Here is a 56,642-nt window from a genome sequence, read left to right on the forward strand (position 1 = left end):
CGATGCGCGTCGCATGCTGCCAGAATTCCTCGATCATATGGCGTTCTTTGAGCGCCTTTTAGGGCCTTATCCGTTTCGGCAGGACAAGTACGGCATCGCCCATACGCCTTTTTTAGGTATGGAGCACCAAACGATCATTGCCTATGGCAGTGATTTTTCGACCCGACCCTACGGTTTTGACTGGTTGCATCATCATGAGTTGGCGCATGAGTGGTGGGGCAACATGGTCACGGCCTACGACTGGAAGGATTTCTGGCTGCATGAAGGCTTTGGAACCTATATGCAGGCGCTTTATGCTGAAGCGCGTTTTGGTGCAGAAGCCTATCGGGCAGAACTGCAACGCTACCGGCCTATGATCCGTAACCGGCAACCCATTGCACCGCGCACTTCTAAAACCACCACGGAAATGTATTTTTCCGACCCTGAGACTGGCCAGTCCGATAACGACATTTACTACAAAGGCGCTTGGGTGCTCCACACGTTGCGTTACCTGATTGGGGATAAAGCCTTTTTCCAAGCGTTGCGGCGTATGGCCTATCCTGACCCAGCATTAGAACTACAGTCGGGCTGTGCCTGTCGGTTTGTTACGACCGACGATTTTGTAGCGATTGCAGAGCAGGTCTCAGGTCAAAGGTTAGATTGGTTTTTTGAAGTCTATGTCCGCCGGGCCGAGCTGCCCCGCTTACATGTGACGCGAACCGTCGACAGTTTGCATGTGCACTGGCAAGCGCCAGAAGGGTTGCCTTTTGCGCTGCCGGTAGAAGTGCAAGTAGGTGAAACGCGCTACCGGTTGGTGATGAACGACGGAAAAGCCGCTCTGGCTTTGCCTGCGCAGGCCCCTGAGCCTGTGATCGATCCTGAGGGCTGGATTTTGCGCGCGCTGCCTTGAGGTAGGCTATCCGATGTGATCGAAGCCCGTGTAGGGCTGTAGCGCTTCGGGGATGCGGATAGAGCCGTCGGCCTGCTGGTAGTGTTCCAAAAGGGCGGCAACTACGCGGGGCAGCGCCAAGCCGCTACCGTTGAGCGTATGTACAAACTGGGGTTTGCCCCCAGCTGCTGGTCGAAAGCGAATCCGGGCACGCCGCGCCTGAAAGTCTTCAAAATTAGAGATCGACGACACTTCCAGCCATCGTTGCTGCGCAGGGCTCCACACCTCAAGGTCATACTTTTTGGCTTGTGTGAAGCCGGTTTCTGCTGTGCACATGAGTACACGGCGGTAAGGCAGTCCCAGCCGGCGCAGCGGTCGCTCAGCGTCTTCACGCAGTTGCTCCAGTGCTTCGTAGCTAAGCTCTGGGTGCACAAATTGCACGAGTTCTACCTTATCGAACTGATGCAAGCGGTTTAAGCCGCGCACCTCTTTGCCATAGGAGCCCGCTTCGCGGCGAAAACAAGGCGAATAGGCGCAGAATTTGATGGGAAGTTGGGCTTCTTCAAGGATTTCGTCTCGAAAGTAATTTGTCACGGGGACTTCAGCCGTAGGGATGGGGTAGAGCGCGTCGCGTTCAATAACGTACATGAGGTCTTCTTTATCGGGTAACTGGCCGGTTCCCCGTGCGCTTTCCGCGTTAACCAACAAAGGCGGCTGCATTTCCACATAGCCCCCTTCGGTTACCGCTAAGTCCAGAAAAAATTGAATCAGTGCGCGCTCCAGCCGCGCTCCTTTGCCGACGTAAAACGGAAAGCCGCTACCGGCAACCTTAGCCCCGCGCTCAAAGTCAATGAGGCCATGCCGTAGGGCCAGCTCCCAGTGGGGGAGGGGCGTAAAATCAAACTTTGGCGGCGTGCCTTCTTCGTAGAGGACAATGTTATCTTGCGGGCCATGGCCAACAGGAACCGAGGGATGGGGAATGTTGGGAATCTCGAGCAGCAACGCTTCAACGGCTTCAGCCAAGGCTTTGGTTTGCGCTTCGAGGTCTTTGATGGTTTCTTTGAGGCGCGCATTTTCTTCAAGCAAAGGTTGAGCTTCAGCCTGACGGCCTTCGCGCAGGTACTGACCGATGTGTTGGGAGAGGGTGTTGAGGCGGTGGCGTGCCGCTTGTAAGGCAGTGAGCTTTTCTCGGTGGGTCGCATCCAAAGCTAGTAGGCGGTCAACCAGGGATGGATCGCCGATGCCTTTGACCCGGATGGCTTCACGTACGCGGTCGGGTTCTTGACGAATGCGGTGCAGGTCCAGCATAGAGACGTTTACAGCAGCATTTACAACGTTGTGACCGGAAGACCCAGGCGCTGGCCCAGGTGGCGCAGGGCTTCAGGAAGGGTATGCGGCCGGTAGCCCAGCTCGGTTTCGGCCTTGAGAATGATAAAGCCCGTACGTAGCGGACGTGGGGCAGTTTGGTTCAACGTGGGGCTGTCAACCGGTTCAATGAGCGAGCGGTCTAAGTCAAACGTATCGGCGATAAGGCAAGCAAAATCGTAAACCGTCAGCAGCTCGCGACCGGAAAGGTGGTAGATGCCGTGTTTATTGTAGCGGACGATGCGTTCGATGCCGGCTGCCAAATCAACTACATAGGTAGGCGTGCGCCACTGGTCGTTCACGACCCGGATGCGCCGGCCTTGCGAGAGTTCTTGGATGACCCAAAGCGCAATGTTGGAGCGGCTGAGCTGCTCTCCTGTGCCATAAACCAAGACGGTACGGGCAATCGCCCAGCGATCGATACCCGCTTCGCGGACGACATTTTCGCTGGCCAACTTAGAGCGGCCGTAAAAATTGATCGGGTTAGGTCGGTCGGTTTCCCGATAAGGCCCAGCCGTCCCATCAAAAACAAAGTCAGTAGAGAGTTGAATAAGACGTGCGCCATAGAGCCGGCACTGGCGGGCAAGCGTTTCTACGGCTTCTACGTTGACGCACCAGCAGGCTTCTCGCTCCAGCTCGCAACGGTCTACTTGCGTCATCGCGGCGCAGTTGATCACCACCGTTGGGGTAAAATCCTGAAAGACGCGGCGCACGGCACGTTCGTCGGTAATGTCGAGCGGCACGTAACCGCACGAACCTCCCGTGAATCGGGGTGCCGGATCGCGTGCCGTAGCCAGCACATCGTATTCCGGATGCTGGCTAAGCTGGGCAACCAGCTCTTGACCTAGCAGGCCGTTAGCTCCGGTAATGAGAATGCGTTGATACAGCATGGCTGTGGGATGCCGCATAAGGTCAAAATACAACGCCTGCCCAAGTTGTTCAAACAGCCCTTGTTAAGGGCCGCCAAAGTAGTAACGTACGCCTACACCACCCCCGATATCCCCTTCGGTTTCTGGGATAACATGCAGGCGGGGCATCAGTTGCAAAAAGACTTCCAAGCGTTCCACAAAGAAGTTCAGCCCAAAGTTGCCACTAAAACCGAGCACCAAATCACTTTCCTGGCGTGGGTGTTCACGTACGCCCAGCAGAATGCCAGGGCCTAGGAAATAGTTCAGCGGCGAATCGGGAAGCGGGCGTTCATATAAACCATGCGCGGTAAAAAAGAAAAACCGGTCTAGGTCCCAGGCGAGCAGAAAGTCATAGGCGGTGAACGAACTGCGGCTGTAGACTTTTAGCGTAACGCCACTGGGGTCGCCTAGCATGCCGCCCAGGCCCGTTTGTCCTGGGGGTGTGTGCGACTGCGCGTGGGCAGATAAGGCAAAAAGCAGTGCCAGGAGGCTAATGCGTAACGGCATAAGCGTTTACGAGTTGGTGACAGAGGAAGGTTCGTCATTTCGGGAGGCCAGCTCAGCCAAGGAAGCTTGCAAACGTGCTGCCTTTTCAGGGTCGAGGCGGCCAGCCAGCAGCAAGCGCAGTTCGCGGCGACGGGCCGCTTGTTCGTAGCGCGTTTGCTCTTCGGGCGTTTCCGGCAGAACCGGAGGGGCCTCGACCGGCTGCCCTGTTTCGTCGACAGCTACAAAGGTATAGAATGCCCGGTTGCAATGGCGGCGCGTTTGGGTGCGCGGATCTTCGGCCCATACGTTAACCTCCACTTCCATCGAGGTTCGGAAAACCCGATTAACCTGGCTTTCAAGCACCACAATTTCGCCTTGGCGAATCGGAGACCGGAACTCGACAAAATCCACCGCAGCGGTGACACATACGCGGTTAGTGTGGCGCTGTGCTGAGATAGCAGCGCAAAGGTCCATCCAGTGCAGTAGCCGTCCGCCCAACAAGTTGCCCAAGCCGTTTAGATCGTTTGGGATCACGATCTCGGTCATGATGCACCGTGAGTGGCGAACTGGCCGTGCTTCCATCGCCTCTGTGGGTTGGTTTCGCTGTCGAACGCCCCAAAGTTCTATATGCCGCGTGAGCTTAAACAAGGGGGGTGTGGAAAAGGCATGGAAAAATCAAGTTTTCCGCTCCTGTTTGCGTGCTGCTGGAAACAGAATATTGTTCAGAATTAGCCGATAGCCAGGCGAGTTTTTGTGCAGGCTCAAGTCTGTGGGCGGATCACCCACAAAGTGCTGATAGTCCTCGGGGTCATGGCCTGCATAGAAGGTGAAAAATCCTCGACCGAAGGGGGCATAAATGTATTTTACCTCGTCACGTCCGGGGGCTTCAGCCAGAATAACGACTTCGGGCTTGATCAGGGCTTTGCGAAAGGCTGTTGTTTGGCCAATAAAGCCTTTAATGGTGGCCACATGGTTTTGGGTGAGCATCGTGGGGACGGGGTCCCATTTGGCGCTAAACTCATGGAGGGTAAAGTAGTCTAGCGCGGGGTCCCGCAGCGGAGGAGGGGGTGGCCCGACATCGATGTCGGAATGTTCGTATTCGTACGGATTAAAGATAGGCGTAAAATCTGTAAACGCTAGCGTTTGGCTGTAATCGAGTTTTTGGAGGGCATCGGGGTCAACGGGATCGCCGTCGTACTCGGCAGGCACAATGTCGGTATGGTGGGCTGCTAGAGCGAGATCGAACGTGTCGGTGCCTGAGCACATCGCAAAGAGAAATCCGCCACGGCGTACGTACTCCCGGATTGCTTGGGCCACAGCCAGCTTAAGCTGGCTAACTTTGCGGAAGCCGTGCCGGCGCGCCGTTTCTTCGTCTGTGCGTTGTTGCTCGATGTACCAAGGCATGTGCCGGTACTGGATAAACTTCCCATACTGGCCGGTAAAGTCTTCGTGATGCAGATGCAGCCAGTCGTATTGGCTGAGCTTGCCGCTTAGCACCTCTTCGTCATAAATCCGGTCAAAGGGGACTTCGGCATAGGTGAGCGCGAGCATGACGGCATCGTCCCAGGGCAGGGTATACGAAGGTGCATAGATAGCGATGCGTGGGGCTTTTTCGAGGCGAATAGCGGCTGTATTGCGGTCTTCGGCTTCGACTTCGGCCAGGATGCGTGCAGCTGTGCCTGCGTCTATGGGCTCAAAGGCAACGCCGCGGATGCGCAGTTCTTCCTCAAGTCCTGGAAAGCTGCGCAGCAGAAAAGCCCCACCACGATAGTTCAGCAGCCAGTCGACGTCTACGCCCTGCGTAAGGGCCCAGTAAGCAATGCCGTAGGCTTTAAGGTGATCGGTTTGGGCAGCATCCATTGGGATAAGGATCTGCTGTGCTGGGGCCGGTTGGCTCCATGCTACAAGCACACCGAAAAGCATCCACAACAGAGGTCGCATGACTTTAGGCTTCTTCTCCACGCAGTTGTCGCAAGCGCCTACGTGCTTCCGGAACGAGGGGAGAGCCTGGATGTTCGGCAAGCACACGCAAGTAAGTGCGCATGGCGGCTTCCCGCTGGCCTAAGGCTTCCTGCAGGCGAGCCGCTTCAAACAAGGCTTGATCCCCTAGAGGGCTTTGGGGATAGCGCAGAGGAAATTCTAGCAGTAGGTTCAGCGCTTCGTTCAACTGGCCTTGCTGACGAAAGAGGCGGGCTTCCAGAAGTGCGATCTCGTCAGTAAGCGGGTGTGGACCGAGGTCGCGTTTTATATGCTGAAGGGTGTCGAGGGCTGCTTTGAGCTGATACTGTGCAGCAAGTAGCGCTGCCTGTGCGTAGCGCCGCAGGGGAGTGTCGAGGGAATCTGGGCCACGGTTTTCCTGAATCAGTACCCGAAGGCTTAGCGCATCGTTAGCAATGTCTGAAGCTGCGTCTTCGACCAAGATGTCCAGCTGAGCTAAGGCCGCATCGAATGCCCCGTCATAAAAGTCAAGCAAAGCCAGTTGGTAGCGTGCTGCTTCAGCCAAAGGACCGCTGCGACGCGCTTCAAGCAGGCGCAGAAACGCTAAGCGGGCAGCGCCGAGATGGCCGTTCTGGAGGGCCAGTTGTCCTTGTTCGAAACGCGCCTGCCAGGCTACTTCATGGTCCGGATAGTGGTTAATTAAGGTATTGAGCAGTGAGTCGGCAGCAGCGATATCATGGCGCACGTGCAATGCCAGCCGAGCCAAATGATAGCACACTTCGGGCGTGCGGGGATGGGTAGGATACGTGTTGAGCAGGGCTTGGTAGTGCTGCCAAGCAGCCTGGCCTGCTGCGGTATCTCCTTGAAGTGCTTGGGCTTCAAGGAGTCGGGCCAGCTCAAAGCGTGCTTCCCAAGCTATAGGCGTGGCTCCTTGCTCCAGTACAGCCTGGAGTGCTTGGTGCGCCACCTCGGTGGCGCCAGCATCGCTGGCCTGCAGGGCAAACTGCAAAAGCAGCTGCCCTTGGGCCTGCTCCAATCGATCGAGCGCTCGATAGACATCCAGGGCCCGGGCATAATCCCCATGGCGCAGGTAAAGCCAAGCTAAAAGTTGCCGAAAGGCGGGGTTGAGCGGCTCCTGCCGTACGGCCCGTTCAAAAACAGCAATGCCAGCTTTGCGGACGGTGGGTGTGTCTAGTAAGGGCTCTAAACGGCTCTGTACAAAACCCAGCCGCCGCGGATCTTCTTGTAAGAAAGCCCGGTAAGCTTCGAAAGCTTCTGCGTAGCGGCCTGTGAGGCCGTAGAGATAAGCCAGCTCCAGTTGAAACAGTGCAGGGGCGTTGAGCGCACGCTGCGCACGCCTAAGGACTTCAATCGCTTCGTCAAAGCGCCGCAGGGCCACAAGCGTCTGATATACAATGCGATAGGTGCTGCTTTGGTGAGGAGCCGTTTGCAGTGCTGCTTCCCAGGCCTGTCGGGCAGCAGCTTCGTCGCCTTTAAGGTCCAGCAGGCGCCCTTTTTCGGCCAGCCATGCAGGGTTACGCGGATCGGTTTTGCGTTGCGCCTCAACCAGGGCTAGCGCGTCGTCGTAGCGCTTGAGATTTTCGTAAGCCTGCTTAAGGCGGTCGTAAAACACATAAACCTGAGGATGGGTCCGGTAGAGCGCTTCAAGCAAGGGCACGGCCTGCGCGTATTGTCCTGCCCGCAAGAGGCTTTCAGCTGTGCGATAGCGGGCCATAAGCACACTATCGGGGTCCTGCGCGTAGCCGGCAGGCACCACGCTGAGCAGCAGCGCAACTTTGATGAGCCATCGCAGCTTCATACAGGAAAGCATATATCTGCCCCTGAACAGAAGGTTTCCCAGGCGGAAGCAAAAGCCAACGTTGATCGTACAGAAGGCGTCTAAGTTCGTTTCCATGGCTAACCAAATGCTATGTCTGCAGCAAAATCCGAACATGCCGCGCCACGCGGCTTAGCCGTTTTGGGCGCTACAGGGTCTATAGGCACGCAGACGCTAGATATTGTGCGGCTTTTTCCAGATCGGTTGAAAGTGCAGGTCTTGACGGCCCGTCGCAACGCGGCGCTTTTGCTAGAGCAGGCCTTAACGTTTCGTCCCGCCTGCGTCGTCATCGACGATCCGAAAGGATATCAGATGTTGCGTGAGGTGCTAGCCCCTAAAGGGATTACGGTGCTTCAGGGTGAAGAAGCCCTGTGCAGCTGCGTGCAGCATCCTGAAGTCGAGGTGGTGGTAGCTGCGCTGGTCGGGTTTGCCGGCTTGCGGCCCGTGCTGGCCGCACTCGAAGCCGGTAAGCAAGTGGCTTTGGCAAATAAAGAAACCCTGGTGGCGGGTGGCGCGCTGGTGCGACAAGCCCTTCGCCAGTATGGAGGAAGGCTACTGCCTGTCGATAGTGAGCACTCAGCTATTTTTCAATGCCTTGTAGGTGAGTCGCCCCAGGATATAGAAATGCTTACGCTTACCGCTTCTGGAGGACCATTTCGCACGCGCCCGTTAGATACGTTCGACCGCATTACGCCTGAGGAAGCACTTTGCCATCCAAATTGGAGCATGGGGGCAAAAGTTACGATCGACTCGGCCACGATGATGAACAAGGGACTTGAGGTGATCGAGGCGCACTGGCTCTTTGAGCTTCCGGCCGAACGCATTCAGGTGCTGGTGCATCCGCAGTCGATTGTGCATTCCATGGTCACCTTTGTGGATGGGTCAACCAAAGCCCAGCTTGGCGTGCCCGACATGCGGCTGCCAATTCAATATGCGCTTAGCTACCCTGAACGATGGGCAGCCCCGCATGCCCGCATCGACTGGGCCGCTTTGGGCCGGCTGGATTTTGAGCCCCCAGACCCAATGCGTTTCCCTTGCCTACCTCTGGCCTACGAAGCCCTGCGCCGAGGAGGAACTGCTCCGGCCGTGCTCAATGCGGCCAATGAGCAGGCCGTTCAGCTTTTTCTGCAGGAACAGATTCGCTTTACAGACATAGCGCGCCTTGTAGAAATGGCTATGGAACACTTGGCAAAACCCGGCGAGACCCCTTCTTTCGAGCACCTGCAGGAAGCCGACCGGGAGGCACGCCAGTACGTGCTGGAACTCGCCGGTGCAGCGATCCATTGAAGGCCAATTGTTCTACCACGTAACAACCTGCCGCGACGCCTCAGCGCACACGTCCTATGGAACTCGTGCTGAACGTGCTAACCTATGTGTTCTGGGTGCTGTTGGCCATCATGATCCTCGTGTTTACGCATGAGATGGGCCATTTCCTGTTTGCTAAGCTTTTTCGCATGCGGGTGGAAAAGTTTTCGATTGGCTTTCCTCCCCGCCTGTTCAGCCGACGCTGGGGCGACACCGAGTACATCATTGGGGCAACGCCCCTAGGGGGGTATGTAAAGATCTCGGGAATGATCGATGAGAGTCTGGATACGGCCCATGTAGCACAGCCGCCGCAGCCCTGGGAGTTTCGGGCTAAACCGCTCTGGCAGCGCATGTTGGTGATTTCTGGGGGCGTGCTTTTTAACATGCTTCTGGCTGTTGGAATTCTTACTGGGCTCAAGTGGATCTACGGCGAGGCATACATCCCCGCAGAGAACATCCGATCGGTTTATGTGGCCGAGGGCTCCTTGGCTTATGAGATGGGACTACGCACGGGAGATCAGATCATTGCCGTCAATGGTCGGCCGCTTGTGCATTATGGGGATTTGCGCGACTTGGAGGCTTTGGTTGCTCATCCTTTTACAATCACGGTTGCGCGTGGCCGTGATACACTCACCTTTACGGGCCCACCTGATCTCATGACGCAGCTCAGCCGCAGAGGGGGCTTTTTGGGCATTTCTGTAGATCCTCCATTGGTGGGTGGGGTACTTGAAGGCTCGCCAGCAGAAAAAGCTGGGCTAAAGGCCGGAGATCGCATCGTGGCTGTGGATTCTGTGCAGGTAAACTTTTGGAATGAACTGGTCGCGCAGGTGCAAGTCCAAGGAGGGCAGCCATTGCGCCTGCGATGGCTGCGCACGGATACCCTTGCCGGCGTGCCTGAAACGACCGTAGAGGTGGCTCGGCAGCCCGAAGGCATAGTGTATGAGGCCACACTGACCCCCTACTTTGACCCGGAAACCGACCGTTACTACCTGGGCATTGCTGCCCCAACACCTGCTATGCTGATGCAGTACTTTGGCGCAAAGCAGAGGCGTTTTGGGGCTGGTGAAGCTTTGATAGCTGGCCTGCGGGATACCTGGACGCACACCCGCGTGATCCTTACCAGTTTAGGCCGTATGATCACAGGACGAGAGAGCTTCCGAGAGAACGTGGGGGGACCGATTATGATTGCCAAAGTGACCAAAGAAGCGGCCGAAGCGGGCGCCCGGGCGTTTTGGAATATTGTGGCTTTGCTTTCAATCACGTTGGCTATCGTGAACTTTCTACCTATTCCAGCGCTTGATGGTGGACATATGGTCTTCTTGCTCTACGAGGCTGTAGCGCGACGTGAACCCTCAGTGCGTGTGCGCTTGGCTTTGCAGCAGGTAGGTATGATGCTACTGGTAGCACTCATGGCCTTTTTGATCTTGAATGATCTCTTGCGCTTGTGAAGGGTTTAAAACAACAAAACCGGCCCTCATGAACAACGGCCATTCTTCTGTGCCATCCCTGACGCTCACCGGTACGGTGCAAACCGAAGAAGACCGAGCGTTGCAAGAAGCGCTACGGCAGCGGGGTCCGCTGCCTGTGCACATTGCCATCATTATGGACGGCAACGGCCGTTGGGCACAGCAGCAAGGTAAGCACCGCGTTGTTGGACACTATGAAGGCATCGAGTCGGTGCGAGATATTACCGAGGCTTGTGCGCAACTGGGCATCCCCTACCTGACGCTCTACACGTTCAGCACGGAAAACTGGCAGCGGCCTGCTTCGGAAGTCAATGCCCTTATGCAACTGCTTGTGCACACCATTCGCCGAGAAAAGCAACGGCTGCTGGAAAACGGCGTTCGGCTGCAGGTAGTAGGCGACTTGGACCAACTTCCGGCAGAATGTCGCCACGAGCTAGAGCAGGCCATCCAGGAAACGGCTCAGAACCAGCGACTGGTCCTCACACTGGCGCTGTCCTATAGCGGCCGCTGGGAAATTTTGCAGGCAGTACGTGCTTTGGCACGTCGCGTCCAAGCGGGAACGTTGCGTCCAGAGGACATCGATGAAGCGGTGTTTGCGGCAGCCCTGCCTAGTGCTTCTTTGCCGGATCCAGATTTGCTGATTCGCACCGGGGGAGAGTTTCGGGTGTCTAACTTTCTCCTCTGGCAAATTGCCTACACCGAGCTGTACATCACCGACACGTTTTGGCCGGCATTTCGCCGTCGTCAACTTTACGAGGCCATTTACAGCTATCAAAATCGAGAGCGACGCTTTGGGCGGATTCGGCCTACCGATACGAATCCACCCCGGTGAAACGTTAACCACCAGAAGCCAAACCCATGAACCTACCAGGGAGCATGCAACCCCAACGCATGTGGCCATATGGACTCAGTATGTTGCTGTGGTTGCTAGCTGCGGCCGCGCACGCCCAGACGTGGTCTGCGGCGCCGCGCCAGCTCACGCTACAAGGAATCCGCGTTGAGGGCCTAAGCAGAGAAACCACCAAAGACTTGGTGCTCCAGGCCAGCGGCCTGCGCATTGGTCAGGAGCTCACGCTTCCTGGAGATCCCGCGTTGGCTAGCGCCATCCGCGGCATTTACCAGCTTGGCCTGTTTTCACAAGTACAAATTGTCGAAGATCGCCGCGAGGGACAATCCGTCTACTTGACCATTCGCGTACAAGAAGAGCCGCGTCTGGCCGATTACACCTTTTCAGGCCTGAAAAAAGGAGATCAAAAAGAGCTCCGCAAAAAATTGCCCTTGTTTCGTGGCGCGCGCGTGCGCCCAGCCGACGTGGAACGCTCCGAGCAGATCATCCGAGATTACCTCAAGGAAAAAGGATACTTGTTGGCCAGCGTAGCGACACGTCGCGAAGTGAATCAGGAGGGAGAAGTAGTGCTGCACTTCGACGTCGACCGGGGCGAAAAAGTTAAGATCGGCAAGATCCTTTTTGAGGGTAACCAAGAGGTCTCCGATGGTAAACTGCGGGGTAGGATGAAGCATACCAAGCAAAAAAGCTGGTGGCGCTTCTGGCGCAAAGCGCGTTTTGATGCACAAAAGTTTGAGGAAGACCTGCAGCGCATCATTGATTACTACAACGAAAAAGGCTTTTACGATGCCCGTATTGTGCGCGATACGGTGTACCTGGCGGAAAATACTGAGGACCCGGAGCTGGTTGTCCAAGTGACTGTTCACGAAGGCCCGCGTTACTATATCCGCCGCATCGAATGGGAAGGCAATACAGTCTATCCGGACCACGTGCTCACAGAGGCCTTAGGGCTCAGGCCTGGCGACCCCTTCAACCGGAAAAAACTGGAAGAAAATCTCTATGGGAATAAGCGCAGCTCCGATGTCACCAGCTTGCATATGAACCGGGGGTACATGCTCTTTCGGGTTGAGCCGCGCTTTCAAGTTGTGGGCGACGATTCACTCGACTTGTACTTCGACATCTACGAAGGAGACATTTTTGAGTTTGGAACGATCTCGATTGCCGGAAATACCAAAACCAAAGAGCACGTCATTCGTCGAGAGCTTTACACCATCCCTGGAGAAACCTTCAGCCGTGACGCGATCCAGGAGTCTATTCGGCGCCTAGCCCAGCTCAACTACTTTAATCAGGAAGCCTTAGCCGCAGGGCCTGAAGTGCAAATCAATCCAGAAAAGAAAACTGTCGACTTGACCTACAAGGTCGAAGAAGTGGGTAGCGATCAGCTTGAGCTTTCGGGCACGTGGGGGCAGCTTGGATTGATCCTGATGCTGCGCTTTACAATGAACAATTTCTCAGCACAGAACATCTTCAATGGCAAAGCTTGGCGGCCGCTACCCTCAGGCGACGGCCAGCAGCTTTCGCTGAGCATTCAAACCAACGGCACTTATTATCAAAGCTACGGGATTTCGTTTACGGAGCCTTGGTTTCGGGGGCGGCCTACGCCGGTAGGTTTTGCTGTAGACTACACCCGGTTTAGTGACTATCCTTACTACAGCAATATTGGTGACCTGACTACGTTTACTAGCCGCGTCTTTTATGAGCGGCGTCTTAAGTGGCCTGACGACTACTTTAGCGGTTCGCTGGGGTTAGGCTTTCAGTATTTCAAAAACGACAACTTCACCTTTACGCTGCCACTGGGTGTAAGCCGAGAGGTCACGCTGCGAGCGGGCTTAACCCGCAACGCGCTCGACAACCCACTTTTCCCAACCTCAGGCTCGCTTGTTCGCCTGTCGCTTGACGTGGCGCTGCCGATTGCCAACTACGTGCAATACCACAAGTGGGGGCTGAAAACAAGCTGGAATATTCCCCTGGCAAGAAAGGTGTCTCTAGCCTTCGGTACAGACTTTGGCTACATTGGCTCTATCACTGGAGCGCCGGTGGCCTTCCAGCGCTTTATCGTTGGCGGATCACCCTTTGACACCCAGGGCGCCTTTGGTTACTACGGCAAAGACATCGTCTACATGCGCGGCTATCCGCTGGGCGTACTTGGGCCGCGCCTGAACGACGAACCGGTGGGTGGACGCATCCTGAACAAGTACACTTCAGAGTTGCGTTGGCTAGCGGTGCAAACGCCGCAACTTCAGGCAGCACCTTATCTGTTTATGGATGCAGCCAACACGTGGGACCGATGGGCTACGTATAATCCGGCCCAGCTTTTCCGATCTGCCGGCTTTGGCGTGCGGCTGTTTCTGCCTATTTTGGGGATGATTGAGCTGACCTATGGTTACAACTTTGACGAATTCCAGCCCATCTCCTCACAAAATCATGATGGCTCTCGGCGCTGGTACTTCCAATTTTCGCTGGGCCAAGGCTTTAACCAGTAAATCTTTCCTGCTTATGAGGAGGCATGTAGGCCTGCTTACACTGCTGGGCATGCTCTGCTGGTCGAGCGCGCTTCAGGCGCAGCACCGCATCGGCTATGTCGATACCGAGTACATCTTAAGCCGGCTACCGGAGTATCAGTCTGTGCAACAGCAACTAGACCAAATGGTGCGGGATTGGCAAAACGAGCTCGACCGACGCCGCCAGAACATCGATCAAATGTTCGAAGAATATCAGGCTCGGGAGCTACTCTACACGCAAGAAGAACGGCAGCGACGGCGTGAGGAGATCGTGCGGGCGGAAGAAGAGCTCGAGCGTTTGCGCCAGCAGTACTTTGGTCCAGAGGGCGAGCTGTTTCGCCAGCAAGAAGCCCTCTTGCGCCCTATTCAAGAGCGCGTACTTGAAGCTATCGAAGCGGTAGCGCGCGATCGTGGATATGACTACGTGCTGGACAAAGCTGCGGCGCCAATGCTGCTGTATGCCCCACCGGAACATGACTTAAGCGATCGGGTTCTTGCCCAACTTAACGTCAATGTAGAATCTCGCAACTGATGTTTTCACCCTTAGCTACGACCCTGCAATGAAGGTTCGCACTCTACTCCTGCTCGGCTTGTTGTTGGGTTGGGGAGGGCTTAGTCAAGCTGCTGCGCAAACGCTGCGCATTGGCTATACCGACCCAGACGTCATCATCTTCAACATGCGTGAATACCAGCAGATTCAGCAGCAACTCCAGCAAGAAGCGCAACGGAGCCAGCAAGCGCTGCAAGAGATGTTTAAGGAATACCAAGAGAAGTTGGAGCGCTACCAGCGGCAGCAGGCCTTGCTTTCGGAGCAGCGCCGCCAAGAACGGGAGCAAGAGCTGCTCCAGCTGCAAAACGAAATTGAGCAAGCCTCTGCTCGAAGCCAGCAGCAGCTAGCGCAACGGGAGCAGGAACTGCTGCGGCCATTGCTGGAGCGGGTGCAGCAGGTGATCGACCAGGTGGCCCAAGAGCAGCGCCTGGACGTGGTGCTACGGGCACAGGCCTTGCTTTATGTCAACGAAAGCCGGGTAGTCGATATTACGCGCGAAGTGGCTCGCCGTTTGGGCATACAGGTACCAGAGGAAGGAGCTACGGCCGGTCAGCCTCGAAATAACTAATTTCAGCGTGTGGCTTAAGTAAAGCGGGCGTCGGAGCTAGACGCCCGCTTTTTCGTTGGAATACGACGCGTAGCCTACAACTGCCACGAGTCATGTCGACCCCTGCTTCACCTTCGCTCACGGTCAATGCCCGGCGTGTGACCACGCAAACGTTGCAAGAAATGAAGGCCGCCCGCATTCCCATCGCGGCGCTAACAGCCTACGACTACACCCTGGCGCGCATCCTGGATGCTGCAGGCATCGACGTAATCCTGGTTGGCGATTCGGCTTCGAACGTCATGGCCGGCCATGAAACGACGTTGCCCATTACGCTAGACCAGATGATCTACCACGCCCAGTGTGTCGTGCGGGCTGTGCGCCGGGCTTTGGTGGTGGTCGATCTGCCTTTTGGCTCTTATCAAGGCAACCCTAATGAAGCGCTGGCCTCGGCCATCCGGGTGATGAAAGAAGCCGGAGCGCACGCGGTCAAGCTTGAAGGCGGCAAGCCGGTAGTCGAAGCAGTCGAGCGTATCGTTACTGCCGGCATCCCAGTTATGGGCCACCTGGGTCTAACACCTCAGAGTATCTATCGCTTTGGCACCTACAAGGTGCGGGCTCAGGAGCCGGAAGAAGCTGAGCAGCTGCGGCGTGACGCTCGCCTTTTGGAAGAGGCTGGGTGTTTTGCCCTGGTGCTGGAAAAGATTCCTTCTGGGCTGGCACGTGAGGTGACCCAGGCATTGCGCATTCCTACCATCGGCATCGGTGCAGGTGTAGATTGCGATGGGCAAGTGCTGGTGCTGCACGACATGCTGGGCCTAACCGTTGATTTTCATCCCCGATTTGTACGCCGCTATGCCCGTTTAGCTGAGGTGATTACTGAAGCCGTGCAGCATTACGTGCTCGACGTACGCCAGCGCACGTTCCCTTCCCCAGAAGAAAGCTATTAGGCACCAGTCATGATGAACCCGAAGCGAACCTCTGCGAATCACCGGCCGCTCATCCTGGTGTGCAATGACGACGGTATCGATGCACCGGGGCTGGCGGCATTGGCGGAAGCGATGGATGCGCTGGGCATTGTGTACGTGGTCGCTCCGATAGAGGAACAGAGTGCCGTAGGCCATGCAATTACGGTGCGCGATCCAGTGCGGGTACGGCGATGGCCTTTCCGGCTCCCTTCGGGTGAGGTTGAAGCCTACGCCGTTAGCGGTACTCCAGCCGATTGCGTCAAACTGGCCGTTCACCAACTGCTGCCGCACAGGCCCGACCTGGTCGTCAGTGGCATTAATCGCGGTCCCAATACAGCCGTTAATGTGATTTACTCAGGAACCGTCAGTGCAGCGACCGAAGCAGCCATCTTGGGCATCGACGCGATCGCTTTTTCGCTCTGCAACTGGGAGCCCAAGGACTACCGCGCAGCAGCCTACTACGCACGCAAGATCGCTCTAGCCGTGCTGCAACGCGGCTTGCCCCCGGGCATTTTGCTGAACGTCAACATCCCCGACTTGCCCCTAGAGGCTATTCAAGGTATTGCCATTACCCGGCAGGCCCGCTCGCGTTGGGAGGAGAGTTTTACAGAACGCTTTGACCCTCATAACCAACCTTACTATTGGTTAACGGGGCGTTTTGTGAACTTGGACGAGGGTGACGATACCGATCTGGAGGCCATCGAGCAAGGCTACGTGTCCATCACGCCCCTACACCACGACCTAACGGCTCATGCCTACCGGTCCATGCTGCGTGCTTGGGACTGGGAAGGTATAACCCTAGCGCAGGCGCATCCAACAGACCGGCCATGATTGTTCATCAGGAAACCCTCCAGTGCAGCACAACAGGACATGGAGATGTGCAGGACCTAACCCAAGCTGTGGCAGCGGTGGTGGCGCGCTCTGGCGTTGCTCGGGGTTTGGTGCATGTGCACGTGGTAGGCAGTACAGCAGCTGTAGGCACCATTGAACTTGAGCCTGGCTTGCAGCGCGATTTGCCCGAACTCATGGATCGTTTGGTGCCCCCGCACGAGACCTATTACCACGAGCTGACCTGGCACGACGGAAATGCGCATGCCCACCTGCAAGCTACCTTACTGGGTGCCTCGGCAACGGTACCGGTGCGTGACGGGCAGCCCGTGCTAGGCACCTGGCAGCAACTCGTACTGGTGGAATGCGACGTGCGGCCGCGCCAGCGCGAGCTGGTGGTTACCGTTCAAGGTGTTCCTAGCCAGTCCTGAAAAGCTGCAAGGCGCTTTTGCACTAGGTCGGGCCGTCCGCGCCCAGGGTAGCCGTCTACTTGGTAAGCTGCCAGCACGCGCTGTGGTTCAGGCTGGGGGAGCCTGTCGAGTTCGGCCGCAGCCTGACGGTAGGCCTCGCGAAACGGCACGCCCTCGGCCACGCGACGCAGTGCTTCGGCAGTAGCCAGCAGCGCTGGGGTGCAGGCAGCTTGCATGCAGTCACGCCGAAAGCGTAGGGAAGGCAGCAGGTTGTCCATGGCGGTCAGCATATCCTGCGCATGCAGCACGCAGCGCACAACGGCTTCCTTGGTAAGCTGCAAGTCGCGGTGGTACCCTGAAGGCAAGTTGGCTGGAAGCGTCAGCAGTACGTTTAGCTCGGCCAGCAGCCGGTGATAACCCGCACGCACCAGTTCCAGCACGTCTGGGTTTTGCTTCTGCGGCATAATGCTACTGCCAGTACACAAGTCGGCTGGCAGGGCTACAAAGCCAAATTCCTGACTGTTGAAGAGCACCAAGTCCGAAGCCATACGGTTGAGCGTAGCCCCTACCTGCACCAGGGCATGCGCCGCATGCAGCTCTAACTTGCCGCGCGAGAGCTGCACAGCCGTCACATGAAGTTGCAGCGCGCGAAATCCTAGCTGCTGGGCTACGGCTTCCCGAGGAAGTGCTAGAAAAGGCACCCCATAGCCTGCCGCACTGCCTAAGGGCGACACATCCACCTGATCGAAAGCATGGCGCAAGGCTGCTAGATCGCTCAAAAGCAGCTCTGCATAGCCTAGTGCCCACAGGCCGGCTGTCGAAGGCATGGCCTGCTGCAGATGCGTGTAGCCAGGCATCAACGCGTCGTTATACTGAGCACCTAGCGCACACAGGTGCTCGACAATACGAGCTACTTGCCGGCCGGCCTCACGCAAACCGTCTTTTAAGAATAACCGCAATGCTGCAAGTACTTGGTCGTTACGCGAGCGACCCGCGTGGATTTTTTTGCCGATGTCTCCCAGCTGCTGCGTTAGGTACTGCTCGATGACCGTATGTGCGTCTTCATCTTCGGGGCGCACTGCGATGCGACCGGCAGCTACCTCAGCCTTTAGGGCATCCAATGCTTGGGTGATTGCCTGAAACTCAGCATCAGTAAGCACGCCGATCTGGGTCAGCCCAGCTGCATGCGCTCGTGTGCCTTCAATGTCGTAAGGTAAAAGCAGTGTGTCCCAGCGGTGGTCTTCGCCTACGGTAAACCGCTGCACCCAGCTAGCAATGGTATATCCTTTTGCCCAGAGCATACCTGGAAGCGTGTAGATTATGGCTGCAAAATACAGAGTCGATCGCGCTGCGCAACGGGTCTGCGGGCAATTGGGCTAAAGTTTACACAAAGGCGGCCGATCTTTAGCCCTGTTGACTCCCCCAATCAATCACGCGACCGCTTGCCATGTACGACCGTCTCAAGAACGCCTCCATCCAAACCAAGATAGTTCTGGCACTGCTTGTTCCTCAGGTTCTGGCTATTGTCCTGGCGGTATTCATCTGGTGGGGATTTCGTGGGATGAGCGAAGCCCAGCAGTGGGCGCTGCATTCACAGCAGGTTATGCAGCAAGCACAAGGCTTGTTGCTCGAACGAGCCGTGATGCAGCAAAACGCGCTGTCGTATTTATTGACGGGTGACGCTTCCTATCATACGGCATATCAGGAGGAGAAGGCGCGCTTTGAAAAGCGGATTGCAGATCTAAAGCAATTGGTAAGCGACAATCCGGAACAGGTCGAGCGCTTGGCGCAAGTAACTGCAGCGATGCAAGAGTGGATTTCCGCAACCGAAGTGCTGCTTGCTCAAAGACCCGAGGTTGATATGGGCCAGCTCCGCATGAGCGAACTGGCTGCTAGCGTAGTTGCCCATAAGGCCACGCATGCAGCGCTTTGGGAAAAGATAGAGCGGGAACTGCAGGACTTTCTAGATGCGGAGCAGCAGCTTAACGAAGCACGCTTGACCTGGATGAAGCGGCAGCAACGGTTCTTGATTTGGGAGATTGTGGGTGCTTTATTGGTAATAGCTCTGGGAATTGGTCTGGCCTTCCGCGTACTGCGAGGCTCGGTTGTTCGGCCCATTCAGGAACTAGAGGCTGCTGCCCAGAAGATTGCCGAAGGCCAGTTGGATGTAGCAATTACGGCAACCACCCAGGATGAAGTGGGGTCGCTGGCACGGGCCTTTAACCAGATGGTAGCCAGCGTGCGGCAAGCGCTTGATGCGTTGCAAGCCGAAAAGGAGAGCGTAGAGCAAAAGGTGCGTGAAGCGGTTGCAGCTTCTGAGGCCCAGCAGCAGTACTTGGCACGCAGCGTGGAACGCATGCTAGCCCAGATGGAGCGGTTTGCTGCTGGCGACCTGACAGTGCATCTGGAAGCGGAGCGTGACGATGAAATCCGGCGTCTTTACGAGGGCTTTAACCGGGCTGTAGCCAATATCCGGCAGATGATTGTGCGGGTCACCGAGGCAGTGGCCTCGACCGCCAGCTCGGCAGCACAAATCAGCGCCTCGAGTGAAGAGCTGGCTGCAACAGCCCAGCAGCAGTCTGGCCAAGCTAACGAAGTGGCTGCAGCGATCGAAGAGATGGTGCGTACGATCATCGAGAACGCCCGAAACGCTACGGAAACCGCTGAGGTAGCCCAGGAGAATGGCGCCCAGGCACAACAAGGCGAACAAGTCGTACGCGAAACGGTCGAAAAAATCCGTCAGATTGCGCAAGTTGTTGGGGAGTCGGCGCGGACTGTCGAGCGCTTGGGGGCTTCCAGTGAGCGCATTGGCGAGATCGTTCAGGTCATCAATGAAATTGCTGAACAGACCAACTTGCTAGCGCTGAATGCAGCAATTGAAGCAGCGCGGGCAGGTGAGCATGGTCGAGGCTTTGCCGTAGTGGCCGATGAGGTGCGCAAGCTGGCAGAGCGGACAGCTCAGGCGACCAAAGAGATTGCCAAAATGATCGAGGGCATTCGCAGTGAGACGCGCGAGGCGGTAAAGGCTATTCAGCGCGGGAGTCAAGAAGTCGAGGAAGGTATTCGCCTGGCCGATCAGACAGGTACGGCGCTGACCCAAATTGTCCAGGGTGCGCAACGCGTGCTGGATCGCGTTTCGCAAATTGCTGCCGCCAGCGAGGAGCAATCGACCACCAGTGAACAAATTAGTCGGAGTGTTGAGCTGATCTCGCGCCTGTCTCACGAATCGGCCCGCGGGGTGGAGCAGATCGCTCGGGCCGCTGAAGGGCTTAGCCGGCTCACCGATGAACTTAATCAAATGATCCGGCAGTTTCAGGTTGGTCGTGATCTGCAAAGTCGGCTAGTGCCTGACGGTGCTGGCCGCTTAACCCAGGTCTAGAAGGTTTTTTTCTGAGGTTTCTTCTGATTGTACGGCAAGTCGGGGCAAGCCTTTCTTAGGCTTGCCCCTGCAGCTTTAAAAGGGCTTGTTTCCTAAAGTTGGTATGCATACCATATGGCCATGGAGTAGCTACAAGTAAGATGCGCTATGCGTATATTGACCGCTGGTTTATTGGGACTGTTTTGGGGTAGCCTTGGCCTTTCTGCGATGGCACAGGTAGACACAAGCTGGGCGATTCACGACCTAAATCGGCCGCGACCACCCGTAGTGACGCCAGCCCCCTTTGCACAGCACACGGCTCCGCCTTCTGATGCCATCGTGCTGTTTGATGGTACCGATTTGTCGGCCTGGGAACGCGTAGGGGGAGGAGAGGCTGCCTGGCGGGTTGTCGATGGCTACATGGAAGTCGTTCCTGGAAGTGGAAACATCCAAACGCGCCAGGGCTTTGGCGACGTGCAGCTTCACCTGGAGTGGTCTGTTCCAGAAGAGGTGACTGGTGAAGGGCAGGGCCGGGGGAACAGTGGCGTTTTTCTTATGGGGCGCTACGAGGTGCAGGTGCTTGACTCCTACCAGAACGATACCTATCCGGACGGTCAAGCAGGGGCTATTTATGGTCAGTATCCACCTTTGGTGAACGCCATGCGGCCTCCGGGCCAATGGCAGACCTATGATATTGTTTTTCGACGTCCGCGTTTTGATGCCGAAGGGAAACTGGTGCAACCGGCGCGCATAACCGTCTTGCACAACGGCATTCTTGTGCAGGACTGCGCCGTGCTTACTGGCCCGACAGCCCACCGCGCGCGACCGCCTTACGAGCCGCACCCGGATCGATTGCCGCTCATGCTTCAGGATCACGGCGACCGGGTACGCTTCCGCAACATCTGGGTTCGACCCCTCGAGTAAGTTTGCTCAGCAGCCGTTGGGCTTTAGCGCGTAGTAGTAGCGAATGATGTTGCGATAGACCTCGACAGCGCGCGTGAGCTCTTCTAGTTCGATGTGTTCACCGCCGGTATGTGAGCGTTCGCTAGGTCCCGGGCCAAGCTTGACCGTAGGAATGTCGTGTAGAAAGATCCAGTCGGAAGCGGTTGGAGAGCCAAAGGGACGGCCAGTGGGGTTGGCACGCAGGCAGGCTTGCACGATACGCGCTGATACTGGGGTAGAAACAGGAATAAAGCGGTCGCTGTGCACTTCGATCTCGGATTCCACAACGCTGGACAGAAGCTGCACGATCTCAGCATGCGTGTAGGCTGGTGTGGTGCGGATGTCAAGTGTAAACGAACAGCGCTCAGGCACCACGTTGTGGGCTGTGCCTCCCTGGATCGTGGTGACCGTCAGCGTGGGCATGCCCAGAAACGGATCAGCCTTCTCGAAGCGAAACTGACTCAGCCGTTGGATATCGCGTGTGGCCCGTAGAATGGCATTGTCGCCTAAGTGCGGCCGGGCTGCGTGCGCGGTGCGACCGCGAGCATGGAGTTTTAAAATCAGCAACCCTTTCTGCGCTACGCAAGGCTCAAGCCGTGTTGGTTCGCCAACAACGGCTGCCTGTAAGGGTGGAAGGTGCGGACGTAGCGCTTCAAGGCCGTTGTAGCCTCCTCCCGTTTCCTCACAGGCCGTCAACGCTACAATGACCTGTCCTTGAGGTGGACGCCAGCCTTCGCGAGCCAGCGAGAGCAAGGCCGTGGTCATGGCTGCAACGCTAGCTTTGGCATCCACTGTGCCTCGGCCGTAAAGTTTACCGTCGAGCTCGACAGGCTCAAAAGGATCAAATGGATGGTCGGCCGAAGGGGGCACAACATCCAGATGAGAATTCAACAATAACCGATCTTCGCCTTCCCCCAGCCAAAAATACACATTGTTGTCTAGACGCTGCACCGGTAAGCCGGCGCGACGCACGTAGTGTTCTATAAAGTCTGCAATGTCGGCTTCTTGATGGCTGAGGGAAGGAAAACGTACGAGCGCCTTGAGCAGCTCGACAACTTTGGCGTTTGAGGCTGGAGTAACCGAACCTGACATGGATCCGCACATTAAAGGGATGGCGTGCAGCAAATGAACCGATCGGTCGCTTTGTTTCCACCAAGGTGCGATGGAGCTGCAGGAAGTATGCATTCAGCTTGAAGTACCGCTAGGCTACCGGGAAGGTGGTCGTCTAGATACCTACTTGGCGCGTTTTCTTTCGCCAACCTCACGTACTAAAATTCAGCAAGGCATCCGCGAAGGCCGTGTTACGGTCAACGGAGTGATCGTGCAAAAACCGGCCTACACGGTACAGGCAGGTGATGTGATCACTTTACGGCTGCTTCGAAAGCCGCCTGTAGAGCTGCGACCTGAACCGATACCGTTAGAGGTTGTCTATGAAGATCCCTATCTCTTGGTCGTGAACAAGCAGGCTGGATTGGTGGTCCACCCAGCCCGGGGTAACCGTAGTGGTACGCTGGTCAATGCTTTGCTGCACCACATCGGTAGCGGTCCCGTCTGCTTTGAGGAAGAAGAGGAGTTGCCCGACGATGAGACGGTTGGGCTTTCCATGGTGAGTACTGGGCCCACCGAAACACGCCTGGAAGCGCCTAGGCCAGGGATTGTGCATCGCTTAGATAAAGACACCACAGGGTTGATGGTTGTGGCTAAGGACGATGAGACACATGCCGGACTCGCCCGGCAATTTGAGCAGCGAACGATCGCCCGTACGTATTTGGCCCTCGTTTGGGGGGTTCCGAACCCTGCCCAGGGGCGCATTGAGGCACCTATCGGTCGTGATCCACGTAACCGCCAACGCATGGCTGTTGTCCCCGAAGACAAAGGCAAGCGTGCTGTCACGCATTACGAAGTGCTCGAAGCCTTACCTGCAGCAGCCTTGGTGCAATTCCGGCTAGAGACTGGACGCACGCATCAAATTCGGGTGCATGCCCAGCATATCCGGCATCCTGTAGTGGGCGATCCGATCTATGGGGGACGGGCCATTCGCTATGGACCGGTGACCGCTGCTCGTAAAGCATTCTATGAACAACTTTTTTCCCGACTTTCTCGCCAAGCCTTGCATGCCCACACGCTGGGCTTTAGGCATCCTCGAACAGGCGAGTGGTTGCATTTTTCGGCACCATTGCCGGATGATATGGCCTGGGCACTGGAAAAGCTGCGATGCGATCCTTTGTAAAAGTGGGTGAACAAGCCGCCTGCTGGTTCGTTCTACGGCGTTCAGAGTCCTTAGCGTGAACCATTATGATCGCGTTTCGTAAGCCTTCGCAAGCCCGTGAAGGCGAAACTTTAGGCGCTAAATTTCGAACCGAATTTTCGATGCAAACCACGACCTATCAAATTCATCAACTGCTTTCACCGGAAACCATTCAGGTTGGGTTGCCCGGGCGTACCAAAGAAGAGGTGCTCAACCGGCTAATTGATCTGCTGCGCGGACATCCGGCGGTGCGCGATCTGGAGGCCCTACGACAAGCTGTTTGGGTCCGCGAGCAGATGATGTCTACTGGTGTAGGCAAAGGGCTTGGGCTGCCCCACGCCAAAACATCGGCCGTTACAGGCACCGTAGCCGCGTTTGCGATTACGGCAGAACCCGTGGATTTCGAGGCTATCGATCAGCAACCAGTACGGATACTTTTTTTACTGGTTGGACCTGAAACGGCCAAATCGCAACACATTAAGCTACTTAGTCGCATTTCCCGCCTCATGAACCGGGACAGTTTCCGGCTGCGTTTGCTGGAAGCACGAACCCCTGAAGAAGTGCTGCACTTGTTTGAAGAAGGCGAGTCGCAACTGGTAGATTCATGAGTCTCGATCCAACACTTCGCAATATCCGAGGCACGTTCGATATTCTGCCGCAGGCTGCCGCCAGCGAGGGGGCGCATGAAGTCCCTAGTTGCGCTTGGCAACACGTTGAACAGGTGATTCGGGAGGTGCTGGAACGGTTTAATTTTCGTGAGATTCGCACGCCCATTCTCGAGCCTACACCACTGATTGCTCGGGGCGTAGGCCAGCTTACCGACATTGTGGCCAAAGAAATGTTCGCCTTTCGTCGGGGAGAAACCGACTACGTACTGCGCCCCGAGTTGACGGCCCCGGTCATGCGTGCTTATCTCCAACACCGACTAGACCAGCAAGGTAGCGTACAAAAACTCTATTACTTGGGGCCGTGTTTTCGGGCCGAAAATCCGCAAAAAGGGCGCTACCGGCAGTTCCACCAGTTCGGTGTCGAGGTGATCGGCGCAGAGACACCTGAGGCCGACGCGGAAGTCATTGCAGCAATGATGGCTGTTTACGAAGCCTTTGGGCTGCGTAAGCTACGTCTTCGGCTTAACGCTCTCGGCGATGCCGACACGCGGCCCCGCTACAAGGCCGCGCTTCAAGCCTACCTAGAGCCTTACGCCGAGCAGCTTTCAGCCATCAGCCGCAAACGGCTGGAGACCAACCCTCTCCGCATTCTGGATACCAAAGATGCACGTGAGCGTCGATTGCTTGAAAATGCGCCACGCATCCTCGACTTTCTTAGCCCATCAGCCCGTGCGCACTATGAAGCCGTCAAGGCACATCTCCAGGAGCTGGGTATTGCCTTCGTAGAAGATCCGTTCCTTGTGCGGGGGCTAGATTATTACACGCATACTACGTTCGAACTGGAAAGCCCTGACCTTGGCGCCCAAAGCGCTCTGGCCGGTGGCGGGCGCTACGATTTGCTTGCCCAAGAGCTGGGTCACGAGGCAGCAGTACCAGCAATTGGCTTTGCTGCGGGTATTGAACGGCTTTTGATTGCGCTGCAGGCGCAGCATTATGCTTTCCCGGAAGACCCGGGGCTGGATGTTTTCCTCGTAGCGTTGGGACAAAACGCGGCACGTTGGTCATTGTGCCAAGCCCAGCAGCTACGGCGTGAAGGGTTGCGTGTAGACTTGGATTTAAAAGGCCGCTCCATGAAAGCGCAAATGCGTGAAGCCAACCGTCAGCAAGCCCGCTATGCGGTTATTGTTGGAGAAGAAGAGCTGCTACGCAAGCAGGCTCGCGTCCGTGATATGCGCACAGGGCAGCAGCACGACGTCGCTTTCGATGAACTGAGCGACTTTCTCAAAGGTACTGTGGTTCGCCTCACCTAACGCTACAACGCCATGTATCCGCGCTTGAGCGATCTTTTTGAGGATCTGTTTGGCTTTGCATTGCCTTTGCCGATCTATTCGTTCGGTGCTATGGTCGCTGTGGCCGTTTTAGTGGCCACCTGGCTTACCGCTCGGGAACTAGACCGACGCTACAAGGCAGGAATGCTCTCGAGCGTGTCGATACGAGAGCGCGACAGTCGAGGGCGTTATCAGACACGTAAGGCCAGTCCGGCAACCCTGATTGGGACAATGACGCTCGTTGCTGTTGGGGCTGGTTTCGTTGGGGCTAAAATTTTCCATATCCTGGAAAACCTCGATACGTTTGTGCTCGACCCCCTGGGCATGATCTTCTCCACAGGCGGATTTACCTTCTACGGTGGACTCATTTTTGGAGCGTTGGGCGTGATCCTTTATGCGCGTCAGAAAGGCATCCCCATACCCCAGCTGGCGGATGCCGCAGCGCCTGGGTTAATGCTGGCCTATGGCATTGGGCGCATTGGATGCCATTTGGCTGGCGACGGCGATTGGGGTATTGCCGCAAACGTAGCAGCTAAGCCCGATTGGCTGCCTATGTGGCTTTGGGCCGAAAGCTATCCCCGCGCGATTATCGGACCACCGCCTGCACCGGTTTACCCAACGCCGCTATACGAATTTGCCATGGCAACCCTGTTTTTTGGGGTGCTCTGGGCATTACGTCGGCATGCGTTTCTTCCAGGATGGCTTTTTTCGCTCTATCTCGTGCTCAATGGGCTAGAGCGGTTTCTCATCGAACAAATCCGCGTGAATAACCACTTTATGCTTTGGGGACTTCGGGTAACCCAGGCCGAGGTAATCGCCGTGCTACTGATGATCGGGGGTGCGGTGGGGTTGGTTTTAACGTCACGGCGCGTAGGGGTGCATCGTCAGGCTGCTGCACCGGAAGTTTCAGGTTCTTGAGGTCGTTCAGCCCTGGGCGCCAAGATGAATGCAAAGTCCACGTAAGGTGCCTGATAAAAACCCCAAGCTAACTGTAAACGGCCTGAGCTAGGGCTGGGTGGTTGCAGTGAGTCGAAGGTCCCTTAGCGGCCTTTGGTGCGCAGCCGAGATGCCCACAGATGGCCTCCAGCTGCAGCAAGTGTACGTGCGCTAAAAAACACCCTTGCTTCTGTGGTGCAGAGCATTGTATTTCTGGAACAACGGCATCACGTAGGGCAGCTCAACATCCAACATGACAACGTCGACGATTCTGGAGCGCTTGCAGACATTGCTACGCAACACGCCCCCCTTCGACCAGCTTGCGCCCGAGTTGTTGCAAGACGTGCTAGCGGATTTGACGCTGGAATATTTTGAGCCTGGCGAAGTGATTATCGAACAGGGCAGCACAGCGCACAAAGGGTTATATGTGGTCGAGTCAGGGATGGTCCGCCTGATGGACGTGCCGCGCCAGCGATTGATTGATAAATGCGGTGAAGGCGATACCTTTGGCGCGTTTGGCTTAATCAAAGGAGGGGCTGCCCCTTATGAAGCGCGTGCAGTGGCTCCAACAGTATGCATTCGGTTGAGGCCAGAGCGATTCCTTAAGCTATATGAGCAAAATGCAGCATTTGCCGCGTTTTTCGACAGAGAAATCAAGCACTACCTTACGCGGCAGGACGTAGAGCTGGACGTAACCGGAGCGCGCCAACTTTTTAGCCGGCGCTTACGGCAGCTTGCCTATCGGCGGCTTGTGAGCTGCGACCCTGAGGCTTCGGCACGCGATGTAGCACGGCAAATGATCCGGCGTGGAGTAAGTTCCGTGGTGGTGCTACGCAACGGTCGTTTGGCCGGCATTGTAACCGGAGCAGATCTTCGCCGCTTGGTGGCCCGGCGCGGCTCACCAGAAACGCCGATACGCCGCTTGATGAGTACTCCCGTACATACAATCAAAGCCGATGCCTCGCTTTTCGAAGCCATGATGCAGATGCTGCTCCATGGGGTACATCGGCTGGTCGTCGTCGATGAAAAAGAACATCCCCTGGGCGTGTTAACTGACCGAGATATTGCCCATTGGCGCGGTCAAGATCCGCTGGCTACGATTAACCGCATCGAAAGCATTAGCAACGAAGCGGAATTAACCAATATTCGCGAAGAGATTCATGATCAGCTACTGCGTCTCCAACGGCAGGGGGCAACGCCTGAGGCCTTAGGACGCTTACTTTCCGTCATGAGCGATCGTATTGCCCGGCGGGTTATTCGTTTGGTGGAGCGTGGGCTGCGAGCCCGTGAAGAAGCCTTGCGGACGGACTTGCCTTGGGCGTGGCTGCGGCTAGGAGGTACAGGGCGACAGGAAATGACCCTGACTACGGCACAGCAAAACGCGCTGGTTTACGCAAATCCAGGAGAAGCGGCTGAAAAAGCTGAAGCATGGTTTAGCCGCTTGGCCGAGCAAGTCAATAGCGCGCTGGAAAAGTGTGGTTTTCCAACAAGCGCTACGATAGCCCGTGAACCGCAGTGGCGGCAGCCGCTCGACCAGTGGCGGCAGACTATCCGTTACTGGATTCTTCAGGCAACGCCTGAAGCGCTGGCTCAGGCGTTGCCCTTTTTTGACATGCGGCCGCTTTGCGGTGAAGCTGAACTGATGCAGGTGCTCTGGCAAGAAATTGAGGATGCCTTGAACGTACAGGCCTTGGATCGAGAACGCAATGTGCTCCAAGTGCTTGCGGCCTTGGCGCTCGAGCAGCGCCCTCCCTTAGCGCCTCTAGGACGCTGGGCGACGGAACGAAGCGGCCCCTATAAAAAACGCATCGACCTTAACGGCCGTGGCATTCGGTTGGTGGTAGATGCTGCCCGAATACTGGCGCTTGATTTGCGCTACTTCCAATCAACCAATACCTTCGATCGTCTCAGGGCTGCAGCCGATGCGTTTCCTGAGTTGGAAACTGTGCTGCACGATGCCTTAGAGGCTTATCACTACTTGACTGACGTACAGCTGGAACATCAGTTGCGCCAGGTTGAGGCTGGCGAACTGCCCAATGATTACCTGGATCCTGAAGCCTTGTCACGAGTGCAGCAAAAGCTGTTGCGCGAGGCGTTGGAGACTGTAGGCGCTTTGCAACAGGCTTTGGCGCGTCGCTATGGCGTTGAGCTGGCCTAACCGTGCCAGGCTCTTAGACGGTCGCCTTGGTCACTTAAGAGTACCATCATGCGGCTGCCGGCACGGCCGTAACGATTAAGGCGCAAAAAGTCCTGCTCATGAATAGGCACGTGCTGCCCATCGAAGAAGGGCATCTCCTCGGGAATGTAGGGATCATGGATGTAGATGAAATGTTCATCGTATCCCGTGACCACTACCCAATGGGGGACTTTCTCGCCATAGAGGCGATAGCCGCTGACGAGCAAAATAGGCACCAAGCCCTCATCAATGGCCATCAAGATGTCCTTGCGATCAAAGAGGGTATAGCGTGGAGGATAACCGGCTGCATGAAGACGTGCCAGAAAGGATTCGTGCACAAGGCGTAACACTTCTTTTTTTAAGGGTGAGCGTACGGTATCGATAAAGGGAATGCGCACATCGTTGGTCAGCACTAGGGCATGCAGGCCATGATGAAGGGCCGCAACGGCCAAGCCTTCGGCACTGCATCCCCCAATGCCACTGGTCATAAAAATCGTGGTTGCCTGGCGCCAGAGTTCCAGTTCCAGCCCGCGGTTAAGCGACAGTTCTGGGCGAAAGTACTTTAAGGCCATCATCAGACAGGCTGGTCCGCAAGTGAAGTCTAGCGTTTGGCTGTAGTACGGAATAGGCAGGTAGTTTGGGGGACGTTGATTAGGGACGAGGACGCGCTCGTAGCGACGGGCAGGTGCTCCGTCGGCATAATATGCAGGCAATAGGCCTGTAGGCCGAAATCCCAACGCTTCGTAAAGGCGGATGGCTTCGGTATTATCGATGCGAACCTCCAGGCGTAGCACAAGCCGGTTGCGTTCCAGCGCGGCTTTTTCGGCAGCCTGAACAAGCAAGCGACCAATGCCTTGGCGACGACATGCAGGATCGACAGCCAAAGAGTACAACCGTGCCGCCGCCAGTCCCTGACGGAAAAGCAGTACCGCACTGCCGCACACGCGGCCTTCTTGCTCGGCCACCAGTACCTGAGCACTTTCACTCCGCAGTAGCCTGCGATAGCTTTGGCGCGAAAGCTGATCTCCATCGAAGCTGACAGCCTCGAGGTGCACCAGCGCGTCTAGGTCGGCTAACGTAGCTGGGCGAATAGAAATCATGAAGACTTGCCCTCCAAAAGATGGGAAACAATGCGGGTGTAAACGTCGGGTGCTTGCTGATCTTCCTCCCCCGCATTGATGGTGGGATTATCGTTGACTTCGATGACCACGACCTGACCTGTTTCGGTAACCTTGAGATCGACGCCGTAGAGTCCCTGCCCGATGGCTGCTGCGGCCTTGAGCGCTGCTTGGGCTACAGCCTCAGGCAGCGCTTCTAAAGGAACGCCTTCGACGCGTGCATATGCCCGGCGACCGTCAATAATGGCTTCAATCTTAAAGGTTTTGGCTGGAATGAGATAACGGCAAGCATACAGCAACTGGCCTCCCAGCACGCCTACGCGCCAGTCAAACGGGCTAGGGATAAACTGCTGCACAATAAGCCGGTCAGAGTGATAGAAGAAACGCCTCCCGGTGCGCAAAAACGCTTCAACTGTTTCTACGCGTTCGACATGCGACGAAAAGGCACTCTGCGGTGCTTTGAGCACCAATGGTGCACCCAGCTCGGCAAATAACCGATCCGCTTGTGTGGGCGTTAGCATTGGTCGCGTGAGCAAGCGGGTGGGCGGCACGCTTACGCCAGCTTGCTCGAGCCGGCGGTACATGTGCACCTTGTCGCAGCAAATACGGATCGAACGGCTGTCATCGATGACAGGCTTGCCGTGCAATTCAGCTAGGCGGGCAGCCACATAACTGGCATTTAAGGGGTGGGTAAGCGCGCGGATAAAGAGTGCGTCGTAGCGCGGAATTTTGTGCAGTTCATTGCGAAACAAAAAATGCACTTCGTGCCCCAGCGCTTCGGCGGCATCACGGTAGCGGAGCAGCGCGGCATGCTCCTCGCGACGAGCAATCGTATAGCGCTCGACGTAAATCGCCAACCTACCCACGGCGTGCACAAAAGGCTTGAAGCCGCTCTTGCAAAAGCTTTCGGCTTTTGGTTGAAAGCCGGCTGCGCGGCAAGCGTTCTAAAGCACTAAAGAAGGTCTGCCCATCGGGCGTTTCGATCAGACGCAGCTTGGCTAGCGGTAGATGAAACAGCCCATAGAGCTGCTCGGCCCACCATGCATACGCTGTCTCTGGCGTGCGATCCAGGATAAGCTCCACTTCGATTAGCCTTGCGTGGACCGGCAGGCGCTGATAGCACAGCAGATATTTACCCTGCCGCGAGAGCTGGCGAGCAGCGATCCAGGCCTCCTGTGGCTCGTAGACCACGCGAAACGCACGGGCAAAAGGATGCACGCCATAAATCACGGCAGGCGGCTTCACCGTATCGTTGGTCAGATACCATTCGGGAACAGGTAGACCTGCTTGGCGGACGCGCTCCAGCGCTACAGGGACGTTGTAGGCGTCGAGCACATCGGCGCAGGAAGGTAGAGCCGTCAGACCGTGCAATTCAACTTCTACAGCGGCGTAATACCCCTCGCTAAGGTATTCGTAGTCGCCGTGGAGCAAGAAAACACCTGCACTACAGGTAAGCTGCAGCGGAAGAGGATCCGAAGGCATAGAAATCTAAGCAGCAGATAGCGGTTTTACGCAAGCAGAGCCTTTGCGTTCAACGCAGAAATCGCTGATATTAAAGGGCAGTGCGCAACCTGACCTGAGCGCGTTATGGCACTACTCAGTCGTCGGCGGCGCCGTGAGCTGTTTGTTGCAATAGGCATTTTGCTAGGGTTTGCCGCGCTCATGATTCTGCTGGCCTACCTGATGGGGTAAAAAACAAAGGCGGTGCGCTTTGTACGCACCGCCCTACGATTCGTTCAGCTTTAGACTTCTTCAGGCGCGTAGATGTCTTTTAACAGCGCCTGCAGCTTGGTACGCCCACGGTTAATCCGACTTTTCACCGTACCCATCGGTAAGCCGGTGATTTGGGCGATTTCTTCATAGGTAAGCTGCTGCACGTCACGCAACACTACCACCTCACGAAAGTCTGCCGGGATGCTCCGCAGCGCCTCCTGAATGTATTTGTCCTGAATCGTGCTCTCGGCATGCTTGTCCGGCAAGAAAGTCTCGTCAGGCAGCGCAATTTCGTACTCCTCGTCATCGCGATTAACCGATTGAATGGAGTACACGCGCCGGCGTTTGCGTTTCCGGTACTCGGAGCGCGCCAGGTTCCCAGCAATCGTGTACAGCCAGGTGGAGAACTTCGCAATCCGCTGGTAAGAATGCCGGTTGCGGTAGACGCGCAGGAAAGTCTCCTGAAGAAGGTCTTCACAGCGTCGGGCATCGCCCAAAAAGCCATACAAGTAGTGCATCAAGCGCTCGGAATAGCGTTCCACCAGAATGTTGAACGCCTCAACCGTGCCTGCCTGAAACTGCTCCATGAGGTCTTCATCACTCATCTGCTGGAGCAGCGATAGACGATCCTGCGCGGCGCTTTCTTCGCCTCGCGAACGCGACGTTTTTTGAACAATCCGGGTTCTATGCAACACCTTTCTGCTTAGCTTAAGTTTGGTTACACGATGTAGAATCACAAATATATACGATATCCGCCCCAAAAAGGTGCGGAATTTTTGTGAAAGGTTAGGAACCCTTACTTACCTTGGGCATCAAGCGTAAGTTTACGTTAGATCCCAAACTGATAGTGTAACGATGCGGTACGCAAATTCGTATGTTTGGCACTTTTTGCAGAAGTTCCATCGAAAGCTTGTGCTGCTCATGGCGTTAGGCTTTTCGGGCGTCTTTGGTCTCGTCCAGCTGGCCCAGGCGCAGCCTGATACGGTGCGTATTGTGCTGGCCATTCATGGAGGGGCAGGAACGATCACGCGGGCGCAGATGACGCCAGAGCGCGAGCAGCAATATCGCGAAGCGTTGCGTCAAGCCCTTCAGGAAGGCTATGCTGTCTTGCAGGCTGGGGGCAGTAGCTTAGACGCGGTAGTGGCAGCTATCCGCGTGTTGGAAGATTCCCCACTTTTTAATGCGGGCCGTGGTGCTGTGCTGAACCGCGACGGGGTGGCTGAGCTAGATGCCACAATTATGGACGGGCGTACCCTTAAAGCGGGTGCCGTGGCCGGCGTGCAAACCGTCAAAAATCCTATTTTACTAGCACGGCGCGTCATGGAAGCCACGCCACACGTACTGCTCATTGGACGTGCTGCCGAGGCTTTTGCCCAGGAGCAAGGACTGGAGATAGTCCCCAATGAGTATTTTATTGTGCCCGAAAGACGCTTGCAGCTTCAGCGGCTGCGCGAACAAGGCATAGGCATTGTACCGGAAGAGGCCTCGTCGACCTATGGAACCGTAGGGGCCGTAGCCCTGGATCGAAGAGGGAATTTGGCTGCCGGCACCTCAACGGGTGGGCTTATGGGTAAACTGCCCGGGCGTGTGGGCGACTCAGCCATTATCGGCGCTGGCACGTATGCGGATAATGCCACATGCGCTGTTTCGACAACAGGTCAGGGCGAGTATTTCATTCGGGGTGTGGTTGCGCACGAAATTGCCGCCCTGATGAAGTACGCTAGCCTATCGGTCCAGCAGGCAGCTTCTGCAGCCATCTACGGTACCTTGGCTGGCCTGGGTGGGCAAGGCGGTGTGATTGCTCTAGACCGCAACGGTCAGCTGGCCGTGGTCTTTAACACCGAAGGCATGTATCGCGGCTACGTGGACGAACACGGCCACATCACCATCCAGATCTATCGCGACTAAACGCCGGCCGTCTACAAAAAAAGACAGGGGGCGCAAAAGTAGCCTACCCAAAGCCAATGGTATAGCCTTTGGGGGTGGAGGGTACATCTCCCACCGATGCCCTAAAGTGCTATGCAGCGTGTTTTCTTCTGGCTTTTGGCCATTTTAGGCATGAGCCCGTTGGCTTGCGAAGGCCCGGCAGGACCTCCTGGTCCGCCAGGTAATGCAAATGTGGTTTCGTTTACGTTTACGCTCCTTCCTGAAAGGCTGCGCTACAACGGTCCGGTAGCCTCGGTTGGATATGAGGTGCCGGAGATCTCGGCTAGCGTCGTTGAGGGCGGGGCTGTACTTGTGTATTTCTACGAGCAAGGTACCTGGACAGCCTTACCCTATACCTTTGCCTATGAGTCGTCTGAGCTGCCGGCTGTAGATTTCACGGTGACGCTGGGCTATGCTTTTGAAGTAGGATTTTTGGAGATCTTCTACGAAGCCTCAACCGAGGCGGTCGATCTACGTCGCCTGGGTCTGGTCCAAACTCCTCGTAGGCTTAAGGTAGTGATTATTGACGGTTTTCCGCTAGCGAAGATGCCTGTAGACGTACGTAACTACGAGGCCGTACGTGCGTATTTTGGACTTTCCGATTAGCAGATCCTCAGGGCTTTTAAACCTGCATCCCAAGGCTAAGGGGGTTATATTTATTCAATCCGTAAACCAACCTTATGGTCTACAAAATGCGCTGGTTAATTTTGGCAGCTGGTTTGGGGCTGAGTGCCTGCCAAACTGCAACACCACCGGCCGAGATGGCCGAGCCAGAAATTGCTCATGCAGTGGCTGTGCTCTACCCTACAGCCGGGAATCAAACCCACGGCATCGTACACTTTACGCAGACGTCCGAGGGGATTCAGGTAACAGCTGAAGTCCATGGGTTGGCTCCTGGAGTGCACGGTTTTCATATTCACGAGTGGGGGGATTGCAGTGCACCGGATGCGACTTCCGCTGGGGGTCATTTTAACCCCACCCAGCAGCCTCATGGGTCGCCAGATAGCCCGCAGCGACATGTAGGCGACCTAGGTAACTTGGAAGTAGGTGCCGACAGCACAGCTCGCTATAGTCGCTTGGACACCCTGCTTGCCTTCACGGGGCCGCGTTCGATTATCGGTCGGGCTGTGGTTGTGCATGCTTCGGCTGATGATCTGACGTCGCAACCTGCAGGTAATGCGGGCGGCCGCCTGGCTTGTGGCGTGATTGGTGTGGCGCAGGCGGCTGCTGAATAAGCCGAGCGTGTAAACAATCGAATGTCCACAGCAGCAGCGCTGCCGTTGCGGCGATGTTATTTGGTTGCAGCACGCGTGCGTGCTGACCGCCTTGCGCGGCTTAGTGAGCTAAGCGAGCGACTTTTTTTGCGCCGGGCATTCTTGTACCTCTCTGCAGCCGATCAGCAGTGGCAGCGCCCAGAGCTGGTTCAACTTCTGCGGCGTCTGAGTACGCTCTATTGCCAGTGCAGCACGCCCTTTGATGGGCCGATGCTATTTGCCTTGGGATACTTTCGCGTTCATGACGGTGTGCTAGAGCCCGTAGCCGACCGCATCCCCATCGATAATCCTGAGTTGCTGGCATGGGTACTGAGTGAATTTTTGGAGCCTGGAGCTCAAGTATGGGTGGAAATGGATGCAGGGTGGTGTGGATGGCATATTGAAGGAGAGGGACAGGTGCATCCCCTTGCAACCAATGGAAATGCTTAGGTTGTGGCCCAGTAGCGGTGCAAGCGGTGTAAGGCAACCTCTGGCGTAAGTTCACTAGACGGCGGTTGATCGGGCAAGAGGAGCTGGACCGTGCGCTTCAGGCCCTCAGGGGTGCTGTGCTCAAGCAATCGTAGTGCAGGGCAGCGGCCTTGGTAGGCCACAAGGGCCGTAACCATATGTGGCCTCCGTGGATAGGGCACGTCGGGGGGAAGCCATGCAGCTATGCGGTTAAACACCTGCTCCAAGGCCGAAAGTGTAGCTGCTGGCAGGCGCAAAAACAAGTCGACCGTGTAGTCTCGGCCAAAGTCAATGACTACTGTGCTCAGCTGAGGGGCGTCGTCTCTCCAGATCAGGCGCAAGTGGCCACAGCCTTCGGTAACTTCATGGACAGCCGCCACAAGTTCGGGAAAGGTTCGCTCTAGTTCTTGCTGGAGGCGATCGTAGCAAGCCGCCCACCCTGCAGGATCGTCGGCCGTACTTAGCGTCATTGCTGCGGCAAAGGCCGCCTGTTGCAACCAGCTTTGCAGCGCAGCATCCTGCGACAATAGGGCGTGTACTTCACGCAGTGGCTTTTCTAAAGCGCCCTCCAATAGGGCTACCCATTCGGCACGAGAGCGCACATCCTTGTTAAGAAACAGGAGAAGGTTCATCCAGCAAGGCTTCCAAATGGGGGCGCATTTTTTGCGTGGGAAAGAGCCCCAGCACTTGGTAGCGGATGCGTCCGCTTCGATCTACGACTACCGTGGTTGGCAGGGCAAAAACTCCACCATAAGCATCGGCGATGGTCTCATTGCCTAGCACGATCGGATAGTTGATATTAAAATTTTGCGCAAAAGGCGTCACGACCGTGGTGCCTTCTTCGTCCAGTGAAATGCCCACCACAAGCAGCCCACGGTCTCCCAGGTCACGCTGCAGGGCGATCAGATCGGGAATTTCTTCGCGGCACGGGGGGCACCAGGTAGCCCAGAAATTCAGCACCAACACCGAACCCCGGTGTGCACTGAGTTGGAAGGAGCTGCCGTCAATTTGGGGGGCTGTAAAGTCGGGGGCTGGTTGAGGAGGATCGACCACTTCCACGCCTGCTAGTGGGGCTAGCGACGAAGCTTCATGGGTTGGTTGGGCCTGTTGCCTTTGACAGCCGGTAAAGCTTATGCAAAGCAAGAATGCTATGCCAACACTGTGCAGCTTCCGATAGCGTAGCGTAGGTGATGGCATCATGGAAAGCATAGATGTATTTACAATACCCTTGAGGCAAGGCGTGCGCGGTGCCCAACCGCTGCCCAATAGCATCGGATAGCGGCCGAGCTATTTGCACGTTGTAGATAGGAAACGAACCTGCAGCAGCGAATTGTTCCACTTCGCGTCGTGCATAGTGGTTTATACTACACAGGCAGCTGGGTTTGAAGACTACCACCGGCTGCTGCACCAGCACGGCTTCCGAAGTCGTCAGACTTTTCCTGTGGTGTAAGCGAAAACTTCTGTTTTGCTGGAGGCCTTGCGTAAAAACTTTGCACGTAATCGGCAAAAATGTTATAGGCCAAAACTGGAGAAGGTAAGGTAAAATAGGTACCTTAGATAAGTCTACTGTAAGGTTGTTTTAATAAACGCGAGAAATGCTGATGACGGGTGCCGAACACGTACGCTGGGATTTGCGCGACCTATACCCCGACGAGACAGCGTTGCAGCAAGACTTGGCACAGGGGCTCGCGCAGGCTGAGGCCTTTTACGCACGTTATCATAGCAAGATTGCGTCTCTAGATGCCGAAGCGTTGGCTGAGGCGTTGCGTCAGTACGAAGCCATTTTAGATCGGCTGGGCAGAGCCTACACCTATGCCTACCTCAACTGGGCCACGCAAACCGAAGATCCAGCTTGTGGCGCGCTGCTCCAACAGGTGCGGGAAGCTTATGCACAAGCCACCAAGCATCTACTCTTTCTGGAGTTGGAATGGGCGCAGCTGGAGGCCGAGCGTGCCCAAGAGCTTTTGGCAGCGGAGGTACTCCGACCCTTTCGGCATTATCTAGAGCTGCAGCAGCGCTTGCGGCCGCACCTGCTCAGCGAGCCTGAAGAGAAAATCCTGGCCGAAAAACGGGTGACAGGCCGTGATGCCTGGGTGCGCTTTTTTGATGAACTGCTTGGGGCCATGCGCTTTTCGCTCGACGGGCAGCTGTTGACCGAGCAAGAGGTGCTGGCTAAGCTGTACGATCCAGATCGCGAAGTGCGGCGGCAGGCGGCTTTAGCGCTTACTGAAGGTTTGAAGACCCGCCTTCGGGAGCTGACCTATGTGTTCAATATCGTGCTAGCCGATAAGGCTGCTGAAGACCGCTTGCGGGGATACCGAAGCTGGATTGAGAGCCGCAACCTGGCTAATGAGGTCAGTGACGAGATGGTCGAGGCGCTCATTCAGGCCGTCACTGAACGCTACGAGCTTGTGGCTCGCTTCTACGAGCTCAAGCGACGGTTGCTGGGATACGCGGAGCTCTACGATTATGATCGCTACGCGCCAATCGGCCAGGCCAGCACGCGCTATTCCTGGGAAGAGGCACGCCAATTGGTTCAAAGCGCCTACGACGCTTTTCATCCCCGTTTAGGGCGCATTGTGGCCGAATTTTTCGAGCGGCGTTGGATCGATGCAGCCCTTGTGCCCGGCAAGCGCAGTGGGGCGTTTAGCCACGGTGCAGTGCCTAGTGCCCATCCGTACATTTTGCTCAATTACACCGGTACCATTCGGGATGTGCAGACGCTGGCGCATGAGCTAGGGCATGGCGTGCATCAGTACCTGTCGCGCAAGCAAGGGGTGCTGCAGGCCGATACGCCGCTAACTATGGCCGAGACGGCCTCCGTCTTTGGAGAAATGCTGGTTTTTGAGCGCCTGATGGCAGCAGAAACGGATGCGGCCAATCGGCTAGCCATGTTGATGGGCAAAATCGACGATACGATCGCCACCGTCTTTCGACAAGTAGCCATGAATCGTTTCGAAGATCGCATCCATGTGGCCCGCCGAACCCAGGGGGAGCTCCCACCGGAAGCTTTCTGCGCATACTGGATGGAAACGCAACAGGCTATGTTCCAAGGGAGCGTGACGCTCGGGGAGCACTATCGCTACTGGTGGAGCTACATTCCGCACTTTGTGCATACACCTGGCTACGTCTATGCATATGCGTTTGGAGAGCTATTGGTGCTGGCACTTTTTGCCCGCTACCGGGAAGAAGGAGATACTTTTGCAGAACGCTATCTGGCCTTGCTAGAAGCTGGTGGATCCGACTGGCCGCATGTTTTGGTTGGGCGGCTGGGCGTTGATCTGAAGGACACTACCTTTTGGCACCAGGGGCTAACTGCTATTGAAGCGCTTATTGAACAAGCCGAAGCGCTGGCCGAGCAGGTACTGGGCTCGACCAATGCCCAGGCCGCCTAAATATGGATTCACCAACCCGTGAGGGAGCCATGCGTTACTTATCCTATCGTATCACTGGTGCTGGTCTTTTGTTCTGGCTTTTAGCTAGCATGGCTCAAGCCCAGATGCCTACTTGGGAAGTGGTCGCAACCACACCCTCCCCTGGAGCAACAAACGTAGCCGCGCAGACTACCGTTTCGTTTACGTTTTCGCTCCCTTTGTCTTTACCCCAGGTTGATACGTTGCCTTTCGATGTATCTGTTGCACCTTGCACCGCCCTCCGCATTGCTGGTGCTTCCCCTTGCAGCCAGAGGCCCCAAAGCACGTTGAGTGAGGATGGCCGCACGCTTTTGTTTGCGGTCGAGCATCTGGCGCGAACGACCTATACCTGGAGTGTACCAGAAATTGTGGCAACCGAGACCGATCTGACGTTTCGCCTGTTCTTCTTAACCTATGCCACTGCCGATGTATTGGCTGGTGCTACCGTGCAGGGTACGGTTCAGCTTGCAGGCTATACCGGTGGTCTAGCGCGCGTAGCATCGCCTCCTTTAACGCTTTCACCGCTTGGCCAGAGGCTGCGCGCTTGGGTACGGCCCCAGCTTGTGGGTTTAGCGTTGCCCTCACTTTTGGATCCGCTGGTTCAACGGGTTCATGACTCTGTGGCCACTAAGCAGTCGGCAGCGAGCTTTGAGCAGATGAATCCTGAAGGGATGGTGGTTGTGCTGGTGGATGCTTATGGCAATGTGGCTGGAGGCGCTACAGTAGCTTTGGATGGCACGTTCGCGATTGCACATGTACCCGAGGGTCGCTATGCGCTCGAAGGGCTGTTGCTCCATTATAATCGCCAAAGCGGTACCTTACGGCTGGGCTATGCGATGTTGGATGCCGATCAGGATGGCGAGGCCGATTCCATTCAGGTGAGCGGTGAAAACATATCTGGGCTTATTTTGACCGGTTCTGGCCTGGAACTGACCCGCATTACAGCAGCAGCGCAGCAGGCCGCAGCCGACCAGATGGCAGCGATAGTGCTGGAAGGTACAGCTACGCTCAGCGGTATCGCTGCGGCTTCGGTACCCTTGATAGAGGGGATGCCCGATGGCAAAGCGCTGCTGTGGGTATATCTCTACGGGAGCAGTGATGCAGATCCACAGGTCCTTGCGTTGGTTCAAGGCTCATCAGGAACATTGCTTCCATTGCTCTTGGGCTCGGCCTCGCAGCTTGGCCTTCCGGTGCCGCTGCCGCCGCTGCCTACGCCTTTTGTCGATAGCGACGTAGCCGTTGCAGCAGCAGAAGCAAGTGGGGGAGCTGACTTTCGGCTTGCCGTTAGTAATGCAGTGCTCGTCGCCATGCTGGCCGGGCTGTTTGCCCCCCTGGCGAATCAGCCCGAATTTGTCTATGAAGACCCGGCGCTTCCGGTCTGGACAATCGCCTATCTGCAGCTGGATTACTGGATCGACACACTTGAAGTCCCTATCATGGCCAAAACACTTGAAGAAGTTGGGCAAGTCTACTACGTGCACTTGCAGCAAGGAACGGTCCTAGGAAGTCGTTCCATGATGCGCGAGCGGGCCACAAGCGTTACGCCGCTACCAAGCGGGTCTCCTGAGGCATGGTCGCTGGAGCCTAACTATCCTAATCCGTTTCGAACAGCGACCGTGATTCCTTTCCGGTTAGCTGAAAGTAGCGCGGTGGTGCTGGAGGTCATCAATCCTTTAGGACAGCGGGTGACGACGCTGCTTGAAGGCACGTTGCCTGCGGGACGTTATGAGGTCCGTTGGGAAGCGGGGCATCAAGCGGCTGGTTTGTATCTGGTGCGCTTGCGGGCAGGTGCTTACCAGAAAACCCAGCTCATGGTGTTGCAACGATAAGCCTATCTGGGCGTTAACGCGATGCGAAGGGCGATCCTGCCAAGAAGGGGATCGCCTTTCGTATCTTTAAAGGCCTGGTTTAAAAGTCCCATCATGAACAGCTACTTGGAGGTAACCTATCGGCTACGGGTCCCGTTGGAGGTGCAGGGGACCTTTGCGCGTGCTGTGCTCTTGGAACAGACTGTTGAAACCCCGGAAGAGGTAGCCTTGCGGGTGCCTCGGGTGCGCCATGAACTTATGGGCGAGATTGTTGCCCTAGAGCCTCAGGAAGATGGTAGTGCTCGGTTGGTGCTGCACTTGCCCACACTGACTGCTGCCATCGATCCGGCCCAGTTTCTGAATGTGCTTTTTGGCAACGTTTCGCTGCACGATGAGGTAGAGTTGGAAGATTTTGAGTTGCCTCCGGAGATGCAGCATCGGTTTCCCGGGCCGCGATGGGGTATTGCTGGAGTGCGTAAGCTACTTGGCGTTGAGGATCGACCGCTAACGGCTTCGGCAATCAAGCCCGTAGGACTTTCTGTAGAGGAGCTTGTGGCGTTGTGCCGCAGCCTTGCCGAAGGTGGCATTGATCTAATAAAGGACGATCACTACTGGGCTGATCATCCATTTGCACCCTTTGAGCAGCGTGTGCGCCGCTGCCATGAAGCAGTGGCCGAGGTTGCAGCCCGCACGGGGCGGCGCATTCTTTATGCGCCCAGTTTGTCGGGTACGCCTTCTGAAGTGTTGCGCCAAGCTGAGCAAGCCCAGGCATGGGGCGTAGAAGCGGTGCTTATCGCACCGATGTTGCTGGGGCTTCCGTTCTTCTACGAGCTAGTCACGCGCCATCTTTCGGTACCTGTGATGGCCCATCCGAGCTTTGGCGGTGCCGGACGCATCCGTCCGGAGGCGCTTCTGGGCAAAGTGTTCCGACTCTATGGAGCAGACATGATCATCTTTCCCAGTTTTGGCGGCCGCTTTAGCTATAGTCGGGCAACCTGTCGGGCGCTGGCCGATCGGATGCGGAGTCGCTGGGGGTCTTACCTTCCTGCACTGCCGGTTCCTGCCGGCGGAATGCAGGTGGAGCGCGCGCGCGAGCTGGTAGAGTTTTTTGGTCGTGACGTGATGCTACTCATTGGGGGCAGCTTGCTGCGGGCTTTGCCTGGAGCAGAGTTGACGGCGCGCACGCGCGCTTTGGTCGACAGCGTGCTTGAAGCAACGGCCGCGTTGCCTTAGTCTAGCTGTCGCAAGGCGCGAGGGTAGGGGCTAAGCGTTTCGGCGCCGTTTTCTGTAACAAGCACATCGTCTTCGATGCGGGCCCCACCCCGGCCCGTCAGATAAATGCCAGGCTCGACCGTAAAGACCATACCAGGGCGTAGCGGGACCGTGTTGTCGGACCGCAGATAAGGCGGTTCGTGGACTTCCAAGCCTAGCCCATGTCCGGTACGGTGCACAAAGTAAGGACCATAACCTGCTTGCGTAATCACCTGACGTGCGGCTTCATCGATGGTCCTCGCCGGGACATTAGGCGCAACCCGAGCGCGAGCAGCCTCGTTAGCCGCCAGTACGATTTCGGTAATCCGCATAAGCTCGCTTTCGACCGAGCCGATAGCAAACATGCGGGTCAGGTCGGCACAGTACCCTTCGACGCGTGCACCCCAGTCGATCAAAATCAGCGCAGGCGGCTTGAGCGGTCGGTCGCCGGGTACCGCATGCGGATTGGCACTAGAAGGGCCAAAAGCTACAATCGGAGAAAAGGGAAGTTCGGGGTCGCTACCGGCACGCAAAAGTTGTAGCGTAAGCTCTGCGGCTACTTCACGTTCGGTAATGTCGGGTCGGATAACTGGCAACGTAGCCTCCAGGGCTTGCCAGGCCACGGCCAGCGCGCGGCGTATGGCTGCCACTTCCGCCGCATCTTTTTGCGCCCGTAACTGGGCCAGCACAGCCTCGGCAGGCAAAAGGCGCACCTCAAGGGCTGCTTGCTCAAGAAGCTGCAACTCTAAAAAACGGAACCATTGCGGCTCCACTCCAATGCGAGCGCGCGCTAAGCGACAAGCCTGCAGAGCTGCTTGTACCGCTTTAGGCCAATCGGCAGGATTTTCGCCATAAGGGAATGCCTCTACGGTAAAAGGGAGGAGGGAAAGTTTTCCAGCCTCTAATTCGGGCAGCACCAACGCTGGATTCCCATTTGCTGGAAAGATCCCTAGTACGGGACGCTCCGAAAGGTGCACGTGCAATCCAGTTAGGTACGTCAGGCTAGGGCTTGCATTGAGCACAACAGCATCGAGGGTGTGTGCCGCAAGCAGGGCCTGCAAGCGCTGAAGTCGAACGTTTAGGGTCATTGCGAGTCTCAATGGGTAGGCCGTCTTAAAAATAACCTGGACTTCGAAAGGTCGCCACCGCTTTTTTAGCGTTTCTCTGAAGTTTAAGAAGGAGGATTTTTTAGGGATTCACGAACTCTGGAGCAATTTATCCGTATTTTGTTTGTTACGTAAAGTGAACGTGTTTTGCTTGCAGGCATGCAGGGATTTCATGCGCTGGGACTAAATCACGAGACGGCACCGGTAGCTGTTCGTGAAGCGTTTGCGCTTTCGGATGCAGACAAACGTGCCCTGTACGCACAGTGGTTGGCAGCAAGTTCGGGCGAGCTGGTGCTGATTTCGACCTGTAATCGGACAGAAGCTTACGTATTCGGTACTGCCTCTGAGGTCGCGTTAGCACGCACGCTCCTGAGTCAACATGCAGGTCAATGCTGGCCTGAAGAAGCAAGCTTTCACGTTCAAGATGAAGCAGCGCTCCGCCATGTGTTGGAGGTGACTTGTGGCCTGCGCTCGCAGGTTTTAGGGGATGCACAGATTTTTCATCAGGTTAAGGCGGACTATCGGCTGGCCGTAGAAGCTGGTGTAGTCGGCACGGTGATGCACCGGCTACTGCACAGTGCATTCCGGGCAGCTAAGCGCGTTGCTGCCGAGACGGCACTGCACCGAGGCACGGTGTCGGTCGCAGGCGCTGCAATCCAAACGGTGCATCGCTATTTTGCTCGGCGTGGGCACCCTAAGTTGCAGGGATTGCGTGTGCTGGTGTTAGGGGCTGGTGAGATGGCACGCCTGGCGTTGGAGGCCCTTCGGGCTTTGGCGCCTGCGCAGCTGTTGCTCGCCAACCGGACGCAAGTCCGTGCCGAAGCGCTGGCGCAGCCTGGAGAACAGGTCGTCCCGTGGCCTCAGCGATACCAAGCCCTGGCCCAGGTAGACCTGGTCATTGTGGCCACCAGTGCTCCTGCGCCGGTGTTGGTGGCCGATGCGCTTCCCCCTCGGTGCCAAGATCATCCTTTACTGCTCGTGGATTTAGCCCTTCCGCGCAACGTTGATCCAGCCATTGACCACCTTCCTGGTCATCACGTGCTGGACCTGGACGCGCTCAAAGCCCAACAGGCTGCGGTTGAAAAGCGTCGCCAGGAGGCTGCCCAGCAAGCACGTCAAATTTGCCAGGAAGTATTGCATGAGTTTGTAACCTGGTACTTTCACCAGCAAGCGCTCCAACCGGCCATTCAAGCCCTCCGCGATGCCTTTGAAACCATTCGCCGACAAGAGATTGAACGTCACCACCGGCGGTTTTCGGAAATCGACCGTGCCGAGCTGGACCGGCTGACGCGTTCGATCATGCAAAAACTCCTGGCTATTCCGGTTGTGCGGCTCAAAAGCATTGATCCCGAAAGCATTGATTTCGTGCGGGGCATTCAGCTGCTGGCCCAGCTTTTTGCTCGTCCGGCTTGTGAGGAAGACCTAACAGCCGTTTCGCTGCCAGATCCCTCCCGTCTTCTGGAACGCTTACGCGTGCAGGGCACCTGCCCGGTTACTGGATTTTCAAGCATTTTGACCGAGCGTTTGCCTGAGGGTGATGCTTGAGCTTACAGTAAGGCTGGGGACGCGGGGTAGTCTGCTCGCCCGCCAGCAGGCGCTTTCGATCTGTGCTTTTCTGGAAGCCCAAGGGGTTCGAGTGCAAGTGGTCATTATCCAAACCACAGGCGATCAGATACAAGAAGTGCCGCTGGCACAAATGGGTAGCAAAGGACTGTTTACTAAGGAGCTGGATCAGGCATTGCTGGAAGGCCGCATCGACCTGGCTGTTCACTCTTTGAAAGATCTCCCCACCGAGCTACCCAAAGGACTGGTGCTGGCCGCTATACCTGAGCGGGCCTCGCCTTGGGATGTATTTGTGGCACATCCGTCGTTTAGCGGCACCTTAGCCGACTTGCCAACAGGGGCTGTGCTGGCTACCTCGTCGCTTAGAAGGCAAGCGCAGTTGCGGGCTTGGCGCGCTGATGTGCAGGTTGTATCGGTCCGTGGTAACGTCGATACGCGTTTGCGTAGGCTTCAGGAAAAGGGCTGGCATGGACTGATTCTAGCGGAGGCTGGACTAATGCGCTTGGGACGATCCGAGGTGATCCGAGAGCGGGTGCCTCCAGAAGTTATGCTGCCTGCTGTAGGGCAAGGCGCTTTGGGGGTGGTGTGTAACGCCGACAACGAGCGGGTATGCCGGCTGCTTGAAGCTATGCATCATCCTCCTACGGCGGCAGCCGTACGCGCGGAGCGTGCGTTTTTGCGTGCCCTTGAAGGGGGGTGCCAGGTCCCCGTGGCCGCGTTGGGTAAGGTCGAAGGGTCAGCACTGGTACTGCGCGGGCGTGTGGTGTCGCTGGATGGGCGTTGGGTCATAGAAGGAAGTCGCCAGGGATCGATAGCGGCTCCAGAAGCCCTGGGGGAAGCCCTGGCCGCTGAGCTGCTTACCAAAGGAGCGCGTGCAATCCTGGAAGAGATTCGAGGGGCGGCACCAGGGCAAAACGCAGAAGACTGAGCACATGGGCAGCGTAGTATTTTTGCTACGAACGGAAGCGGACGCTGAGGACCCTTTTGCCGCTGTGCTCCATGCGGCTGGATACCAACCCTTTGTGCTTGGGGTACAGGAGGTGGTATGGGTTGATCCAGAACAACTGCAGCGAGTGCTTGCGCATCCGGAAGCCTACGGTGGATTGATCCTGACCAGCCCTCGCGCGGTCGAAGCAGTGCGCCGATTAGGCCAGCTGCTTGAAGCCTGGCGCACGCACCCTGTCTATGCTGTGGGTCCCCGTACAGCCGAAGCGGCGCGGGCGTTAGGTTTACGCCCCTGTGGACAAGAAAGCGGTACAGGGATCAACTTGGCCCACTTTATCCTGACGCAGCCGCGACCCAAACGCCCACTGCTGTTTCTCTGTGGAGCACGGCGAAGCGAGGAACTACCAGTGCTGCTGCGTCAGCAGGGCATACCTTTGGAAGAATGCGTTGTTTACGATACGCGTCCAATCATACCCGACGTGCCCACAGCGGCTCCCCTACCTGACTGGGTAGTACTGTTCAGCCCTTCGGCCTGGGAAAGTGCGCGCCAGCTAAGTCTAGACTGGTCCAGAGTGCGCATCGCTGCTATTGGTCCAACCACAGCCCAAGCGCTAAGGCAGCAACAGGTGCGTGTGGATGCCGTAGCGGCTAAGCCAACGCCTGAAGGCCTGCTCCAGGCCCTTTCGGCTGTATCGGTCTAGAGGTTTGCCATGTGGTTACAACGCATCATCACGCTTAAGCCGCGTCCACGCGGCTTCCACCTGATTACCGACGAAGTACTGGCACAGCTTCCCGAGCTCCGATCAGTACGCATCGGCTTGCTGCATGTGTTTATTCAGCACACTTCGGCCAGCTTAACGCTCAACGAAAACGCTAGTCCAGAAGTGCGGGCCGACTTTGAGCGGTATTTTAGCCGCGCTGTACCCGATGGTGCTCCTTATTTTGCCCATACCCTTGAAGGCCCCGATGACATGCCAGCGCACATCAAAGCTTCGCTGCTCGGTAGCAGTCTCCTACTGCCGGTGCGCGACGGCCGACTGGCCGTAGGCACCTGGCAGGGCATTTACCTCTGCGAACATCGCCACAATGGCGGTGCCCGCCGACTGGTACTGACGCTTTGGGGTGAGCCCTAAAAATCCTTACAGGTAAGCATCCAACCGATGGGTTTGCAGGTATTCGACAATGTTTTTTACCTGCTGGGTGCTTTCCAGATGGCAAATCAGCAGGGCATCCTCAGTGTCGATAACGGCCGTGTCATGGATGCCTACCAGTACCACCAGGCGCCGTTCTGCATCGACGTAATTGCGGCTGGCATTGTGCACAATGACGTGGCCCTGGAGGGCATTGCCCAAGGCGTCTTTTTCGCTTAGGTCGTAGACGGCCCGCCAATCACCTACATCGTTCCACTCGAAGTTGCCAGGCACAACCCACACGTTTTCGGCCCTTTCCATGACGCCATAGTCAATGGAAATGCTGGGACAAACCTGGTAGGCTTCTTCGAGCAGATGCGGCTCTTTAGGGGTACCCAAAGCTTGCCGAAGCGGTTCAAAGGCTTCGTAAAGATCGGGTAAGTAACGTTGGATGGCGTTCAGAATGGTATCCGCACGCCAAATGAACATGCCACTGTTCCAGAGAAAATCGCCCGAGTCTAAGAAGCGCTCGGCCGTGGCTAGGTCAGGCTTTTCCGCAAAGGTACGTACGCGGTAGGGGCGGGGCTCATCGAACAAGTGTTCGGTTGAGCCTTCAAATTGAATATAACCATAACCTGTGGCAGGGTAAGTCGGATTCAAGCCTATGGTAACCAGAGCGCCAGGCTGGCGGGCTTTTTCAATAGCTACCTGGAGTGTCTGATGGAAGGCGCGCACATTACGAATGACATGATCAGCCGGAAGCACCACCATGAGCGCTTCAGGATCCCGGGACAGGAGTTTCAAAGCTGCGTACGTAATGCAAGGTGCCGTATTGCGCCCTAAGGGTTCGGCCAAGATATTCTCTAAAGGCAAGGCAGGCAGTTGCTCTTGGGTTTTATCGACGTAGCGTCGATGCGTGACGATGTAGCAATGTTCAAGAGGAATCAAGCCTTGCAGGCGGGCCACTGTATTTTGCAGCAGGGTGGCTTCGCCAAAAACTTTTAAAAATTGCTTGGGATGGCTCATGCGGCTTTTGGGCCAAAAGCGGCTGCCAATGCCGCCTGCCATAATTACAGCATAAAGCATAGGTTTATGGCCAAGGGTTAGGTTAGATGAACACGCCGTGATGCGCAAACATCTGGCTCTGGTTGCCTGGAAAAAGGCATACTGCTAAAAGATACGGCATAGAGCTTGTTAAAAGGCAAGAAGGCAGGAAAAGAACGTATGAGCACGCGTGCCGTTTGGTTTGCTCGAAATGCGCAGGCAGAAGCCTTAGAGCGTTCCGGCCGCAAGCAAGAAGCGCTGGCCCTCTACGAGGCCAATGCGCAGGAGGGGTGTGACTTGAGCTTTACGTATGAGCGGCTAGGAGTACTCTATGAAGAACAAGGAGCATTGGAAAAAGCTTTAGCAGCGTTTGAGAAGGCGCGGCAGATTGAGCGTAAGCGAGGGCCAAGCCGAAGGTTAGTTCGACTGGAGCGCCACATAGGATCTCTGCAGCAGCGCATGCAGGAAACGCCGCCCCGAAGCAAGCCTTTGGAAGGCCGATCGGCTGTAGAAGGCAAGGGGTCCAGTAGACCAGTTGGTGCCGTCGCAGAAAAGCGCAGTGGGTGCTTAGGTATATTTATCGTGGGCCTCTGGTTGGGATGGAAGCTGTGGGGATAAGCGGCAAAAATTTCTCCTTGTAGGCAAGAAAACGATGAAAAGCTGCCTAAAACCGCCTTGAACGCTGAGAAGGCTTCATTCAGGGTGCTCCTACACCGTAATTTTCGCTAAAGCTGCACATGCATCAGGCTAAAAGCTAAGTTGCTCGTTTACTATTGGCGCATGCGAGGACCCTTGTTTGCGCTTTTCTTAGGACGCGTCTAAACCCAGAGAGCAAGTGCAATGAAGCTGGCAATTATTGGAACAGGCTACGTTGGTCTTGTGACCGGGACATGCTTTGCCGAAATGGGCAACGAGGTGGTTTGCGTTGATATCGATGCCCAAAAAGTTGATAAGCTAAAAAACGGGAAGCTTCCTATTTTTGAGCCTGGCCTAGAGATCTTTTATGAGCGTAACCGCCGAGAAGGGCGTCTGCATTTTACCACTTCTTTGGAAGAAGCCTTGCCGGAAAGTGAAGTGATTTTTTTGGCGCTTCCCACGCCGCCTGGAGAAGATGGCTCCGCTGATCTATCGTACGTGCTTGGTGTAGCCCAGCAGATTGCCGCTTGGATGGCCGCACATCCTGAAGCGGGCTACAAAATTATTGTCAACAAAAGCACGGTGCCTGTGGGAACGGCTGACCGCGTGCGAGAAATTTTTGAATCCTATGGTCTGAGGGCAAGTGAGCAGTTTGACGTCGTTTCCAATCCTGAATTTTTGCGCGAAGGCGTGGCTGTAGAGGATTTTATGAAGCCCGAGCGCGTGATTATCGGTACGCGGAGTCCACGGGCAGCAGAAGTGATGACGCTGCTCTACGAACCGTTCGTCCGCCAAGGAAACCCTATTCTTGTCATGGACGAGCGGAGTTCGGAGATGACGAAATACGCGGCTAATGCGTTTCTAGCCACCAAGATTACCTTCATGAACGAGATAGCCAACCTATGCGAGCGTGTGGGCGCCAATGTCGACGATGTGCGTCGTGGCATTGGGCTCGACAGCCGTATCGGCAAGCAGTTTCTCTATGCAGGCATAGGCTTTGGCGGTAGCTGCTTCCCGAAAGACGTTAAGGCCTTGGCCCATACCGCTGCTTCGCACGGATATCACTTTCAGATTCTCCAAGCAGTACTGGAAGTGAACGAACGTCAGCGTCGGGTTTTGGTCGAGCGCGTGGCGCACTACTTTAATCAGCAGCTTCAGGGGCGGCGGCTGGCCATCTGGGGATTGGCCTTTAAGCCGAATACCGACGATGTGCGTGAAGCGCCGGCGCACGTTATTATTCGTGGACTTCTTGACTACGGCGCTGAGCTGAGCGTTTTTGATCCTGAGGCAATGGAAAACACCCGGGCCGTTTTTGGCGATGCAATTCGTTATGCTTCTGGAATGTATGAGGCCCTTGAAGGTGCCGAGGCGCTTTTGATCTGTACGGAGTGGAACGAGTTTCGACGCCCAGACTTTCAACGCATGCGCCAGCTTTTGGCTCGGCCGCTGATTTTTGATGGGCGCAATCTCTATCACCCGGAGCGGATGGCCCAAATGGGTTTTGAATACTACTCGATTGGCCGGCCACACTATCCGCCTCACGTAAACCCAAGCCTAGACCTACTGGAAAATATCACCGACGGAAAAGTAGACGCATGAGTCGTTCACCCCGTACGCTGATTACTGGAGGGGCCGGATTTATCGGCTCGCACCTATGCGAACGGCTGCTGGCCGAAGGCCACGAAGTGATCTGCATGGATAACTTCATCACCGGCTCTCCAGATAATATTGCGCACCTGATCGGTCATGAGCGGTTCCATTTTATTCACCACGATGTGACGAACTTTATCTATGTGGAGGGGCCCCTCGACTACGTGCTGCACTTTGCCAGTCCAGCCTCGCCCGTAGATTACCTCAAGTATCCGATCCAGACGCTCAAAGTAGGGGCCTTAGGAACACATAAGGCACTGGGACTGGCCAAAGCCAAAGGTGCACGCTTTCTGCTGGCCTCGACCAGTGAGGTTTACGGCGATCCGCTGATTCACCCCCAACCGGAGACCTACTGGGGAAACGTCAATCCGGTTGGATTGCGAGGCGTGTATGATGAGGCCAAACGTTTTGCCGAAGCGATGACCATGGCCTATCATCGCTACCATGGTGTTGACGTACGCATTGTGCGCATTTTTAATACCTATGGCCCGCGCATGCGGCTCGACGATGGGCGGGCACTGCCAACGTTTATGACCCAGGCGCTTAAAGGTGAGCCGCTCACAGTGTATGGCGACGGAAGCCAAACGCGATCGTTTCAATACATTGACGACTTGGTTGAGGGCATCTATCGCCTTTTGATGAGTGACTATGTGGGGCCAGTAAACATTGGGAATCCCGAAGAAATCTCGATTCTGGAATTTGCCAAAGAAATCATTGAACTAACGGGCAGCAACAGCGAGATCATCTTTAAACCCCTTCCGGCCGACGATCCTAAGATTCGTCAGCCCGATATTACGTTAGCGCGTCAGGTGCTAGGATGGGAACCTAAAGTCAGCCGACGCGAAGGATTGCGACGGACATTAGCGTACTTCAAACAACGCTTGGGTGTTGCCACAACAGTTGGGTAAACCTATGGGCTGTCAAGGCAGGCTATTATGGAGACCTTGGGATGGCAGGCTTGGGTTACGCTTGCCGCTATCATTGCGATGGTGGTGGCCTTGGTGCGTGAGGTGGCGCGCCCGGATCTCATCTTTTTGGGTACGCTTGGACTTTTGCTGCTCTCCGGCGTGTTGACGCCCAAGGAAGCTTTCGCTGGCTTTTCCAATGAGGCTGTACTGACGGTAGCTGCGCTGTTTGTAGTGGCTGCGGGTTTACAACGCACCGAGGCGCTGGCTTTTCTGGATCGCTTACTCTTTCCCCGCAAACCCACTGTAGGGCGAACCATTCTCCGGATGGGTTCGCTGGTAGCAGCGCTTTCGGGCTTTTTAAACAATACACCCATCGTCGCCATGCTCATGCCGCGTGTGCAGCGGTGGGCCGAGCGGCATGATATTGCTCCCTCAAAGCTGCTTATCCCCCTTTCGTACGTCACTGTTGCTGGGGGCATGATCACACTGATTGGCACCTCGACCAACCTGGTCGTTTCGGGTTTGTTGATGCAGGCCGGACTGCCCGGACTGCGCTTGTTTGATTTGACATGGGTGGGGTTACCCGTAGCTGTGGTGGTTGTACTCTTTTTAGGGCTTTTCGGTCATCGCCTGCTCCCCAATCGAAAGCGAGACAGGGTGCCGTTTGACGAAGGACTGCGCGAGTGCCTTTTTGAGCTGCGTGTGACGCCTGGAGGACGCTTAGAAGGTAAAACGATCGAGGAAGCAGGTTTGCGTGCTTTGGGGGAAGCTTACCTGGTGCATATTCGCCGAAGTGGCCGCGTTATTCCGGCTGCCCCTGAGCAAGTGCTTCAGGGCGGCGACATTTTGGTGTTTGTTGGCGCTGCCCAGATGATCGATCGGCTGTTGGAGCGGGAAGGACTGGAACGCGCCCTAGCTTCGGTTGAGGAAAATCCCAAGCAGGCACTTCCCCTTTTTGAGGCCGTAGTGGCGCCCTCTTCAAACCTGGTAGGGAAAACGCTCCGGGAGGTGCAGTTTCGAGAACACTATGGTGGGGTAGTCCTAGGGATTCAGCGCCAGGGTCAGCGTATTATGGGTTCGCTGGGACGCATCCCGATCCAAGCCGGGGATTTGCTTTTGATTGAAGCCCGAAACGGATTTGATCGGCGCTGGAATGCCCGTCGGGACGAGTTTTACCTGGTGGCTCCTCGGCGCGGTGAGCGCCCGCGTCCGCGTCCACGGCATGCCCCGGTTGCGCTAGCTGTCTTTGTCGGAATGGTGCTCCTGGCTGGCGTCTTTGGAGTTCCTCTGGTTACAGCTGCATTTACGGCAGCCTTAGGAATGATTGCGACGCGTTGCCTCTCCGGTAGTGAAGCCCGTCAAGCTTTGGATATGCAGGTGCTGGTGGTCATTGCTGCAGCGTTAGGGCTTGGTCAGGCCGTTAGCCGCTCAGGCTTGGCCGATTTTGTAGGCCATGGCCTGGTGGTGTTGACCGCCAGTTTGGGTCCGCTTGCTGCCGTAGGAGGCATTTTGCTGGCAACTATGCTCCTTACCGAACTACTGGCCAACAATGCAGCTGCTGCCTTGATGGTACCTATTGCCCTTTCCGTGGCCGGCGAGTTAGGACTCGAGCCGCGAATGCTGGCCATCGTGGTTGCCATAGGAGCTTCAGCAGGTTTTATGACCCCCTTTGGCTACCAGACCAACCTTATGGTCATGTCGGCAGGGGGATATCGCTTTATGGACTACGTTAAGGCCGGAGCTCCAGTCTCCATGCTGGTCTTCCTGGTCAGCTTGATCATCATCGCTTTACGATGGCTATAAAACCCATGCATTAACCTAAGTGAGGAGACATGCCTACAGTAACGCTCATTGAACCCCATGGAGGGACGCTCTGCGAACTGATTGTCCCGAAGTCTCGGCAAGAAGTACTAAAAGAAAAAGCACTTACGCTGCCTTCGCTGACGCTTACACCCCGCCAGCTCTGCGACCTGGAGTTGCTACTCAATGGGGGTTTTTCGCCACTGCGTGGCTTTTTAACCCGAGGGGATTACGATCGGGTTGTTGAAGAGATGCGGCTTCAAAACGGACTGCTGTGGCCTATTCCAGTAACGCTGGACGTTTCGGAAGCCGTAGCCCGTACGCTTAATCCTGGCGATGAAGTAGCCTTGCGTGATCCAACTGGCTTGCTACTGGCTGTCTTACACGTTGAAGACGTCTGGAAACCTGACAAGTTGCGAGAAGCCCAGCAGGTCTTTGGCACCACAAGCACGGAACATCCAGCTGTAGCCTACCTGATGCACGAAGCGGGCGACTATTACGTGGGGGGGACGCTCGAAGGCGTGCAACTTCCGGTACATTACGATTTTAAGGAACTACGACATACCCCAGCACAGCTTCGGGCCATATTCGAAGCGCGGGGATGGGAACGGGTGGTGGCTTTCCAGACACGTAACCCCATGCACCGGGCACATAAGGAGCTGACCGATCGCGCAGCCGAAGAGGTCGGCGGCCACCTGCTCATCCATCCTGTTGTGGGCATGACCAAGCCTGGGGATATTGACTACTACACCCGCGTGCGCTGCTATCGCAAACTGCTCAAGTACTATCCCCAAGATCGGGCTATGCTCAGCCTCTTGCCCCTAGCCATGCGCATGGGTGGCCCACGTGAGGCCCTCTGGCACGCCATCATTCGGAAAAACTATGGCTGCACGCACCTAATCGTCGGTCGCGACCATGCCGGTCCAGGTGTCGATAGCAGCGGCAAGCCTTTCTATGGACCTTACGATGCACAAGAGCTCTTACAAGCCCATCAGGAAGAACTGGGTATTGGGGTGATTCCCTTCAAGATGATGGTCTACGTGCCCGACGAAGACCGCTATAAACCCATCGACGAGGTCCGAGAAGGAGAGCGCACGCTGGATATTTCTGGTACTGAATTGCGACGGCGTTTGACTTCAGGTGAAGATATCCCTGCGTGGTTCTCGTATCCTGAGGTGGTAGCCGAGCTGCGTCGTACCCATCCTCCACGCCATCAACAAGGCTTTACCGTATTTTTTACTGGTCTTTCCGGATCGGGCAAATCGACCATTGCCAACGCGCTCATGACGCGCCTATTGGAGCTAACGGGAAGGCCTGTTACGCTGCTTGATGGTGATGTGGTGCGTACGCACTTAAGCAAAGGCTTAGGCTTTTCTAAAGAGGATCGCTCTACTAATGTGCGGCGCATCGGCTACGTAGCCAGTGAAATCACCAAGCATCGGGGCATCGCAATTTGTGCGCCTATTGCACCCTACGAAGCCGATCGTCAGTACAACCGAAAGCTCATTAGCAGCTTCGGCGGGTATATTGAGGTATATGTAGATACGCCGATTGAGGTTTGCGAGCAGCGCGATGTTAAGGGGCTTTATGCAAAAGCCAGAGCAGGATTGATTACGGGCTTTACTGGCATTGACGACCCTTACGAGCCGCCCCGTAATCCTGAAATTATCTGCCGCACGGCCGAAGAGTCGGTCGAGCAGTGCGTTGAAAAAATCCTTGAGTACCTATATCGAGAAGGATACCTACGCAAAGAGGAAAACAACGCTTTGTAACGCAGCGCCCCGGCCCCAGGCCGGGGCTTTTTAATCACTGCCTGCGCGCAAACTCCTCGAAGCTCTGCTTTTGGTAAGCCCCAGAGCCAATGAAGCGTAGCACCTGAAGGAATGTGTCGGTAGGCACAAATCCAGGCACACGGGTGATATAGGTCCCGTCTGGCTCTAGGAAAACGGTGGTGGGGTATCCCGTTAGACCCAACGCCTGCGCCAGTTCAGCCTCTGTGAGCTCGTACCCTAAGAATTTGAGCTTGCGGGCAGTGTCTTCGCCGTTTAAGCGGGCAAACTCGAAGTGCGCTTTCAGGTAGCTCGCTACAGCCGAGTCGGTATACACCTCATGCTGCATGCGACGGCACCAAGGGCACCATGGTGCTGAAATATCGATAAGCACCCTTTTGCCGCTTTTGGCGGCAGCGGCCATGGCTTCCTCGACACGCTTCCAGCCAATAGGGGCCGTGATGGCAGGGTCGAAAAGCGAAGACTGAGCCTGAGCCGTTAGGAAAGGCAACAGCATTAGGCTCAGTAAGCCGAGGCATTTTACGTAGCGCATAGCAATTTTCGGTAAGCTTCTTGAAAACGGAGAGCCCCTTGGGCCCAGCTATGGGCTGCAAATGCTGTGCCCGTGTTGATGGCCAACTGACGCCGCAGCGCCACATCTTCAACCAGGCGCCTCATGGCTGCAGCAAGCGCATCAGCATTTCGGGGATCAACGATGCAGCCTACCTGATAGGTTTCCACCACACGGCGCAATTCTGGCAAGTTGCTGGCCAGTACAGGCACACCAGCAGCTAGGTATTCGAACAGCTTATTGGGCAACGACAGCCGCAGGTTGAGACATACATCTTCTAACAGGACTAACCCTACGTCGGCCGAAGCCGTAACGGATAGTAAAGCGTCTGGCAAAACAGGAGGAAGTACATGGACTCGGTCGGCCACGCCCAAAGCCAGGGCACGCTGGCGAATGACTGGCGCTAATGGACCGTCGCCTAAGTAGACCAGTACGGCACGGGGCACTTGAGGTAACACTTCGAGCGGAAGCAAACAGCCCCGACCAGGTCGAAGATTCCCCTGAAACAAAAAGAGCACGACCTGATCCGGAAGTTGCAACCGGCGCCGCAGGGAAACTTCAGGGTCAGGACGAGCCGCCTCAGCAGGGGCATTATGCAAAACAAGCGGTGGCGCAATGCCATAATCGCGCACCAAGTGGATAGCCAAGCCTTCGCTTACCGTAAGCACTAGATCGACTTGCCGGATGTAATGGGCTTCAAGCGCACGCCAAAACCTTTGGGCCCAAGGACGACCTATCGTGCCCGGTGTATATGGATAACGCTCACGCGCATCAAAAACCAGCCGGCCTTGATGTTGGCGAGCCACTTTAGCTAAGGCGGGAAGCACAAACAGATCACTGGCATGGTACACGCGGGCACGACAGGCACGCACGGCCTGAAATACGGCGCGATGCGCTTTCCAAAAAAAACGCGGTCCCCGACCTGGGGGCAGCGGCAAGGGATAGTAATGAGCTTGCGTACGCAAATCGATAGGCAGCTCGGCTGGTGGAGCTACCGCATAAACCTCAACGTGCAAACCCATCGCTACCAAAGCCCTCAGCTGCCGCAGCGCCCGACTGTTGTGCGGCACTGACCCAATGAGGGCAAAGCATACGTCACAGCCCACCATGCACCACTATTTACTAAAAATCACTAAAGCCTCTAGAAAATAGCACTTTCCCCCAACATAAAAAATAAAACCCGGCCCTAAAGCCGGGTTTATACCCCGAGTAGAGCATACTACTCAGTTTTGATAACTATACCGCCTGATTGTCGGTTTATTCGTTATGGCCTGCTCCGGTTTTGGTCGAGCCCGTCCCATTATTACTCCCATTATTACTGGTGTATTCATTATGGCCTGCTCCGGTTTTGGTCGAGCCCGTCCCATTATTACTCCCATTACTTCCTCCACTTTCTGCAGATACGACAGGACCCGTTAGGGCATCGGCACTGCAGCCGCTGAGCGTGAGCGAACCGGTCATCATCAGGGTCGGAACGGCTAACAGTGCTAGGAGCTTCAGAAACTTTTTCATGGCACACGCACATTTAGGATCATGTGGATAAGAGCGCATGCCCAAAAACCCAGAATCAGAAGGTAAGAACAGGTCCATATCGGCGCATGGAGCATAAGATCTATGACAGAAGATTGGACCTCCAAAGAGAGAAGAAACTAACTTGAGAGCGGGTTATTTGGATGAATCCTCTATCCTATTTGGAATAGCTCTATAACCCCTTGAGTTCACTTTTGACTTTCCCGATACTTGTATACACTTGCGCAACGCTCAAGCTCACATGACGCCTACGACTGCACGGTGTGGACTGCTGGGATGGGGAAAGCTGCTCGGACGCAGCTTCAGCTTATGGATGCTCTTAACCTTTTCCGGGAGTGTGGGGACGCTCTATGCCCAGGAGGGACTATATCAACTGCATGCTGGCTTTCCGCTACACCTGGTGCATTATGGCCCAGAGACGTACGGGCAGTTCCCGCAAAATTGGGCAGTGGTACAGGATCACCGTGGCGTGATCTACGTGGCCAACTATGATGGCATTCTGGAATTCGACGGTGTGCGCTGGCGCTTACTGCCAGTCTTGTCTCGCACGGTGGTACGCTCGTTAGACGTGGACGCTTCCGGAAGGCTTTATGTGGGCGCACAGGGGGAGTTTGGCTATGTGT

The 56,642-nt window shown here is 56.0% G+C and carries 54 protein-coding genes (2 of these 54 cut by a window edge); 34 read left to right on the top strand and 20 right to left on the bottom strand.

All coding sequences use genetic code 11. The annotated features are described in order from the left end of the window. A protein-coding gene (locus J8E65_RS03940) for a M1 family metallopeptidase (protein ID WP_210374116.1) crosses the window boundary here: on the top strand, positions 1-889 show its 3' portion. Its footprint begins 818 nt before the window's first position; only the last 889 of its 1,707 coding nucleotides appear in the window; its start codon lies off the left edge, out of view; its stop codon occupies positions 887-889. Positions 890-895: 6 nt separating this feature from the next. Here J8E65_RS03940 and serS read toward each other — a convergent pair whose 3' ends face one another. The 6 genes from serS to J8E65_RS03970 all read right to left on the bottom strand — a co-directional run bounded on the left by serS (position 896) and on the right by J8E65_RS03970 (position 7,384). Next, a complete protein-coding gene (serS, locus tag J8E65_RS03945) occupies positions 896-2,176 on the bottom strand; it encodes a serine--tRNA ligase (protein ID WP_210374117.1) in 1,281 nt (426 codons plus the stop codon). Between the two features lie 20 nt (positions 2,177-2,196). Beyond that, positions 2,197-3,123, bottom strand: coding sequence for a dTDP-4-dehydrorhamnose reductase (gene rfbD / locus J8E65_RS03950; protein WP_210374118.1), 927 nt, complete (start codon positions 3,121-3,123; stop codon positions 2,197-2,199). A 63-nt stretch (positions 3,124-3,186) separates the two neighbouring features. Then, the gene (locus J8E65_RS03955; RefSeq protein ID WP_210374119.1) at positions 3,187-3,648 is read right to left on the bottom strand and encodes a hypothetical protein; all 462 of its coding nucleotides are present in this window, start codon (positions 3,646-3,648) and stop codon (positions 3,187-3,189) included. Positions 3,649-3,654: 6 nt separating this feature from the next. Then, complete coding sequence (locus J8E65_RS03960) at positions 3,655-4,209, bottom strand: acyl-CoA thioesterase (RefSeq protein ID WP_210374120.1); 555 nt, start codon at positions 4,207-4,209, stop codon at positions 3,655-3,657. Between the two features lie 93 nt (positions 4,210-4,302). Continuing rightward, a complete protein-coding gene (locus tag J8E65_RS03965; protein WP_237181637.1) occupies positions 4,303-5,568 on the bottom strand; it encodes an asparagine synthetase B in 1,266 nt (421 codons plus the stop codon). Between the two features lie 4 nt (positions 5,569-5,572). Beyond that, a complete protein-coding gene (locus J8E65_RS03970) occupies positions 5,573-7,384 on the bottom strand; it encodes a tetratricopeptide repeat protein (protein WP_210374121.1) in 1,812 nt (603 codons plus the stop codon). A gap of 111 nt (positions 7,385-7,495) precedes the next feature. On the opposite strand from J8E65_RS03970, the gene J8E65_RS03975 reads away from it, so the two are divergent. The 9 genes from J8E65_RS03975 (at position 7,496) to J8E65_RS04015 (ending at position 16,842) form a co-directional block, all read left to right on the top strand. Further along, positions 7,496-8,689, top strand: coding sequence for a 1-deoxy-D-xylulose-5-phosphate reductoisomerase (locus J8E65_RS03975; protein WP_210374122.1), 1,194 nt, complete (start codon positions 7,496-7,498; stop codon positions 8,687-8,689). 56 nt (positions 8,690-8,745) lie between these two features. Beyond that, positions 8,746-10,155, top strand: a complete 1,410-nt coding sequence (gene rseP, locus J8E65_RS03980) for an RIP metalloprotease RseP (RefSeq protein WP_210374123.1) — start codon at positions 8,746-8,748, stop codon at positions 10,153-10,155. A 28-nt stretch (positions 10,156-10,183) separates the two neighbouring features. After that, a complete protein-coding gene (locus J8E65_RS03985; protein WP_210374124.1) occupies positions 10,184-11,005 on the top strand; it encodes an isoprenyl transferase in 822 nt (273 codons plus the stop codon). 26 nt (positions 11,006-11,031) lie between these two features. Next, positions 11,032-13,503: an outer membrane protein assembly factor BamA gene (gene bamA, locus J8E65_RS03990; RefSeq protein WP_237181639.1), complete on the top strand. Its 2,472-nt coding sequence runs from the start codon at positions 11,032-11,034 to the stop codon at positions 13,501-13,503. Between the two features lie 13 nt (positions 13,504-13,516). After that, positions 13,517-14,053: an OmpH/Skp family outer membrane protein gene (locus J8E65_RS03995; RefSeq protein WP_210374125.1), complete on the top strand. Its 537-nt coding sequence runs from the start codon at positions 13,517-13,519 to the stop codon at positions 14,051-14,053. A 28-nt stretch (positions 14,054-14,081) separates the two neighbouring features. Continuing rightward, positions 14,082-14,639 (top strand): OmpH/Skp family outer membrane protein, encoded by a 558-nt coding sequence (locus J8E65_RS04000; RefSeq protein WP_210374126.1) that lies wholly within the window; start codon positions 14,082-14,084, stop codon positions 14,637-14,639. A 92-nt stretch (positions 14,640-14,731) separates the two neighbouring features. Beyond that, the gene (panB, locus tag J8E65_RS04005) at positions 14,732-15,565 is read left to right on the top strand and encodes a 3-methyl-2-oxobutanoate hydroxymethyltransferase (protein ID WP_210374127.1); all 834 of its coding nucleotides are present in this window, start codon (positions 14,732-14,734) and stop codon (positions 15,563-15,565) included. Between the two features lie 9 nt (positions 15,566-15,574). Further along, positions 15,575-16,414: a 5'/3'-nucleotidase SurE gene (gene surE / locus J8E65_RS04010; RefSeq protein ID WP_210374128.1), complete on the top strand. Its 840-nt coding sequence runs from the start codon at positions 15,575-15,577 to the stop codon at positions 16,412-16,414. Beyond that, positions 16,411-16,842, top strand: a complete 432-nt coding sequence (locus J8E65_RS04015; RefSeq protein WP_210374129.1) for a secondary thiamine-phosphate synthase enzyme YjbQ — start codon at positions 16,411-16,413, stop codon at positions 16,840-16,842. The genes surE and J8E65_RS04015 overlap by 4 nt, the downstream gene beginning before the upstream one ends. On the opposite strand, the gene argH is transcribed toward J8E65_RS04015, so the two are convergent. Beyond that, positions 16,818-18,122 carry an argininosuccinate lyase gene (gene argH, locus J8E65_RS04020; protein WP_210374130.1) on the bottom strand — a complete coding sequence of 435 codons (1,305 nt, stop codon included), beginning with the start codon at positions 18,120-18,122 and terminating at the stop codon, positions 16,818-16,820. The genes J8E65_RS04015 and argH overlap by 25 nt on opposite strands. Before the next feature lie 146 nt (positions 18,123-18,268). Here argH and J8E65_RS04025 point away from each other — a divergent pair, with 146 nt between their 5' ends. Continuing rightward, positions 18,269-20,200 (top strand): methyl-accepting chemotaxis protein, encoded by a 1,932-nt coding sequence (locus tag J8E65_RS04025; RefSeq protein WP_210374131.1) that lies wholly within the window; start codon positions 18,269-18,271, stop codon positions 20,198-20,200. A gap of 147 nt (positions 20,201-20,347) precedes the next feature. After that, on the top strand, positions 20,348-21,103 hold the full coding sequence (locus J8E65_RS04030; protein WP_210374132.1) for a 3-keto-disaccharide hydrolase: 756 nt from the start codon (positions 20,348-20,350) through the stop codon (positions 21,101-21,103). 6 nt (positions 21,104-21,109) lie between these two features. Here J8E65_RS04030 and J8E65_RS04035 read toward each other — a convergent pair whose 3' ends face one another. Beyond that, complete coding sequence (locus tag J8E65_RS04035; RefSeq protein WP_210374133.1) at positions 21,110-22,213, bottom strand: M20/M25/M40 family metallo-hydrolase; 1,104 nt, start codon at positions 22,211-22,213, stop codon at positions 21,110-21,112. Positions 22,214-22,283: 70 nt separating this feature from the next. Here J8E65_RS04035 and J8E65_RS04040 point away from each other — a divergent pair, with 70 nt between their 5' ends. The 5 genes from J8E65_RS04040 to J8E65_RS04060 all read left to right on the top strand — a co-directional run bounded on the left by J8E65_RS04040 (position 22,284) and on the right by J8E65_RS04060 (position 28,399). Further along, on the top strand, positions 22,284-23,351 hold the full coding sequence (locus J8E65_RS04040) for an RluA family pseudouridine synthase (RefSeq protein ID WP_210374134.1): 1,068 nt from the start codon (positions 22,284-22,286) through the stop codon (positions 23,349-23,351). A gap of 65 nt (positions 23,352-23,416) precedes the next feature. Continuing rightward, on the top strand, positions 23,417-23,977 hold the full coding sequence (locus J8E65_RS04045; RefSeq protein WP_210374135.1) for a PTS sugar transporter subunit IIA: 561 nt from the start codon (positions 23,417-23,419) through the stop codon (positions 23,975-23,977). Continuing rightward, on the top strand, positions 23,974-25,287 hold the full coding sequence (hisS, locus tag J8E65_RS04050) for a histidine--tRNA ligase (RefSeq protein ID WP_210374136.1): 1,314 nt from the start codon (positions 23,974-23,976) through the stop codon (positions 25,285-25,287). Before J8E65_RS04045 ends, hisS begins: the two co-directional genes overlap by 4 nt. A 12-nt stretch (positions 25,288-25,299) precedes the next feature. Further along, positions 25,300-26,223, top strand: a complete 924-nt coding sequence (locus J8E65_RS04055; RefSeq protein WP_210374137.1) for a prolipoprotein diacylglyceryl transferase — start codon at positions 25,300-25,302, stop codon at positions 26,221-26,223. A gap of 271 nt (positions 26,224-26,494) precedes the next feature. Next, positions 26,495-28,399: a putative nucleotidyltransferase substrate binding domain-containing protein gene (locus J8E65_RS04060; RefSeq protein ID WP_210374138.1), complete on the top strand. Its 1,905-nt coding sequence runs from the start codon at positions 26,495-26,497 to the stop codon at positions 28,397-28,399. Here J8E65_RS04060 and J8E65_RS04065 read toward each other — a convergent pair. The 4 genes from J8E65_RS04065 to J8E65_RS04080 all read right to left on the bottom strand — a co-directional run bounded on the left by J8E65_RS04065 (position 28,396) and on the right by J8E65_RS04080 (position 31,943). Next, positions 28,396-29,517, bottom strand: a complete 1,122-nt coding sequence (locus J8E65_RS04065; protein WP_210374139.1) for a GNAT family N-acetyltransferase/peptidase C39 family protein — start codon at positions 29,515-29,517, stop codon at positions 28,396-28,398. The two genes, J8E65_RS04060 and J8E65_RS04065, sit on opposite strands and share 4 nt — an antisense overlap. After that, a complete protein-coding gene (locus J8E65_RS04070; protein WP_210374140.1) occupies positions 29,514-30,401 on the bottom strand; it encodes an ATP-grasp domain-containing protein in 888 nt (295 codons plus the stop codon). Before J8E65_RS04070 ends, J8E65_RS04065 begins: the two co-directional genes overlap by 4 nt. Then, positions 30,394-31,017 (bottom strand): RimK-like ATPgrasp N-terminal domain-containing protein, encoded by a 624-nt coding sequence (locus J8E65_RS04075; RefSeq protein ID WP_210374141.1) that lies wholly within the window; start codon positions 31,015-31,017, stop codon positions 30,394-30,396. Before J8E65_RS04075 ends, J8E65_RS04070 begins: the two co-directional genes overlap by 8 nt. Before the next feature lie 260 nt (positions 31,018-31,277). Then, positions 31,278-31,943 (bottom strand): sigma-70 family RNA polymerase sigma factor, encoded by a 666-nt coding sequence (locus J8E65_RS04080; RefSeq protein WP_210374142.1) that lies wholly within the window; start codon positions 31,941-31,943, stop codon positions 31,278-31,280. Between the two features lie 226 nt (positions 31,944-32,169). Here J8E65_RS04080 and J8E65_RS04085 point away from each other — a divergent pair, with 226 nt between their 5' ends. The 4 genes from J8E65_RS04085 to J8E65_RS04100 all read left to right on the top strand — a co-directional run bounded on the left by J8E65_RS04085 (position 32,170) and on the right by J8E65_RS04100 (position 34,877). Then, the gene (locus tag J8E65_RS04085; RefSeq protein WP_210374143.1) at positions 32,170-33,156 is read left to right on the top strand and encodes an isoaspartyl peptidase/L-asparaginase family protein; all 987 of its coding nucleotides are present in this window, start codon (positions 32,170-32,172) and stop codon (positions 33,154-33,156) included. A 111-nt stretch (positions 33,157-33,267) separates the two neighbouring features. Further along, positions 33,268-33,780: a hypothetical protein gene (locus tag J8E65_RS04090; RefSeq protein ID WP_210374144.1), complete on the top strand. Its 513-nt coding sequence runs from the start codon at positions 33,268-33,270 to the stop codon at positions 33,778-33,780. Positions 33,781-33,866: 86 nt separating this feature from the next. After that, positions 33,867-34,409, top strand: a complete 543-nt coding sequence (locus tag J8E65_RS04095; RefSeq protein WP_210374145.1) for a superoxide dismutase family protein — start codon at positions 33,867-33,869, stop codon at positions 34,407-34,409. A 21-nt stretch (positions 34,410-34,430) separates the two neighbouring features. Beyond that, entirely contained in the window at positions 34,431-34,877 is a 447-nt protein-coding gene (locus J8E65_RS04100; RefSeq protein WP_210374146.1) for a hypothetical protein, read from the top strand. On the opposite strand, the gene J8E65_RS04105 is transcribed toward J8E65_RS04100, so the two are convergent. The 3 genes from J8E65_RS04105 to J8E65_RS12710 are packed head-to-tail and all read right to left on the bottom strand — an operon-like array spanning position 34,874 to position 36,309. Beyond that, complete coding sequence (locus tag J8E65_RS04105; protein ID WP_237181641.1) at positions 34,874-35,527, bottom strand: hypothetical protein; 654 nt, start codon at positions 35,525-35,527, stop codon at positions 34,874-34,876. The two genes, J8E65_RS04100 and J8E65_RS04105, sit on opposite strands and share 4 nt — an antisense overlap. Further along, positions 35,505-36,095, bottom strand: coding sequence for a TlpA disulfide reductase family protein (locus J8E65_RS04110; protein ID WP_237181643.1), 591 nt, complete (start codon positions 36,093-36,095; stop codon positions 35,505-35,507). The genes J8E65_RS04105 and J8E65_RS04110 overlap by 23 nt, the downstream gene beginning before the upstream one ends. Next, positions 35,983-36,309 carry a monothiol bacilliredoxin BrxC family protein gene (locus J8E65_RS12710; protein ID WP_210374147.1) on the bottom strand — a complete coding sequence of 109 codons (327 nt, stop codon included), beginning with the start codon at positions 36,307-36,309 and terminating at the stop codon, positions 35,983-35,985. The genes J8E65_RS04110 and J8E65_RS12710 overlap by 113 nt, the downstream gene beginning before the upstream one ends. 181 nt (positions 36,310-36,490) lie before the next feature. Between J8E65_RS12710 and J8E65_RS04120 the strand changes: the two genes are divergently transcribed. From J8E65_RS04120 to J8E65_RS04130, 3 genes are all read left to right on the top strand, one after another. Further along, complete coding sequence (locus J8E65_RS04120; RefSeq protein WP_237181644.1) at positions 36,491-38,290, top strand: M3 family oligoendopeptidase; 1,800 nt, start codon at positions 36,491-36,493, stop codon at positions 38,288-38,290. Between the two features lie 2 nt (positions 38,291-38,292). Continuing rightward, positions 38,293-40,137: a T9SS type A sorting domain-containing protein gene (locus tag J8E65_RS04125; protein WP_210374148.1), complete on the top strand. Its 1,845-nt coding sequence runs from the start codon at positions 38,293-38,295 to the stop codon at positions 40,135-40,137. Positions 40,138-40,230: 93 nt separating this feature from the next. Beyond that, complete coding sequence (locus J8E65_RS04130; RefSeq protein ID WP_210374149.1) at positions 40,231-41,349, top strand: RuBisCO large subunit C-terminal-like domain-containing protein; 1,119 nt, start codon at positions 40,231-40,233, stop codon at positions 41,347-41,349. Here the strand turns inward: J8E65_RS04130 and J8E65_RS04135 are convergent. Further along, complete coding sequence (locus J8E65_RS04135; RefSeq protein WP_210374150.1) at positions 41,346-42,455, bottom strand: M24 family metallopeptidase; 1,110 nt, start codon at positions 42,453-42,455, stop codon at positions 41,346-41,348. The two genes, J8E65_RS04130 and J8E65_RS04135, sit on opposite strands and share 4 nt — an antisense overlap. 177 nt (positions 42,456-42,632) lie before the next feature. Between J8E65_RS04135 and hemA the strand changes: the two genes are divergently transcribed. From hemA to J8E65_RS04155, 4 genes are read left to right on the top strand one after another with little or no spacing between them, the layout of a single operon-like run. Then, entirely contained in the window at positions 42,633-44,018 is a 1,386-nt protein-coding gene (gene hemA, locus J8E65_RS04140; protein ID WP_210374151.1) for a glutamyl-tRNA reductase, read from the top strand. Then, positions 44,011-44,964, top strand: a complete 954-nt coding sequence (hemC, locus tag J8E65_RS04145) for a hydroxymethylbilane synthase (protein ID WP_210374152.1) — start codon at positions 44,011-44,013, stop codon at positions 44,962-44,964. Before hemA ends, hemC begins: the two co-directional genes overlap by 8 nt. 4 nt (positions 44,965-44,968) lie before the next feature. Continuing rightward, the gene (locus tag J8E65_RS04150; RefSeq protein ID WP_210374153.1) at positions 44,969-45,682 is read left to right on the top strand and encodes a uroporphyrinogen-III synthase; all 714 of its coding nucleotides are present in this window, start codon (positions 44,969-44,971) and stop codon (positions 45,680-45,682) included. Between the two features lie 9 nt (positions 45,683-45,691). Further along, the gene (locus tag J8E65_RS04155) at positions 45,692-46,114 is read left to right on the top strand and encodes a secondary thiamine-phosphate synthase enzyme YjbQ (protein WP_210374154.1); all 423 of its coding nucleotides are present in this window, start codon (positions 45,692-45,694) and stop codon (positions 46,112-46,114) included. 6 nt (positions 46,115-46,120) lie between these two features. On the opposite strand, the gene J8E65_RS04160 is transcribed toward J8E65_RS04155, so the two are convergent. Beyond that, positions 46,121-47,197: a mannose-1-phosphate guanylyltransferase gene (locus J8E65_RS04160; RefSeq protein ID WP_210374155.1), complete on the bottom strand. Its 1,077-nt coding sequence runs from the start codon at positions 47,195-47,197 to the stop codon at positions 46,121-46,123. A gap of 138 nt (positions 47,198-47,335) precedes the next feature. Here J8E65_RS04160 and J8E65_RS04165 point away from each other — a divergent pair, with 138 nt between their 5' ends. From J8E65_RS04165 to J8E65_RS04185, 5 genes are all read left to right on the top strand, one after another. Then, the gene (locus J8E65_RS04165; protein WP_210374156.1) at positions 47,336-47,773 is read left to right on the top strand and encodes a tetratricopeptide repeat protein; all 438 of its coding nucleotides are present in this window, start codon (positions 47,336-47,338) and stop codon (positions 47,771-47,773) included. A 222-nt stretch (positions 47,774-47,995) separates the two neighbouring features. Then, entirely contained in the window at positions 47,996-49,390 is a 1,395-nt protein-coding gene (locus tag J8E65_RS04170) for a UDP-glucose dehydrogenase family protein (protein ID WP_210374157.1), read from the top strand. After that, on the top strand, positions 49,387-50,349 hold the full coding sequence (locus J8E65_RS04175; protein WP_210374158.1) for a UDP-glucuronic acid decarboxylase family protein: 963 nt from the start codon (positions 49,387-49,389) through the stop codon (positions 50,347-50,349). Before J8E65_RS04170 ends, J8E65_RS04175 begins: the two co-directional genes overlap by 4 nt. 27 nt (positions 50,350-50,376) lie before the next feature. Next, positions 50,377-52,152: an SLC13 family permease gene (locus J8E65_RS04180; protein WP_210374159.1), complete on the top strand. Its 1,776-nt coding sequence runs from the start codon at positions 50,377-50,379 to the stop codon at positions 52,150-52,152. 29 nt (positions 52,153-52,181) lie between these two features. Then, entirely contained in the window at positions 52,182-53,921 is a 1,740-nt protein-coding gene (locus tag J8E65_RS04185) for a bifunctional sulfate adenylyltransferase/adenylylsulfate kinase (protein WP_210374160.1), read from the top strand. Positions 53,922-53,955: 34 nt separating this feature from the next. Here J8E65_RS04185 and J8E65_RS04190 read toward each other — a convergent pair whose 3' ends face one another. The 3 genes from J8E65_RS04190 to J8E65_RS04200 all read right to left on the bottom strand — a co-directional run bounded on the left by J8E65_RS04190 (position 53,956) and on the right by J8E65_RS04200 (position 55,953). Continuing rightward, positions 53,956-54,471: a thioredoxin family protein gene (locus J8E65_RS04190; RefSeq protein WP_210374161.1), complete on the bottom strand. Its 516-nt coding sequence runs from the start codon at positions 54,469-54,471 to the stop codon at positions 53,956-53,958. Next, positions 54,459-55,598, bottom strand: coding sequence for a glycosyltransferase (locus J8E65_RS04195; protein WP_210374162.1), 1,140 nt, complete (start codon positions 55,596-55,598; stop codon positions 54,459-54,461). Before J8E65_RS04195 ends, J8E65_RS04190 begins: the two co-directional genes overlap by 13 nt. A 148-nt stretch (positions 55,599-55,746) precedes the next feature. After that, positions 55,747-55,953: a hypothetical protein gene (locus J8E65_RS04200; RefSeq protein WP_237181645.1), complete on the bottom strand. Its 207-nt coding sequence runs from the start codon at positions 55,951-55,953 to the stop codon at positions 55,747-55,749. A 307-nt stretch (positions 55,954-56,260) separates the two neighbouring features. On the opposite strand from J8E65_RS04200, the gene J8E65_RS04205 reads away from it, so the two are divergent. Further along, positions 56,261-56,642: the 5' portion of a sensor histidine kinase gene (locus tag J8E65_RS04205; protein ID WP_237181646.1), read on the top strand. The gene runs 2,849 nt beyond the window's last position; 382 of the gene's 3,231 nt are visible here — the first part of the coding sequence; it begins with the start codon at positions 56,261-56,263; its stop codon lies off the right edge, out of view.

It is taken from the genome of Rhodothermus bifroesti (assembly GCF_017908595.1).
GTDB classification, from domain to species: Bacteria; Bacteroidota; Rhodothermia; order Rhodothermales; family Rhodothermaceae; genus Rhodothermus; species Rhodothermus bifroesti.

Coding starts and splice junctions, on each gene's coding strand:
- serS (WP_210374117.1), bottom strand. CDS start 2,176: ATGCTGGACCTGCACCGCATTCGTCAAGAACCCGACCGCGTACGTGAA.
- rfbD (WP_210374118.1), bottom strand. CDS start 3,123: ATGCTGTATCAACGCATTCTCATTACCGGAGCTAACGGCCTGCTAGGT.
- J8E65_RS03955 (WP_210374119.1), bottom strand. CDS start 3,648: ATGCCGTTACGCATTAGCCTCCTGGCACTGCTTTTTGCCTTATCTGCC.
- J8E65_RS03960 (WP_210374120.1), bottom strand. CDS start 4,209: ATGGAAGCACGGCCAGTTCGCCACTCACGGTGCATCATGACCGAGATC.
- J8E65_RS03965 (WP_237181637.1), bottom strand. CDS start 5,568: ATGCGACCTCTGTTGTGGATGCTTTTCGGTGTGCTTGTAGCATGGAGC.
- J8E65_RS03970 (WP_210374121.1), bottom strand. CDS start 7,384: ATGAAGCTGCGATGGCTCATCAAAGTTGCGCTGCTGCTCAGCGTGGTG.
- J8E65_RS03975 (WP_210374122.1), top strand. CDS start 7,496: ATGTCTGCAGCAAAATCCGAACATGCCGCGCCACGCGGCTTAGCCGTT.
- rseP (WP_210374123.1), top strand. CDS start 8,746: ATGGAACTCGTGCTGAACGTGCTAACCTATGTGTTCTGGGTGCTGTTG.
- J8E65_RS03985 (WP_210374124.1), top strand. CDS start 10,184: ATGAACAACGGCCATTCTTCTGTGCCATCCCTGACGCTCACCGGTACG.
- bamA (WP_237181639.1), top strand. CDS start 11,032: ATGAACCTACCAGGGAGCATGCAACCCCAACGCATGTGGCCATATGGA.
- J8E65_RS03995 (WP_210374125.1), top strand. CDS start 13,517: ATGAGGAGGCATGTAGGCCTGCTTACACTGCTGGGCATGCTCTGCTGG.
- J8E65_RS04000 (WP_210374126.1), top strand. CDS start 14,082: ATGAAGGTTCGCACTCTACTCCTGCTCGGCTTGTTGTTGGGTTGGGGA.
- panB (WP_210374127.1), top strand. CDS start 14,732: ATGTCGACCCCTGCTTCACCTTCGCTCACGGTCAATGCCCGGCGTGTG.
- surE (WP_210374128.1), top strand. CDS start 15,575: ATGATGAACCCGAAGCGAACCTCTGCGAATCACCGGCCGCTCATCCTG.
- J8E65_RS04015 (WP_210374129.1), top strand. CDS start 16,411: ATGATTGTTCATCAGGAAACCCTCCAGTGCAGCACAACAGGACATGGA.
- argH (WP_210374130.1), bottom strand. CDS start 18,122: ATGCTCTGGGCAAAAGGATATACCATTGCTAGCTGGGTGCAGCGGTTT.
- J8E65_RS04025 (WP_210374131.1), top strand. CDS start 18,269: ATGTACGACCGTCTCAAGAACGCCTCCATCCAAACCAAGATAGTTCTG.
- J8E65_RS04030 (WP_210374132.1), top strand. CDS start 20,348: ATGCGTATATTGACCGCTGGTTTATTGGGACTGTTTTGGGGTAGCCTT.
- J8E65_RS04035 (WP_210374133.1), bottom strand. CDS start 22,213: ATGTCAGGTTCGGTTACTCCAGCCTCAAACGCCAAAGTTGTCGAGCTG.
- J8E65_RS04040 (WP_210374134.1), top strand. CDS start 22,284: ATGGAGCTGCAGGAAGTATGCATTCAGCTTGAAGTACCGCTAGGCTAC.
- J8E65_RS04045 (WP_210374135.1), top strand. CDS start 23,417: ATGATCGCGTTTCGTAAGCCTTCGCAAGCCCGTGAAGGCGAAACTTTA.
- hisS (WP_210374136.1), top strand. CDS start 23,974: ATGAGTCTCGATCCAACACTTCGCAATATCCGAGGCACGTTCGATATT.
- J8E65_RS04055 (WP_210374137.1), top strand. CDS start 25,300: ATGTATCCGCGCTTGAGCGATCTTTTTGAGGATCTGTTTGGCTTTGCA.
- J8E65_RS04060 (WP_210374138.1), top strand. CDS start 26,495: ATGACAACGTCGACGATTCTGGAGCGCTTGCAGACATTGCTACGCAAC.
- J8E65_RS04065 (WP_210374139.1), bottom strand. CDS start 29,517: ATGATTTCTATTCGCCCAGCTACGTTAGCCGACCTAGACGCGCTGGTG.
- J8E65_RS04075 (WP_210374141.1), bottom strand. CDS start 31,017: ATGCCTTCGGATCCTCTTCCGCTGCAGCTTACCTGTAGTGCAGGTGTT.
- J8E65_RS04085 (WP_210374143.1), top strand. CDS start 32,170: ATGGCGTTAGGCTTTTCGGGCGTCTTTGGTCTCGTCCAGCTGGCCCAG.
- J8E65_RS04090 (WP_210374144.1), top strand. CDS start 33,268: ATGCAGCGTGTTTTCTTCTGGCTTTTGGCCATTTTAGGCATGAGCCCG.
- J8E65_RS04095 (WP_210374145.1), top strand. CDS start 33,867: ATGCGCTGGTTAATTTTGGCAGCTGGTTTGGGGCTGAGTGCCTGCCAA.
- J8E65_RS04100 (WP_210374146.1), top strand. CDS start 34,431: ATGTCCACAGCAGCAGCGCTGCCGTTGCGGCGATGTTATTTGGTTGCA.
- J8E65_RS04105 (WP_237181641.1), bottom strand. CDS start 35,527: ATGAACCTTCTCCTGTTTCTTAACAAGGATGTGCGCTCTCGTGCCGAA.
- J8E65_RS04110 (WP_237181643.1), bottom strand. CDS start 36,095: ATGATGCCATCACCTACGCTACGCTATCGGAAGCTGCACAGTGTTGGC.
- J8E65_RS04120 (WP_237181644.1), top strand. CDS start 36,491: ATGCTGATGACGGGTGCCGAACACGTACGCTGGGATTTGCGCGACCTA.
- J8E65_RS04125 (WP_210374148.1), top strand. CDS start 38,293: ATGGATTCACCAACCCGTGAGGGAGCCATGCGTTACTTATCCTATCGT.
- J8E65_RS04130 (WP_210374149.1), top strand. CDS start 40,231: ATGAACAGCTACTTGGAGGTAACCTATCGGCTACGGGTCCCGTTGGAG.
- J8E65_RS04135 (WP_210374150.1), bottom strand. CDS start 42,455: ATGACCCTAAACGTTCGACTTCAGCGCTTGCAGGCCCTGCTTGCGGCA.
- hemA (WP_210374151.1), top strand. CDS start 42,633: ATGCAGGGATTTCATGCGCTGGGACTAAATCACGAGACGGCACCGGTA.
- hemC (WP_210374152.1), top strand. CDS start 44,011: ATGCTTGAGCTTACAGTAAGGCTGGGGACGCGGGGTAGTCTGCTCGCC.
- J8E65_RS04150 (WP_210374153.1), top strand. CDS start 44,969: ATGGGCAGCGTAGTATTTTTGCTACGAACGGAAGCGGACGCTGAGGAC.
- J8E65_RS04155 (WP_210374154.1), top strand. CDS start 45,692: ATGTGGTTACAACGCATCATCACGCTTAAGCCGCGTCCACGCGGCTTC.
- J8E65_RS04160 (WP_210374155.1), bottom strand. CDS start 47,197: ATGCTTTATGCTGTAATTATGGCAGGCGGCATTGGCAGCCGCTTTTGG.
- J8E65_RS04165 (WP_210374156.1), top strand. CDS start 47,336: ATGAGCACGCGTGCCGTTTGGTTTGCTCGAAATGCGCAGGCAGAAGCC.
- J8E65_RS04170 (WP_210374157.1), top strand. CDS start 47,996: ATGAAGCTGGCAATTATTGGAACAGGCTACGTTGGTCTTGTGACCGGG.
- J8E65_RS04175 (WP_210374158.1), top strand. CDS start 49,387: ATGAGTCGTTCACCCCGTACGCTGATTACTGGAGGGGCCGGATTTATC.
- J8E65_RS04180 (WP_210374159.1), top strand. CDS start 50,377: ATGGAGACCTTGGGATGGCAGGCTTGGGTTACGCTTGCCGCTATCATT.
- J8E65_RS04185 (WP_210374160.1), top strand. CDS start 52,182: ATGCCTACAGTAACGCTCATTGAACCCCATGGAGGGACGCTCTGCGAA.
- J8E65_RS04190 (WP_210374161.1), bottom strand. CDS start 54,471: ATGCGCTACGTAAAATGCCTCGGCTTACTGAGCCTAATGCTGTTGCCT.
- J8E65_RS04195 (WP_210374162.1), bottom strand. CDS start 55,598: ATGGTGGGCTGTGACGTATGCTTTGCCCTCATTGGGTCAGTGCCGCAC.
- J8E65_RS04200 (WP_237181645.1), bottom strand. CDS start 55,953: ATGATGACCGGTTCGCTCACGCTCAGCGGCTGCAGTGCCGATGCCCTA.